The sequence below is a fragment of the Streptomyces sp. CA-106110 genome, from assembly GCF_050936285.1.
Lineage (GTDB): Bacteria > Actinomycetota > Actinomycetes > Streptomycetales > Streptomycetaceae > Streptomyces.
The window spans coordinates 3,082,871-3,139,917 of sequence record NZ_JBNJNB010000001.1 but is presented as its reverse complement, the minus strand read 5'-3'; the positions used below and the strand labels follow the sequence as shown (position 1 = coordinate 3,139,917).

Here is a 57,047-nt window from a genome sequence, read left to right as displayed (position 1 = left end):
CTTCCCCGACCGATTCGGCTCCCTCGAGGACGCCCGCGCGTGGTGCACCCGCTTCTTCACCTGGTACAACCAAGAGCACCGGCACTCCGGGATCGGCCTGCACACCCCCTACGACGTGCACTTCGGCCTCGCCGAACAACTCCGTGAGATGCGAGCCGACGTCCTGGAGACGGTCTACGCGAAGCACCCCGAACGCTTCGTCCGCAAACCCCCCGAGCCTCCAAAGCTCCCCGCAGCGGCCTGGATCAACAAGCCGACACCAGCAGGCCCACTGATACCGGCGCAACATTAGAACGACCTACCTGCCTTGATCGCTTTGACAGGTTCCGCTGGCGCCCGTGATCTCTCCCCAAAGAGCAGGCGCAGTGACCCACGTCCCTGGGCCACTGCCTTCAGCGTGGCGTGACTCCGCGGTGTCACAGGTCGCAGCGGCCTATCGCGAGGTCAACACACCTATGAAGAGCAGCGCTGATTTGTGCCACAGCCTGATCACAGTGCCTTTACTGCTATCCCGGGCCGCGTCACCATATGCCCTAACTCGATGACACCTCCGCCCGTGAGCTCCGCTGGCATCGTGCCGCCGTTCGCCAGAGCCGTCGATGGCCGCCGAAGCTGTCGGCACACACGGGCGGATAAGCCCCGGACGCGCCCCTAGACACGTCACCGCCCCGGGTGGCCGACGAAGCCGCCGATCTTGTATCGGTCAATCGCCTGCGTCAGCTGCTCCAGCTCGGCGTTCGGCATAGCGCGACCTTGTGCGAACTTGAGGACGTGGTCGGCGACTGTCCGAAGCTTGATGTTCGTGCGCTGGGAGACGTCACGGAGCACGCGCCAGCCCTCCTCGGGCGGGATCTGTCCCAAGACCACGATGACGCCGATGGCCTGGTCGATGATTGCGTGCGAGGCCACGGCGCGCCGAAGCTGCGTGTTCTCCTCTGAGAGCAGCTCGTACGCCATCGCCAAATCGGTAGCGGACAGCAATTCCAAGGGGTGTCGCTTCGAGATCGCAAAAAAGGCCATATCTCCACCTGAGCGGGCGCACCGCGCGTGGGGTCTCGCGGTGCTCCTGATCCAGCTTCCCGCGACAGCGGCCGGCACACGACTCGATCGCGCCGTCCGCCGATGCAGTGAGTCACGACTCGCCCGTACGGATTCGCGCCCCGGCTCGACCGGCGCCAGACCCAGCGCTTGAATCGAACGTGTGAGCGAGCTTCCGCCGGATCCCATGCGCTTGCGCGTCATCCTCGCGCGGCTCGAGGAACAGGTCACCGACAATGCGACCGTCGGAATCTTCCTACGGCTCCAGCACGGCACCGTCGCCCAGGCCCTCGCCCAGGCCGACGGCGAGCAGCCGGCCACGCCCCCGCCGGCGCCGCCGGCGAAGCCGCCGCGCCCCACCTCGCTGCCGACCTTCACCGGCGATCACAAGCCCGCCTTCAAGGTCGTCGAGCAGGGAGGCGAGAACGAACCGCCACGGCTGACCCTGCACATCGGCGCCTGCGAGGTCGACGACGGTCCGGCCCACCAGGTCGACGCGCACGATGCCCTCGCTGCGCTGCGCGAGGGCCTGGACCCGTGCGCCGTCTGCCGACCGGACATCGACCTGTCCTTCGACGAGTGACCGCGGTGTCCGAGCCTTCCCGAGACGGCACGGCGGTCCTACGATCCGCGCATGAGAAAGCTCGTCAGAGTGCTCATCGCCATCTTCTTCGGGTTTGTGGGCGTGAGCGGCATCATCGGCGTGTTCCTGCCGGGGGGCAGCATCGGGGGCCGCATCGGCTCTGGCGTCCTCGGCCTACTGTTCCTCTGGATCGCTCGCGAAGTCTGGCGCGGCCCCACGGCTCCGAAGCCCGATAAGCGTCGGCGTTCCCAGATCGCCCCTGGGAGCGATAGGGCCGACCTCGAGCTCGGCGACTGACGGCGCTGTCGCGGACGCTTCGGTCGGCGACGAAAGTCGGCCAATCAGCGACGAAAATCGGCCAATCGGCGAAACCGCAGGTCGGTGGGTGTCCACACATGGCCACAGGTGGCCACAGGTGCGTATCCGCGAACTTCCGCGAACTTCTGCAAACCTCTGCTAGGCACTGCTGACGTGCGGAAATGGCTGGATGGCTGAGCGCCCCAGCAGCTGATCGCAGAATGTGCGCGCCTTAGAGCCTGTCGGGTGGCTGATCATGCGTGATGCGTGACGGTCGCGATCTGCCCTCTGGGCATGGCGACGGCCCCGGAATGATCACGTGGTGTGTGCCAGTGCGACAACTCCGAGGCCGTCAGCGGCCCGTGCTATCCGTCCAGCCTGACCGATGAGATGTGGGAGATCATCCAGCCGCTCCTTCCCATGCGTGACCTGCGGAAAGGCGGCGGGGTGCGCAAGTACCCGGATCGGCTGGTGCTCGACTCAATCTTCTACGTGCTGCGCTCGGGCTGCCAGTGGCGGATGCTCCCGCGCGACCTGATGCCCTGGGACGCGGCCCACCGCTGGTTCACCAAGTGGCGCCGGGACGGCACCTGGGACCGCGTCCACGGCGAGCTGCGCCGTCAGGTCCGGATCGGGGCCGGACGCGATCCCGAGCCGTCGGCCGCCGTGATCGACGCCCAGTCGGTCAAGACCAGCGAGGGCGGCGAGGCGCGTGGATTCGATGCGGGCAAGCGAACGACGGGGCGGAAGAGGCATCTGATCGTCGACACGATGGGCCTGCTGCTGGTCGTCACCGTCACCTCCGCGTCCGTGCAGGACCGTGCCGGAGGCCGCGCCGTCCTGGCCCGGCTCGCCGCCGGCTTCCGCACGGTCAGTCTGGTGTGGGCCGACGGCGGATACGCCAACTCTGTTGATTCCACGCTGCTTTCATGGGCTCGCAACGCGCTGGACATCGTCGTCCAGATCGTGAAGCGGACCGACGATGTCAAGGGTTTCAAGGTCCTGCCCCGCCGCTGGGTGGTGGAGCGAAGTTTCGGCTGGCTGGTCCGCAACCGCCGACTGGCCCGCGATTACGAACGGCTGACCGCGACCTCCGAGGCCATGATCAAGGTGGCGATGATCCGCCTGATGCTCGTCCGGCTCGCCGGGCAGCCAACGCGGTGGAGCCACGAATCCCACCGCAAGACTGCCCGAACCAAGACCGTCGAAGACCTCATCGCAGCGTAATCAACCAGCCACCCGACAGGCTCTTAGGTGCCGTTCCTCATGTCCCGCCCCACTGAGCCGAGTTGGCGAAATGTGACGGGGTACACAGTCGGAGCGGTGAATCCGTCGTTCCGCTGGATCTCACTGGATGTGAGTGCATGTGAGGACATGTAGCCGAGCGTTCGCGCGTGACGGACCGTTACATGCCGTGCGCAGCCAGCGAGATTGCTTCGCACGGTCCCTTCGTCCCTACAAGGCTTCCCTAGACTCCCCATAACGCAAAGAGAGCCCTGCAACCCCGGCACGGTTCCTACGCCATCCGCCGGGAGGGCTCTCTGCGCGACACCCAGTTCACGTAACCCACGTAAGAAGGTGACGCTTGAAGACTAGCAACATGGACGGCCCGAGGCCTCGCATGGTCCGCTACCTGCGGAAATGGGCCGCACGACATGGGCGCACTGTCCAGGAACAGCTGATCCGCGGGGCCGCGTACAGCCTCGGCTCGGGCGCGGTCAGCCTGCTGATGTTCTGGGTCCATAGCCTGCTGGTGTTCTGGGTCCAGAGCCTGCACTGACCCGCGAACAGATCGGCAATTGGGGCCCGCAGTCGTCCAGGCTGCGGGCCCGTCCCATGCTCCACGCCGGCCATAAGATCGGAGTCACATCGTCTTCAGCGCTCTACCAACAAGGCCGACAACTGACGACGGTCGGGTGGCAGGTCACGACGTAGCGCCCAGGCCGTCACGGCTCCGCAACAGCCACGCGCGCCTGCACGGCCCCCGACAAGCTGACCCGGTGAACATCGATGTCAACGGCCTGATCAACCTCGCCGGGACCCTTGGCGCCGTCGCACTCGGCGCCTGGCTGACGGCGCGCACCACATCCCGCGCCGAGGCGAAGGCCGAGCAGGACACCCTTGGACGGCAGTTCGAGGCGATGGTGGTAGCCGTCGCTGGCCTTCGCGCCGCCATCGACGCGGATAAGGTGCTGCGGAGCAGCTGGTTGGAGTGGTTGCGCACCTTCGCTCTGGCCAGTGTCACGGGCCTCGCGCCAGCTGCCTTCGTCAGGGGCTCCGACCGGCGCCAGATTGCGGCCGCCATCGGTGGAGCTGGCTGGTACCTGGCGCTAGAGCGCGAGCGAATGAAGACCGCGACAGCCAGCCTCGTGCCGAAGCTGGAAGCCGTCGTCGCTGCTGCCGCACCGCTCATGCGTCATTCGGACCCAGGAATCCGGGAAGCGACAGAGCACTTCAGGACGGCTGCCTTCCAGTACCACGAGTCCCGGAGGCCGGAGGAGTTCGAGGCTGCTGCCGCCAACTTCGGCACGGCAGTGCGCGCCATCCTCTACCCGCCCGCGCGGCGCCGCCTGCCCTGGCGCCGCCACACTCAGTAGCCGAAACGGATGCGTTCAACGCGCCGGAAGGGGAAGTCCATGGCTGTCTACATCACTGCGGCAGGGGAGCGGCACCACGCCCACCCCGAATGCGCGCACATCACCGGTCCGCAGAACACGGCACGCACCATGGGGTGGACCGTTCACCCCGTCGAAGAGGTAACCCTCGCCGAGGCCAAGGCGCGAGGCAAGGAGCGACCCTGTCCGACTTGCGGCGGCACATCCTGACCGCCTGGGACGCCGCCGCCCGCACTGAACATGACGACTGAGCCCCCGTCGATACCGGCCGGGGAGAGAGGCCTGGGCGTCACCGCCACAGTGGACATGCCCAGGCCTCCCACGCGAGCAGGAGCAGACCCGCCACGGGGGGTGCGAGCCTGCCCCTGCACGACGGCGCCCGCTGCCTCCCCCCGGAGTGCAGGCACCTGACCCCGCCCGGGGTCACTACGTCCAGCGGCTTGTGGGGCTGGAGTGTCACGGGTGACGGCCGATGGTTTCAGGACCAACACACCTGCGAACCCATCTACTTGTGTACGTTACAGCTACATCGCACCGCCTCCATAGCAGCTCCGCACGGCGGCACATTGCGCCCCAGGTGGCCACCTTGTATCGCTCTCCTGCAATGCCGCGCACACGGCAGTGGCTACGGGAAGCGGTAACCGCGGAGGCCCGTGGCGGCGTCCAGTCCTAGGCAACTGGGAGCCATGAGTCGCGCTCAGCCCTCGTCGCCGTAAAGAGGCGGGAACGCCCGGCGCGCCACGCGCCCGCTGTACGCCGCGACGTGGGGCATCTCTCCAGCGGTCAACGGCCGGGGATCCCGCAGCCCTTAGGCGTAGCCCTCGACATGGCCCTGCCCAAGGACTCCAGCGCGGCACAGTGCAGCTCGGCGGTCGTGGGCCCCATGCCCAGCTACGGATCAGGCACCCAACGGCCGGCGCGAACTTGTCCGACCGACAAGGCCTAAGGAAATCCCCACTCCATGCGGGAATGTCACTCAAGATGCGCAAAGAAGCACGCACTGTCACCATGGAATGCGGATCCCGGCAGCAGAGGGAAGGTAACTTCCCGCAAGCCGTCCGCGTGCATCGGAGAGGTATGCATGCGGAGTGATGAGCCAGGTCGAGTGACCGCCACCTGCCGGATGAGACAAGCGCGAGTTGTCGTTCGAGACCGGAGCGCTGAGGCCGCGGCGAACTGCCAGCCATTCAGGGCCCCCATCGTTGTCAGGAACATTCTCAAACGGCGGTCGAGCGCATCAACGAAAGGAAGTGCGGGAAGATGGCGAGTATCCCCAAGCGTTGTCGCACGGTCACCTCTGCCGCTGCCCTTCTGGTGGCAGTGGGGGGTGGCATTGTCCTTCCAGGTGCCACGGTCGCGGCCGCGACCACGCCCCGAGCGGACACCTGCGTGTCGGGGTTCGTGTGGCGTGAGGCAACGGCCGGTGACCACGTCTGCGTCACTCCTGGAACCCGCGCCCAGGTCCAGGACGACAACGCCCACGCAGCAAGCCGGCGAGTCAGCGCCACCGATGCCACCTGCGTGTCGGGCTTCGTGTGGCGTGAGGCGATGCCCGGTGACCTCGTCTGCGTCGCTCCCGGAACCCGCGCCCAGGCCAAGGACGACAACGCCCACGCAGCAAGCCGCGTAGCCGGAACGACCGCGCCCGCAGGCACCTGCGTGTCGGGGTTCGTGTGGCGTGAGGCGACGGCCGGTGACCTCGTCTGCGTCACCCCCGGGACCCGCGCCCAGGTCCAGGACGACAACGCCCACGCAGCAAGCCGGCGAGTCAGCGCCACCGATGCCACCTGCGTGTCGGGCTTCGTGTGGCGTGAGGCGACGGCCGGTGACCTCGTCTGCGTCGCTCCCGGAACCCGCGCCCAGGCCAAGGACGATAACGCCCACGCAGCAAGCCGCGTAGCGAGCTGAACAACAACTGGGAAGCCACGAGGTCCCATTCGATCAATGCTGACGAACGGGACCTCGTCGGCTGACCCTCGTGGCGTGTATCCGGGGTGCACAGGCTGACGTATCAGACGGCGCACACGACCAGCACGACACCCCAGTTGCCCGGGCACACTAGACGTGTGACCACCACCCGCACCGGACGCGACGGCCGGCCCCTTGTGACGACAACCCAGGCTGGTTACTCGCTGGGGATGAAGACGAACGGTCAGTTCCGGGAGTGGGCCCGTCGGCGCGGCATCAGCCCCGCCGCTTGGCAGCCGAACCCTGCACGCGGCCAAGCCCTGGCGCTCTGGGATCTGTGCGATATCAGTGAGGCCATGCGTAGCGGCATGCCCGCAGCCTGATCCGAGTCGGCGAATGCCCGGGTCGCGCTCTCACTTGATGTGCGCGACCGGGGCGGGCGCAGAGGGTGCGGTTCCGCACTTTCCGGCCTTGCTCGCGGCTGCTGCATAGCCGTATGCGTCCATGACATGGGCGTTGATCTTGTCGATGTAACCGTTGGCCTGCGTAACGAGATTGGAGATAAACGACTGGGCGCCGGTGATCGCCCCTTCGACATCGGCGGGCGCCGGTTGCCCGTCGGCCCCGTTGTACGTGGGCATGTCCCTCTGGACGGTCCCAAGGCTGGACCGGAGGCTGGAGGCTGCCTTTCGTAGCGCCGACATGTCGCTGGTGAGCGTGTCCAGGTCAGTGCTCACACCGTCGGCATCGACGCTCACACCGTCAGCATCGACGGCTACGCCGTCAGCGTCGACACACACCTCCGACGCGTCGCTCGTGGACACCTCGGCGAAGACGTTCTTCTCGTCGTCGTGGGTAGTCGCGAGGTCGTCGCTGGCGGTGGACACGTCGGACGCCAAGGTGGACAGGTCGCCCTTGAGCGAGTCCTTGTACTTCCCGCCCTCTGCATAGTCGTCTGCGAGGGTCTGAATCTCCTGTGCGATCTGCTGATCTTGCTGCGCGCGGCCGTTGGAGCCTGTGAGCGTCTTCCTCAGGGCCGCGAGCGCCTGGTTGTAGTCGCTCGGCGATGCCTGGTGGTAGGTGAGAGCGCGTATGCTTCCGTCGCCCTGACGGACGTTCAGCGTCAGGGTGCCGTCGGACAAACTGCCGTAGTCGGTGTGGAAGTCGATCTGGAGGGTGACCGACCGGCCGTCAATCCGACCTGTGATCGAGCCGGTGCTCGTCTCAACGCTCGCGTTCGGCGGACTGCCGGATGCCGTTGCCCGGTCGATGGTGCCCTCCAGTTCGCCGGCGGCATTCGCCTTCCACTCGAGGAAGGCCACCCCAGAGGGATCTTCGTAGAGATAGCCAGTCACTCCGGCCACGCTGGCAGGCGTTGATGGCTCTTGGCTTCGTCCTGGAACGGCAGTGGGTTTCGCGCCACAGGCAGCCGTGCTGAGAACGATGAACACTGACACGAAAGCAACTCGCCGCACAGCGCGGACGGTACCGGCGTGACGCCAGAATGTCGACGGGTCAGGAGATCTCATCTGTTGTCGCCCAAAGCAGACTGATGCTGCGATGGTGCTGGAGTTGACCAGCGATGGGTACGTGTGCATTCTGTGTCATGGTGCACGTAGTGCCTCACAAGCCCGGCTGAGACAGCCGGGCTTACTGTTGCCCCAGGGCAGGCAGACACCCCCACCCCCACCCCCAAGCCAGGGACCCCAGGCCCCCACCCCCAGGCCCACAGCCCAGCCATGCATAACCCGATGCATAGCGGTGCATAGAGGATCAGTCGCCGCATGCACGATGCATACTCATACACTGCATACTCATGCACGCAAGACTGCAATAACCCGCAGAGCATCACAACCAGCAACCAAACCCTCGAATCGCCACGCCCAGTGATCGGACGGCGATACGGAGGGGGGTACCACCCCCTCGAGAAAACCGGGAAGCCCCGCGACCCCGCTCCGCTGCTGGCTGAGATCCTGTACGGGTCTGGGGGCCTCCCTGATCCGGCGGAGTGAAGGCTGACGGAATAGCGCCGCATACTCATGCAGCGAATATCCATGCATGGCTATTCACCCGGTCCTCGGGTCGACGATTCTTTCCGGGGCGGGTGATCGTGAAGCCGCCCTCGATCTGCTCCGGGTGTCGACTGCCCGTCAGGGGCCGCTGTCCACGCTGTGATCAGGGCGAAGGCGGCGCGCGCAGGGTGCCGGGTGGAGCTCGGAAGCGACCCGGGTACACGCGCAGCGAGCGGATCCGCCGGGCCGACGCCGTGCGCGCCTGGGTAGCGGAAAACGGGCTCGTCTGCCCCGGCTGGCAGCGCGACCCGCACCTGGCCGACGACCTGACGGCCGACCACATCGTGCCCCCGGGCGCCGGCGGTTCGGAGGTCGGCCCGCTTCGGGTGCTGTGTCGGTCGTGTAACTCTGCGCGCGGCTCATCGATGGCGGACCGGCGGGTGCCCGGCCTGGAGGTCGTCCTCGTCGCCGGGCCGCCGTGCGCGGGCAAGAACCGGTACGTCGCCGAGCACGCCGATTCGGAAGACCTGGTGCTCGACCTCGACGCGCTCATGGACGCGATGAGCCTGGCCGGGGAGCGCGAGTGGGTCGACGTCCTGGTGCCGGTCGTGACCGAGGCCCGGGATGCCGCGCTGGAGCGGCTGCTGCTCGGCGGTCACCAGGTGCGCCGCTGCTGGGTCATCTCGACGGCGCCGGAGCGCAGGAAGCGCGAGCACTACCGGCGCCGGTATGGGGCCCGGTCGGTGCTGCTGTGGTGGCCCGAAGAGACCTGCCTGCTGCGGGCGATGCGGGAGCGGCCGCCCAACTGGCCGGCGTACGTACGGAACTGGTTCGACCGCTACGAGCCGGACCCGGCCGACGAGGTGCTGCGCAGTTGGCGGGCCGCGGGTGACGATCACGTTCGAAAATCCGAGGCGCCGAACGCGGCCGAGGCCCACCATTGAGCCGTGAACGAACAGATAGCCGCTGACAACGAGCGTGCCTACAAGGGCCTTCGGGACCTTGCTGAGCTGACCCGCAACGTGGCCGAGCTCGCCCCGACGGAGGATGACCGCCGTCCGTTCCTGGTTGCGTGGGGCCTGCTCGCTGCCGCACAGCGCCAGGCGCACGCGGTTGTCCTGCTGCACCGTAAGGGCCTCGGCCACGAAGCGGCGCCCAACCGGCGTGCTCTGCTTGAGTTCATGGCACAGATCCGATGGCTCGCTGAAGATGGCGCGGACGCTGTCGACTCCATGAACCGAGCCCTCAAGGAGTCCCAGAAGAGGCTGCGCGAGGCCGCGGACTCGGCTGGGATGACCTACGACCCGACCATTGCGGACGTGGTGGCGGCTACCGTGATCCCGCCCAACTCTGCCAACCAGTTCAACAACTTCACCCCGCTGTTCAAGCGGCTCGGTGGCGCCCTGCTGGCGGTCTGGAGGGCCGAGACCCAACTCGCGCACCCGACGCTCACCGCCGCACAGTGTTTCTTCGACGACACCGCGCCCGACGCCGTGAGGCTGTACGACGAGCCGGTGTACCGCAACGGCGCGGACGGCCCGACCGATCGGTCCCCCTTCGTCGCCTTCGCTGTTCTGTGGTCCGCCATGTACGCCTTCAACCTGCTTCTCCCCAGCCAGCCCTGGTGCGACGCGCTCCAGCGGATCGCTGACGAGGGAGGCCTCGACGACTCGTGGACCGCCCCCAAGTAGGCCCGTGATGCGGCGCCCGACTCCGGGAGGTCCTGATGGCGGGACGCGGGCCAGTGCCGAAGGATCCCGAGAAGAGGCAGCGTCGTAACGCCGCGCACGACCTGGAGGTCGTCACCGACCCAGTGGCGGCCGCGCCGGAGGCTCCGGCGCCGCCTGCTGGGCTGCTGAAGCGGACGCGGGAGCGGTGGGCGGCGTACTGGGCGTCGCCGGTGGCGAGGCTGGCCGACCCGGTGTCGGATCTGCCTGCGCTGGAGCGGCTGTTCGCCCTGTATGACGACCTGGAGCGCTCGAATGCCACGGTGAAGCGGCGCGGGCACATGGTGACCGGGTCGCAGGGCCAGGCGGTGCTGAATCCGCTGCTGCGGCACATCCAGGTCACGCAGGGCGAGGTCCGGCAGCTCGAGGACCGGTTCGGTCTCTCGCCGCGGGCCCGGCTGTCGCTGAACGTCACGCTCGGCGAGGCCGCCAAGAGCCTCGCCGACCTCAACTCCGACTTCACGGCTGGGGGCGAGGAGGATGACGACCCGCGCTTCGACGTCGTCGACGGCGAGGTCCTCGACGGAGCAATGCTCAGGACCTGTGGATCGGCCTCGGGAGGTCTGTTTCGCGAAACGCGGAGGGCGTACCTTCCCGAGTGATCGATTGATGGTCACCGAGTAGACCCGCGTTGCACCGCGGGTTGGGAAGGGTGAAGTAGGCCGCCAGCGAGGTGCCTGTGACCAGGCCCTTTTCCGACGGCCCCTTCCCGAACCGGGCGTGCGGCTTGTCACCGCACCCGGCTCTCCAGTGCCGCAGTCCGCGGTTGCTGTCGGGTAGGCCGTCCGGCGTGGATGGCGTGGTGACAGCTGCGGCAGACGATCAGGGTCTTGCGGCGGCGGCTGGCCATCCGCTCGGCCCATGCGGGCTTCGGGGCCCGTCCCTTCTTCTGGAGGTCCTTCAGGTGTCGGACATGGTGGACCTCGACGTCCTGCTGCGACCCGCAGAGCTCGCAGGTCTCGGCGAGGAGTCGTTGCACCAGTTCGGACCGTTGGTTGCTCCAGACCTTCGGGGGTTGATCGTCAAGGGCCCGGACCATGGTCCTGCGGGCCAGGGAGATCCCTCCCCATTGGGCCACCAGCGGTTTCTTCCCGTCGTCCCGTTCGATGACGACCTGAAGTCCCGCGCGGGGACCTCGGTCGGTGGCGAGGACGGCACGGTAGCGCTTGTAGACCTCGGGGACGCTGATGCGGAACTTGTGCGCGAGCGTCTTGGTCAGCGAGCGCTGCATGACGTACTTCAACCATTCGAACGAGTGCCGGTTGACTGCCAGCTGGTAGTAGTTCACGACGCCCCGGTACTCCGCCTGGTACTGGGCGATGATCGAGAAGTCACTGTCGGTCATGCGCTCGGTCCGGTGGATCGGTTTGCCGCGTTGCAGGTAGGGCCTGGCCTTGTCTCGCGCGACATGCACAGGCACTTTGAGCCCGATCTGCGCGTTGATGCTGCGCCAGCCGTGCTGGGAGTGCTTGTTGTCGGCGTGGTAGACCGTGATCTCGTAGCCGAGGAACCGCGCGGGACGAGTCCGCCCGTGGGTGATCAAGGTCTTGCTCGGGGAGAGTTCCAGCTTCAGTTCGTCGCGCAGGAACTTGCCGATGTCGGCCTTCATCTCCTCGGCCTCCCGCTTGGGACCGGTGAACCCCAGTAGCCAGTCGTCGGCGTAGCGGCAGTAGCGAAGCCGCCGGAACCCCGGGTCGAGCGGGTCGCGCGAGGGTAGGCGCTGCATCTGTTGCCACAGCGCCTTTGCCTGGTCGCGGTTCCCGATCTTCTCCTGGTGGCGGGCGGCGTCACGTAACCGCATGTAGGGCCGGTTGAACCGGCGCTGGGTTCCACGGTTGTGGGCGGGCAGCAGGTTCGACTCACAGTACTTGTCAAGCCGGTCCAGGTAGATATTGGACATGACGGGTGAGACCACGCCGCCTTGCGGACAGCCGCTGAGCGTTGTGTGGTAGCGCCAGTCTTCCAAGTACCCGGCCTGGAGCAGTCCGTCGATCAGACGCAGGAACCGGTTGTCGCGGATCTTCTCAGCCAGGATCGACCTCATGATCGAGTGGTCGAGCGATCCGAAACAGTCGGTGATGTCGCCTTCGATGAACCACGTGGTGCCCCGCCAACCGGGGCTGATGCTCTGCAGGGCGGTGTGACAGCCCCGTCCGGGCCGGAACCCGTGGGAGCGATCGGAGAACTGCGGCTCGTAGTACGCCTCCAGCAGGAGCCGGATCACTTCTTGCAGCAGTTTGTCCGACCATGTCGGCAGCCCGAGCGGGCGCTTCTTCTTCGGCTGTCCCTTCTTCTCGATGTAGACGCGCCGCACGGGGGTCCAGCGGTAGCGCTCCTGCCGGAGAGCCTCGGTGATCGCCTGGATCTTGCTCAGGCGCATCCCGTCCGCTGTCTCCTTCGTGCTGCCGGGCGTCATCGCACCGGCATTGCGGTAGATCCGCCCGTAGGCCAGCAGGTACAACTCCGGGTTGAACAAGTGCCGGTAGAGACGTTCCAGAGGCAGCCCCCTTCGGCCGCGTTCGCGAATGATCCCCAGTACGGCTTCGGCGCTCTGCATTTCGCATACCTCGCCAACGTGAGCGATCAGCTGACACCTGGGTCCCTTCGCCCTGCGGACGGCTTTCCCGTCCTCCCCGGCCGGCCGTGAATCCGGCGACTACTACGGACCCTCCGTCGCCGTAGGACTCTCGTCCCGTAGGCGATCCCGCATTCCCCTTGCGCTGGACGTATCGAGTGCGACGTAGGCGGCCCGGTCCGTCCCCTTGGGCGGGCTCACTGCCCGCTGTCCGCCGACCGGAAGGATTGGGGCCAGGCGCCTCGAAAGCCTTGTTACCGGCGGCTCCGACATCAGGCGTCGTGTCGGAGAATGACCACTTGCATCTCTGGAGACTTGGGCTTCAAGCAGTTTGGCCTTCGCCATATCGCACGGGTCTTGCACGGCCACGCCTTCGACGCCTTCACTGCGTCCCGCGCTTTCCCGCCATGCTGTTGTCCCCTCGCGCTTTCGCGTTCAGGTGAGGCGGGCGACCCACGAGGTGAGCCTCCTTCCGAACCCCGTGTTCCCTGAAGGAACGATCCAGCGCCGAGTGAAACGGCGCACCACGCCCGTGCTCAGCGTAGTCAACAACGACGGAACCACCGAGACCGGATCCCTGATGGACGACATCGTCCGCGAGGGTGCCCGGCGGATGCTCGCCGCGGCCTTGGAGGCCGAAGTCAACCAGTACATAGCCGAGTTGGCCGGTGAGCGGGACGAGGTCGGCCGCCGTCTGGTGGTCCGCAACGGCCATCATCGCGAACGGACGGTGACCACCGCCGCCGGGCCGGTCGCGGTGAAGGCGCCCCGCGTGAACGACAAGCGCGTCGACGTGGAGACCGGTGAGCGCAAGCGGTTCTCGTCGAAGATTCTCGCGCCGTGGTGCCGCAAGTCCCCGAAGATCAGCGAGGTCCTGCCCCTGCTCTACCTCCACGGGCTGTCCTCCGGGGATTTCGTGCCCGCGATGGAGCAGTTCCTGGGTTCCTCGGCCGGCCTCTCGCCGGCGACGGTGACCCGGCTGACGAAGCAGTGGACCGACGACCACACTGCCTTCCAGGCCCGCGACCTGTCGGATTCCGACTACGTCTACGTGTGGGCCGACGGCGTCCACCCCAAGGTCCGCCTCGGCCAGGCCCACTCCTGCGTGCTGGTCCTCATGGGCGTGCGACCCGACGGCCGCAAGGAACTCATCGCGCTGGCCGAGGGGCTGCGTGAATCGACCGAGTCGTGGGCGGATCTGCTGCGTGACTGCCGCCGACGCGGCATGCGCGATCCCGAACTCGTGGTCGGTGACGGCGCGATGGGCCTGTGGAGGGCCCTGGCAGAGGTGTTTCCGCGGGCCAGGCACCAGAGGTGCTGGGTTCACAAAGTCCGCAATGTCATGAACGCGCTACCGAAGTCGGCTCAGCCCGGCGCGAAGAAGGCCCTGCAGGAGATCTACAACACCGAGGACCGCGACCACGCCGAGAAGGCGATCAAGGACTTCGAGCGCGCCTACGGAGCGAAGTGGCCGAAAGCGACCAAGAAGGTCACCGACGAGGCCGACGAGCTCCTTGCGTTCTACGACTTCCCCGCCGAGCACTGGGTGCACCTGCGCACGACAAATCCCATCGAGAGCACATTCAGCACCGTGAAGTTGAGGACCAAAGTCACCCGCGGGGCTGGCAGCCCGGGCGCGGCCCTGGCGATGGTGTTCAAACTCGTCGAGTCCGCCCAGGCCCGCTGGCGCGCGATCACCGCACCCCACCTTGTCGCCCTCGTCCGCAACGGCGCCCGCTTCAACAACGGTCACCTCGTCGAACGCCACGAAGTCACTGCAGCCTGAGTAACCCCGCTGATCCACAACTCTTGACAATTACTCCGGACGCACGGTCCGTTGTGGGGTCGATGCGTCTGGGCACCTCGTCCATGCGTCCGAATGTAGACCGCGATGCCCGCTATGGTCGGGTGAGTGCGCCAGCTGGCCACACCGTTTGACCTGGCTGAACATCCGCGTCAAGTCGGGTGCTAGGGCGTCGCGGGAGGTGCGCTGACCGAGGTCTCACCGTCCAGTGCCTCGGTCACTGCCACCATCGTGGGTGACTCGATCAGCCGGGTGGCGACCGAGTCCAGCACCACCGCGAGGGCTCGCGACCGCTGCACGAGCCCCTGGTAAAGCAGCGCCGCGCATGCGATCAACCCGAGCCACCAAAGCCAGCTCGCGCGCAGCGCCAGCGTGGTCACGAGCGCGACCACCGGCAGGAACATGTTGATGCGGATAGACGCCTCTGCAAGCAGCCGATCGTACCGGTCGAATACCGCCGGTCGCTCGATGAGTAGCCGGGTCGCGAGATCGGGCAGTTCGTCCCACAGTGCATAGAGTGTCGCGATCGCTATGGCTGGGAGCTGCCGGATGGTGGCCTTGTCGACGGGCAGCTCGGGGGCGCGCGTTGTCCCGACGCGGTACTCCGAGGGTCCTAGCACTCCGTCGAGGTGCATCACCAGCGTGACCCGCTTGGCGGTCCGGCCTGGGATCGTGCGGTGCCACGCCGCTACCGCCGCCCGATATCTCGCGTCCTGCATCGTGACCTGTTCGCCTTCGAGGCGTGGGCGTACGAGGATTCGGAACCGGTCAGCGACCGCTTCCCAGGCTGTCCGATTGAGGCTGGCCCAGTCGAGCCATCGCGCCGCGGCGATGTCCAGCTCGACGATTGAGCCAAGGAAGTAGGCAATGAACGTCAGCGCGGCCAGGGAAGTGGCTGGCGGCAGGATCCTGTCGAGGTCGTAGAGGTCGGCGATGGCTCCACGAGCCGTGCCACGCTTGGGGAGTACGTCATGGAACCAGAGCCAGGCGCAGATCAGCCACAGGTATCCGACCGTCAGAGGCGTACGAAGGTCCCGTAGGCCAGGCAAGAGGCTCGCGAGCATTTCCGCGAAACTACTGGGCTCGAAGTGACGATGCAATCCCCAATGGGCGCGGCTTGTTCTTGCTCCAACATCCCGCCCTGTACAAGCCGACGAGCCAGACGGGCAGAGCGCGCACTCAACGGTCAACTAGCGCGCTCAGCCACGCCCGCTCCGGCGGATCCGGCACAAAAATCGCATGTACCGAGTCGACCACCCTCACCGAGCGGCAAGAACAGATCATCAAGGTCATCCAGGAGGCGATCGCGGAGCACAGCGGGGGTGACCTCGAAGTAGGACGTCCTCTTGGACTGGCTCCCGGCACCCCCATCGATGCCTCGTTTGCTCTCAATATTGGCCCTCTGCCTCTCCAGGCAGGCCGCTGCGAGGGGAGGCTGGACCTCGGTGAGGGTGATCAGTTCCGCGCCGCGTTCACCCTGCGGCCAAGCGGGATAAGTGCCTCCTGGATGGCCCCATGTGCGCCGTGTGGGGAGCGCTTGCATCATGCGATGCTGTGGCGGTTCCGACTGGGGAGGATGCGATGACTGATAGGCCGCTGACACACAAGCAGGCCCTTGCCGCGGTGATTCAGGCTCTAAGCGGATGACCTGAAGTTCTGCGCGGAATCTGGAGCGGCAGCGGCGGCCTGGCGCGATGGCCTCGATGACGAGAAGACCTCGCCGGGTGTTGTATCGAGGTTGACCAAACTACGACAAAACCGGCGAGGTCAAGGCCAGTATGCGTCCGGCATCCGTGTTCGCCAACCGCCCCGGTCCGGCGTACCAGCACCTGTATCACCTGCTGCATCACCGGTGGCGAGAGGCCTCCCGCGCGGTGATCGTGCTGCTGTCCGCGGCCGGCATGACCGCAGGAGAGATCGGCGAGCTGCTCGGCTACCACCCGGCCACGGTGCGCCGCTGGATCCATCGCTACAACACCGCCGGCCTGGCGGGCCTGGCCGATCGCCCCCGCGCGGGGCGGCCCCGGCTCGGCGGGCCGAGGCTGGGCGAGCGCATCCGCCGCCTGCTGACCCGCCCCGGGCCGTGGACCATCCGCCGGATCTGGCGCCGCCTGGGCCGGCCGAAGATGAGCCTGCGCACCGTGTACCGGCACACTCGCGAACAGGCGGCCTGGCGGCGGCCCCGCCTGGTGGCCAGGGGTGACCCCGAGCGCAGGCGCACCCTCGCCGCCCTGCGCCGCCAACTCGCCGCCCTGCCCCACGGGTCGGTGGTCTTGGCCGAGGACAAGATCCACCTGCACCTACTGCCGCACGTGCGGGCGAGCTGGATCCTGCGCGGGACGCGGCAGCAGGTGGCCACCCCAGGCAAGAACCGGCAGGCCACCGTCTTCGGGGCCCTGGAAGTGGCCACCGGCGCCTGGGTCTACACCCTGGGCCGCCGCAATGCCGCCGCCTTCGTCGCCTTCCTCCAGCTACTGCTGGCCGCCTACCCCGCCGCCCCGGTCGTCGCGGTGGTCTGCGACAACGACAGCATTCATCACGCGAAGGCGGTGACCGCCTACCTGGCCGACCAGCCCCGCCTGCGCCTGCTGTTCGGCGCCCGCTACAGCCCGCACGACAACCCGGTCGAGCGCATCTGGGCCGCGCTGAAGGCCCACATTGCCAACACCGCCGTCACCTGGCCGGGCCGCCTGCGCCAGGTCCACGCCTTCTTCCGGCAGCGCTCACCCACCCAGATGCTGACCACCGCCGCACCCTGGGCCTCGCCCTGGCTGCCGAAGAGTTACGCGCAGAACTTCAGGCAAGCCGCTTAGGTGGCACGTGGGACACGCAGCGCGCTGTGCTGGCTCTGCAGGTTGCCGGGCACGAGGCGAAGGACCAGGAGGCCGCGGAGAAGGCGGCCCGTACCAATCTCCGCGCCCTGGCCGACGACGGCGTCATCGTGAGACCAGATCCCGACGAAGCCGTGTACCGGCTCGCGTGACCGCAAGGCACTGAAGCGCCCCCTGCACGGCCTACGGGCTGTGCAGGGGGCGCTTCGTCATGTCGGGCCACCCGTTTGACTGTTCCGAGTGGCCGGCGTCGCGCTGCCGGGACAGGCTGGTCGCGGAGTCACACTGCCTGACCTACCCCCCCTCGGTGAGGCAGTTGGGAATCCACGCAGGGCACGCCTTCCTCCCGTATTCACGACGCAGGACGGGGCGGGAGGCGCGCTCTCCGTCGACCTCAACCCGCGCCGCAAGTGCGCATTCAGACGCCCCCTGCACGGTCCACTGCGGGCCGTGCAGGGGACGTTTTCGTCTCCCTCAGCCCTCCCACACATCTGGCCCGCCCCCGCGCCACTCGATGAAGTCCGCGGCCGACTCGACGACGTCCGGGGCCCTCAGGTCGACCGCCGTCCAGCCTTCAAGACCCGCACGCTGAAGGAACACGCTGAGATCTTGCAGGCTGTACGCCGTCCCAAGGATCACTCCGCCGACGCGCACGCGCCGCCCCCCGGTCTCGGACGGCGGGTACACGATCACGGGGCGCTTGGCCATGGCTCCAGCCTCGTCCTCGGGTGCCGGATGCGCATCCTTCTCCATCGGCGCTGTACGGGATCCCCCGTCGAGCTTGCCCACCCGTATGGCAGCGCCTGGTGTGCCGTCGTCCTGCTGGCGGGTCAGACTGGGCGCGGCGCCGCGCAGCCTGGTGTCCCCTACGCTCAGGCTGCCGGCCGTCCACGAAGGCGCGCCTCTCACTCCGCCTGCACCGACGCTCGAATGGGGTGGGAGGCGCGCTCGCATGGTTGAGATGCGGGGGAATGTGGGTTGTGGCAATGCCGCGCTGACCCGACCACTTGGGTTCTTGGGAACCCAAGTGGAGATCAGTCCTGACCCGGCGCGGCGACGAACGAGCCGAGCCCTGGTGTGGTGACGATCAGCCCCTCTTCGCGGAGCTGCGCCGTGACCTTGCGGACTGTGGCGCGGGCGACGCCGAACTCAGCCTCCATGCGCACTTCGGAGATCAGGCTCTGTGGCGGGTACTCGCCGGACCGGATGCGCTGGCGGATCACGTCGGCGATCTGTACCCACTTCGGCTGAGTGGGGTCAAACTCGATCATGGTCTGACTGTAGGTAGCTGTCTCCGTACAGGCATAGACACACCTATGCATGCCTATCTATGGTCAGATGAGAAAAGACCCCGGCGACCGCGCGAACGCCCCCGGGGCATGGCCAACGCCGCTACGTGAGGGAGCGTCGACATGCCACAAGCTACCGCCGGACCACCCACCGCTGAAGATCAGGCCCCGCCGGACCTCGCCACGATGCGCGCCGCCGTCGACAGACTTCTCGACCCGGACGCCGTCCCCGTGGCCCTGCCGCCGGCCCCCGACGAGCTAGACGCGCTGACGCTCCAGCTGCGCGGGCACCTCGACCTGCTGATGCCCACGGTCGACGAACTGGCCGCCCGGCTGGGGAAGAACAGCATCCCGAGGTACTGCGCGCTCGCCTGCCTGGGCGAGGCCCGCCGCCGACTCAAGGAGCAGCCGAGTACCGAGTTAGGCGGAACTCTGGCGCACGCCCGCCGTCTGGCCCGCGTCCTGAACGCCCTGTGCGACCACTTCGAGGCCCTCGCCCAGGCCGCGCCGTGAAGTCGATCACCGGTCTGCTCGTGTACGTGGCGGTCGTGACCGCCCCCGTCCTGGCTCTGGTGCTGGCCCGCACACCGCGCTAACACACCCCATAGACCCCGCCTCTTCCGTGCTCCGCAAGACACGACGAGGCGGGAACGCCCGCCCCGTCGGATCTCCGCAAGAGTCCGGCGGGGCGGGTTCGTTGTGCCTAGTCCGGTGCGGCCCCACCGCGCCGCCGGCTTGCGGACCGGTGACGCGGGGGGTGTTCAGTGGCCGCCCGCGCGGCTCGTCGTACGGTCACGCAGGAGCAGCCACGGCTGGACCTCGACGTCGCCTGCGGGGCGTCCGTCTCCGTGCAGCAGTGCGCCGTAGGCGGCTTTCCCTGCCGCCCTCGCCGCCGGGCAGGCGCCCGACGCGTCCCCGGTCGGGAACGACGGCGTCATGCCCTTCCAGGCCCTGTCTGCGGCTGGTGCGCTGAGCATCGAGACTCCCGGAATAAATAGCGTCATTGAACGAAGTGCAGGCACGCGTGTGTGCAGCCCCGGTAGGGGTTGACTGTCCACTCGAACGGCATCCGGGAGGCGCCCGGTACCCGGTTCACGATCGAGCGGGCGCGGACCTCGTGGAAGGTGATGCCCCGGAACTCCGGGCTGTCGAAGGTGCGGGTGGTCACCGCGTCCGCGTCGAACAGTGCGGCGTTGCGGGCCGGGGCGGGGTTCTCGGCCAGATGGTCCCAGCGCATGGGCGCCTCCTCGGTAGCACTGACCACAGAATAGAACAGATGTTCCCTTGATCGCGATGGGGATTCGAGTGATCGTTCGAATTGGTGAATGCGTGGCCCTGACCTGCGGTCTCGCGCTGCGTCTGCTCCGAGCGGCGTGCGGTGAGGGCGTCAGGGGTGGGCCGGTCACCGTCCGCTACCGTGGCTCCGCATGACTCACGTCGAGACCGGGATCACCGCTGAGCTCGTCCGGGATCTGTTGCACAGCCAGCACCCCGACCTGGCCGATCGTCCCGTGAGACTCGGCGCGCGCGGCTGGGACAACCAGCTGTGGCGGCTCGGCGACGACCTGGCCGTCCGGCTCCCCTGGGCGACGCAGGCTGCGGACCTGCTGCTGCGCAAGGAGCACGCGTGGCTGCCCTCCCTCGCCCCGCACCTTCCCCTGCCGGTCCCTGTCCCGCAGCGCCTCGGCGAGCCCTCCGAGCGGTTTCCCCGCCCCTGGATCGTCACCACCTGGGTACCCGGCGCGCCCGCCGACCGCGCCCCCGCCACGCGCGCCGCAGAGGCAGCCGAGGCCCTGGCCGCTTTCCTGACGGCTCTTCACAGACCTGCCCCCGACGACGCTCCCAGCGGTGGCCACGGCCGTGGGGGGCCGTTGGCCGACCGTGCCGAGCAGTTCGCCGAGCTGCTCGCCTCGGCCACGGAGACGGGTCTCATCCCCGATCCGGACGCCGTCCGCTCGGTGTGGGATGACGCCGCCGCCGCGCCCGACTGGGCGGGCCCCGCACTCTGGCTCCACGGCGACCTGCATCCGGGCAACATCCTCACTGCGGACGGCACCTTCTGCGGCGTGATCGACTTCGGCGACCTCTGTGCGGGCGATCCGGCCTGCGACCTCGCCGCCCCTTGGATCCTGCTGCCGGACGACGCCGGCGACCTCTTCCACCACGCGTACCAGCCGGCGGCGGACGCCGCGACGCTGCGCCGCGCCCGAGGCTGGGCGGTGCTGCGAGCCCTCGGCGGCATCCTCATCGGAGAGGCCGGTCTCCGCGGGCGCCCCGGCGGCAAGCCCACCTGGGGCCCACCCGCGCACGCCGCGCTGAGACGCCTTGTCGCAACGGCGCGCCGCTGAGAGCGAGCGACCCGGGCCGCGCGAACTTCGAGGGCACGCGGTCGAGGTCCGCTGCCGCAGGACAGCCGCGCCCCCTCTGCTCCGAGCGGCGTGCTCACGCGGCCGGAGGTCGGCGCGTCCGCCGTCATCTCTTCGGTGAATACGACATAACGGATGTATGCAACGCACTGGAGTGGTGCCGCAGATGGCACCGTCGCCGACCCTGTCAGCGGGTGTCCGCCGGCTGACCCTGCAGGCCGCGGGCGTGACCCTGTCGTGTCTGCTGTCCGAGCCGCCGGACGGGCAGCCGAAGGCCACCGTCGTCGCCGTGCACGGCGGCGGCATGACAGCGGGCTACTTCGACGGGCAGGCCCATCCCGACCTGTCCCTGCTCACGCTCGGCGCGCGTCTCGGTTTCACGGTGCTGGCCGTGGACCGCCCCGGCTACGGCCTGTCGGCCGAGCAGCTGCCCCGCGGACAGACCCTCGCCGAGCAGGCCGAGGTGCTCGAGGCGGTCCTGGAGCGATTCGCCTCCCGGCACGCCACGGGAGCCGGATTCTTCCTGCTCGCACATTCCTACGGCGGCAAACTCGCCCTGATGACGGCCGCGCGTGCCGCCGCTCTGCTCGCCCTGGACGTGTCGGGCTGCGGCCACCGCTACGATCTCGAGCCGGCCGACCTCGCCTGGGTCGGGCGTCGCGTCGACAGGCGGCGCACCTGGGGCCCGCTGCGGCTGTATCCACCGGACACCTTCCGTTCCCTCGGAGCCCTGGTGGCTCCCATGCCGGACCGCGAGGCGGACGAGGTCGCCCGCTGGTCCGCAATGTTCGAGGAACTGGCCCCACGCATCCGCATCCCCGTGCGGCTGACGTTCGCCGAGCACGAGACGTGGTGGCTGCACGGCGAACGCGACATCGCCGACCTCACCGCCAGGCTGGCCGCGGCACCCCTCGTCCGCGTCGAGCACCAGCCGGACGCGGGCCACAACATCAGCCTGGGCTGGGCGGCGCGTGCGTACCATCTGCGCGCCCTCGCCTTCTTCGAGGAATGCCTCGCCGGACCGCCGGATCTCCGCAGGCGGTAGCGGCACGTGGCGGCGGCACGACGGTCCCGAACCGATGTGCCGTCAGGCGCCGTCCCCCGAGTGTGATGGGATGGCGCACGCCCCCCACTCACACGTACAGGAAGAGGAAGTCATGGCGCAGGTCGAGGCCACGACGGAGCGGACCATCGCGGCGGACGCGGAGACGGTGTTCGACGCCCTCGCCGACTACAGCGGCACCCGCCCGAAGCTGCTGTCCGAGCACTTCAGCGAATACGAGGTCCGCGAGGGCGGCGACGGCGAGGGCACCCTCGTGCACTGGAAGCTCCAGGCCACCAGCAAGCGCGTGCGTGACTGCCTCCTGGAGGTGACCGAGCCGACCGACGGCGAACTCGTCGAGAAGGACCGCAACTCCTCCATGGTCACCACCTGGCGGGTCACCCCGGCGGGCGAGGGTAGGTCCCGGGTCGTCGTGACCAGCACCTGGCAGGGCGCGGGCGGCATCGGCGGCTTCTTCGAGAGGACCTTCGCGCCCAAGGGTCTCGGCCGTATCTACGACGCGGTGCTCGCCAGGCTGGCCTCCGAAGTGGAGAAGTGACACCCCGTACGCCACCGGGCGCGCACGGCGTAACCCCGTGTGCGCCGTCAGCGGTGCCGGCGCGGTCCGGGGGCGCGGATCCCACGTCCCGAGCCCCCGGAGCGCGTGCCGCCGGTCGACCCGCTCATTCCTGCGCTCACCGTTTCGGGTGGTTTTCGTCTCGGCGCGGTTGTACGCCGTAGGGCTTCCGACCGGCGGATACCTTCACACGGTACGTCTCACGGGCGACTCGTCGCGCTTGATCCCAGTTGTCGTGGAATGCGAGAAATGGGCGGCGCAGACGCGACGAGGGGAGCGGTACGTGGGCGGGACGACTGCGGTGGACCTGGAGCTGGACCTGCCGGGCGAGCAGGCCGTACGGCCCGTGGTCCCGGACGCTCCCCGTGAGCCGGCCAGCGCCACGCCCTCCGCGGCGCTCAGCCCGAGCCGGGTGCGTCTGGTCTTCGTCGGGCTCATGCTCGCACTGCTGCTCGCCGCCCTCGACCAGATGATCGTGGCCACCGCGCTTCCGAAGATCGTCGGCGAGTTACACGGCCTGGACCGGATGTCCTGGGCGATCACCGCGTATCTGCTGACCTCCACCGTGGGACTGCCGGTCTATGGCAAGTGCGGCGACCTCTTCGGCCGCAAGCGTGTCTTCCAGTTCGCGATCGCCGTCTTCGTCATCGGCTCCGCGCTCGCCGGACGGGCGCAGACCATGGACCAGTTGATCGCCTTCCGGGCCGTCCAGGGCGTCGGCGCCGGCGGGCTGATGATCGGTGTGCAGGCCATCATGGCCGACATCGTCCCGCCCCGCGAACGCGGCCGCTACATGGGCATCATCGGCGCCGCCTTCGGTCTCGCTTCCGTCGCAGGACCGCTCCTCGGCGGCTACTTCACGGACCACCTCTCCTGGCGCTGGTGCTTCTACGTCAACGTGCCCTTCGGACTGGTCACCCTGGCCGTCGTCACCGCGGTGCTCAGACTGCCCCGGCCCACCGTGAAGGCCCGGCTCGATGTGCTCGGCACCCTGCTGCTGGCCGCCGCGTCGACCTGCCTGGTGCTGCTGACCAGTTGGGGCGGCACCGAGTACGCTTGGAGCTCCCGGGTCATCCTGGGACTGGGCGCCGGCGCGGTGCTCGCGAGCGTCCTCTTCCTGCTCGTCGAGCGGTTCGCCGTCGAACCCCTCATCCCGCTGCGGCTGTTCCGCGACTCCGTCTTCAACGTCAGCGCCCTCGTGGGGCTGGTCATCGGCGTCGCGCTGTTCGGCGCCGCCAGCTATCTGCCCACCTTCCTGCAGATGGTCGACGGGGCGAGCGCCACCGAGTCCGGACTGCTGATGCTGCCGATGATGGCCGGGATCGTCGGCGCCTCGATCGTCGGCGGACAGCTCATCAGCCACACCGGCCGATACAAGATTTTCCCCGTCCTCGGCAGCGCCCTGGCCGCCGTCGGCATGTGGTTGCTGTCCGGGCTGGACATGGACACCTCGCGGTTGCAGTACAGCCTCTGGATGGCCGTCCTCGGCGCCGGAATCGGCATGGTGATGCCGGTCCTGGTCCTCGCCGTGCAGAACTCCGTGCGCCCGGCCGACCTCGGCACCGCGACCAGCGCCAACAACTACTTCCGGCAGATCGGCGGCAGCGTCGGCGCCGCCGTCTTCGGCACCCTGTTCGCGAACCGGCTCTCTGACGCCCTCCAGGAGCGCCTCCCCCCCCACGTGCCGGTGCCGGGCTGCCCGATCCCGAGTCGATCACCCCGCAGCTCGTGCACGCACTGCCGCCGGCCCTGCGCGACGCCTATATCGCCGCCTATGCCGACGCCATGCCGAGGATCTTCCTCTACCTCGTGCCGGTCATCGTTCTCGGCCTGCTCATCGCCTTCTTCCTCAAGGAGAAACCACTGGTGTCCCACAACGCTTCCGCCGAGCACCCGCCGGCGGCCCAGGTACCGCAGGCACGTTCCCCCTACGTCGCGGGAGTGCCCGTCTGCGGCACGGTCCAGCACCCCGACGGCACCGTCGTGCCACGCGCCGCGCTCACCCTCATCGATGTCGGGGGAGTGCAGATCGGACGCGGTGCGAGCGGAGAAGACGGACGCTACGCGCTGTCCACGCCGGGAGCGGGTTCGTACGTCCTGATCGCCGCCGCCGGCGGGCACCAGCCGCAGGCCGTCTCCGTCACCGTCGGGGAGCGGCCCGTCGAACTGGACGTCGTCCTCGGCGGTGCCGGGCGGCTGGCCGGCAGCGTGCTGACGGCGGACGGCACGCCGGTGCGCGACGCCGCCGTCACGCTGACGAATGTGCACGGAGAGGTGGTGGCCAGCACCCGCAGCGGACGCGAAGGGGGGTATGTCATCGGCGAGTTGGTGGCCGGCGAGTACACCCTCGCCGCCAGCGCGCCCGCCTTCCGCCCGGCGGCCCTGCCCGTCACCGTGCAGGCGTCGCGCGAGACCCGCCAGGACGTCGAACTCGCGGGCGGCGCGGTACTGCGCGGCACCGTGCGCGCGGGGGACGGCCGGCCGGTCGAGGACGCACGGGTGACACTGCTCGATGCCGCGGGCAACGTCGTCGACACCCTGACGACCGGGCCCGACGGAACATTCCGGTTCGTCGATCTGTCGTCCGGTGAGTACACCGTGATCGCCGCGGGGTACCCGCCGGTGGCCACGGTGCTCCAGGTCGCCGGAGGCGGCAGGACCGAGCGGGACCTGCAGCTGGGGCACGAGGACTGAGGGGCGGGGCCAGGCTCACGCCCGTCCGGTGGCCGCTCGCGGCCCGCCGTGGAACCGCGCATGTGGCGGTTCCGCGCCCCCTCGCGCGCCGGAGGTGCCCCCTGAGTTCAATTCAGGCAATGCCGCACACCGCAACGGGGCCCCGCCGTACCGTGGTTGTGCGGTACAGATCTTGCGAACTCGGGAAAGAGGGCCTCGGCCATGGACCAAGGCACCGGGACGGGCGCGCTTCCCGGCCCCCCGGCCGGGAAGGCGGCGGAGCACACCGCGTCCGGCCGTATCCCCCTGGCCGTGATCGTGGTGGACCGCGACGGCCTCGTCTCGCACTGGAGCCGCGGCGCCCGGCGGTTGTTCGGCATCCCCAGGGAGAAGGCGGTCGGGCAGTCCGCCGTCGATCTGCTGCCGGTCTCCGGTGCCCTGCCCGAGGCCGACGAAGCCGGCCCGTACGGGGCGTACGCGCCCTTCGGCGGACTCGGTCCCGACCTGGAGTCCTCCCTCGACGGACGGCTCTCCTACCCGGCCGCGGGCCGCGCCCGCCTGACGGTGCCGGACCGCGAGCCACGCGGGACGGAGGTCCTTCCGCTCGGAGAAGCGGGCAGGACCGATGTGCTGTGGTGGGCGTACCCGCTGGTGGGACCGGGCCCGGAGCGGCTGCTGGTGCTCGCCGCCGACGCGGACGCGCTGCACCGGGGCGACGGGACGGCCGTCGAGCGCATCGCGCCCGGTTTCGCGCTGCACACCGACTTCCCCGGAGCCGAGGAACTCGCCCAGCGGCTGCCCGAGATCCTGCCCAGCATGAGCGTCGGCGAGAGCGCCCGGATCGTGGCGCAGGTTCTCGAACTGGGCTACCCCGTCATGGAGTTCAGCCAGAACGACCGGGTGCCCGTGACCCCGGACTGGGGCGTGCCCCGGCGTGCGGAGCGCAAGGCGCGCCGGCTGCTCGCGGCGCGCGCCGTGGTGACCGGGCAGCCGGTGCCGGAGGGCCTCCGGGACGAGGGCGAGGATCTCGAGTACGTCGCGGTGCGCGAGCGCCTGGAGTTCCTCAACGAGGTCAGCGGCAGGATCGGCACCTCGCTCGACCTGGCGCAGACGATCATCGAGGTCAGCAAGGCCGTCGTGCCGCGCTTCACGGACGTGGCGGGCACGTACCTGCGGGAACAGGTCCTGGCCGGTGAGGGATTTGCCGAAGGCGTCCCCGACACCACGACCATGTGGCACCGGGTCGCCCTTGAGCACACCGACGAGCCGGGCCGCTGGGACGACGTGGTGCCGGTCGGCGAGGCCATGCCGTTCCCGGCGCACACACCCTTCTTCCAGTGCATGACCACCGGCGAGCCCGTCCTCGTGCCGCACATCAGCGAGGAGTTGGGGCACGCGATCGCCTCCCAGTTCGACAAGCGCGACATCCGGCCCCTCATCACCCACCGCTCCATGCTGGTCGTGCCCCTGAAGGCACGCCACGTGGTGCTCGGGTTCATGATCCTGCTCCGCCATCCGGAGCGCACCGAGTTCAACGACATGGACCGGGTCACCGGCGCCGAACTGGCCGCCCGTGCGGCTCTGGTGCTCGACAACGCGCGCATGTACACGTACCAGGAGGCCGTCGCGGAGACGCTCCAGGACAGCATGCTGCCGCACATCGCGCCCCGGATGGCGGGCTGCGACATCGCCACCCGCTATCTGCCGGGCACCCTGCTCGGACGGGTCGGCGGCGACTGGTTCGACTCCGTCAAACTCCCCGGCGCCCGCACCGGGCTGGTCGTGGGCGATGTCATGGGCCACGGTCTGAACTCCGCGGCGATGATGGGCCAGCTGCGCACGGCCGTACAGACCATGGCCGCCCTCGACCTGCCGCCGGCCCAGCTGCTGCGCAATCTCGACGACCTCGCCCAGCGGCTGGGCGACGTCTACCTCGCGACCTGTCTGTACGCCGTCTACGACCCGATCGCGGGCGAACTGCACATCGCCAACGCCGGTCACATCCCACCAGTGGTCGTGCGCGCCGCCGACGGACGCAGCGAGCTGCTGGAGCTGCCCACGGGAGCGCCGATCGGCGTCGGCGGGGTGCCGTTCGAGTCGGTACGCGTACGGGTGGAGCCCGGCGACCGCCTGGTGATGTGCACCGACGGCCTGGTCGAGGTGCGCGGCGAGGACATCGGTGTCGGGCTCGCCACCCTGTGCGAGTCGGCGGCGCACCCCGCGGCCTCCATGGACGACGCCTGCGACACGATCATCCGCGCCCTCAACACCCGGGGCGGCCGCAAGGACGACGTGGCGCTGCTGATGGCCCGGCTGTCCGGCGTAGCACCCGAGGACGTCGCCGTATGGCGGCTCGCCCCCGATCCGGCCGAGGCGGGCCGGAGCCGTGCGGTGGTGCGCGAACAGCTCCACCGGTGGGGGCTCGGGGTGCTCGCCGACAACGCGGAACTGATGGCGGGTGAGCTGGTCGCCAACGCCGTACGGCACGCCCGCAGCCGGCGGATCGAACTGCGCCTGGTCCGCGGCGACACCCTGCTGTGCGAGGTGGACGACGACGATCCCACTCTGCCCACGCTGCTCAACGCGGGCCGCGGCGACGAGTTCGGCCGCGGGCTGCGCGTGGTGAGCACGCTGGCCCGCGAGTGGGGGACCAGTCGTACGAGCGCGGGCAAGACGGTCTGGTTCGAACTGACATTGCCACGAGGCTGATCCCCTTGGCGGGCGCTGGTGAGGCGACGGGCACGCCGAAGGCGCGCGAGGGCCGGACAAGCCGGTGCCGTGCTACGCGTCTCGAATGAGCGGTGAAGGAATAGGCGAGGCGCTTGTCGCCCTGCCCCGGGCGCGATAGACCGAAGCCGCCCGTCACCTCCGGCGGGCTGCCGTCGCACCCCGAGGAGTTGGGCATGAGCGTGACCGATCGGTACAGAGAGGCCTGGGAGGGCTTCTGGCGAGAGGCCCCCGACGAACCGGGAACCGTCTTCTGGGACGCGGAGCCGGCCTTGACCGTCGGCGTCCACCTCCCCCTGTTCGAACCGCTGTTGACGGTTCCGGACCTGCCCGTGGTGGACCTCGGCTGCGGCAACGGCACCCAGACCCGCTTCCTGGCCGGCCACTTCCGTCACGTCGTCGGCGCCGACCTGTCCTTCGCGGCGCTCGAGCACGCCCGCCGGGCCGACTCCACGGGCCGGGCCGGATACCGTCCGCTGGACGCCGCGGACAAGAGCGAGGCCGAAGCGCTGCACGCCGAACTGGGCGACGCCAACGTCTATATGCGGGGCGTGCTCCACCAGTGCGAGCCCGGCGACCGGCAGTCGCTCGTCGACGGCATCGCCACGCTTGCGGGGGAGCGCGGACGGGTCTTCCTCGTCGAACTCGCCGAGGCGGCGGGACTCGTCCTCAAGGGGCTCGCCCAGAGCGCAGAGGGTCCGCCGGCCAAGCTCGCCCCGGTCTTCCGGCACGGCATCGCCCCCGGCGAGGTGGCGGACGCCGCGGTGCCGGAGTACCTGAGCGCGGCGGGACTGACGGTCCTGGCGGCTGGGGAGCTGCCGCTGGTCACCACGGAGCGTACGGCGGACGGGACGCGGATCGAGCTGCCGTCGAAGTGGATCGTGGCCGGGCGTCAGGCCTGAGCGAGGGAACCCGTGACCGGCCGCGATCCGCTCCGGACGCGGCCGGGTACCGCACGCGGTGCGTCGACTTGCCGCGGCCGGATCAGGCCACGGCCTCTCCCCCTGGGGGCCCCGTCGTCCCCCGGACCTCCAACGACGGTGTCGTGAGCACGAGTTCCGCCGGGCGGCCGGGGTCGCCGATGCGGTCGAGGAGGCGCTGGGCGGCGCGCCGCCCGACATCGTGGCTGCCGTTGTCCATGGTCGTGAGCCACAGATGCCGCAGCCGGGAGAGGTACGTGTTGTCGTAGCCCACGAGGGAGAGGTCGCGCGGCACGCGCAACCCGCTCTCCTCGGCCGCCGAGAGGGCCCCGACGCAGGTCATGTCGTTGAACGCGAAGACGGCGGTCGGGCGTTCGCGGGCGCTCAGCAGGCGCACCGTGGCGCGGTAACCGCCCTCCTCCGTCAGGTCGCCCTGTTCCACGCTCGCCGAGTCGGCGAGACCGTGTTCGCGCATGACGGACTCGAAGCCGCTCCGCCGCAGTGCGCCGACGACCCCCTGCCCGGCGATGTGGGCGATCCGGCGGTGCCCGAGGCCGATGAGATGTTCGGTGGCGAGGCGGGCACCGCGCTCGTCGTCGCACGCGACGATGTCGACCGACGGCAACTCCGGCTCGCGGGCCCCCGCGACGACGGTGGGGATCCTGACGGCCGCCGTGCGCAGCGCCTGCGAGGGCGGCAGCGTGCCCACGGCGATCAGCCCGTCGACCCGCAGGTCCGTGAAGGTGCGGGTGAGGTCCTCGCCGAGCCGCCGGTTGAGCCGGCCGTCGGCCAGCAGCATGTGTAGATCCGCCTCGTGCAGCCGGGAGTTGAGGCCGTCGAGGAGCTCCACGAACCAGGGGTTGCGCAGGTCGTTCAGCAGAACGCCGACCGTACGGGTGCGGCGCTCGCTCAGGCTGCGCGCGGCGGCGTTGGGCCGGTAGCCCAGCTCCTCGACGGCGGCCAGCACGGCCTGCCGTTTCTCGGGGCGCACCTGGCCGGAGCCGCGCAGCACCAAGGAGACCAGCGACTTGGAGACACCGGCCCGCTCGGCCACATCGCGTATGGTCGGCGGTCTCATGTCTGGACCGTTCCACAGGGCGAGCACGCCTGTCAAAGGGATTGACACATGGGGAAACGGCCCGCAGTGTGGGCCTTCGTAAGCTATGGAACGGTCCACAGAAGGGCGGGCATGGTGAGCACACTCGGCGTCGCCGTCGTCGGATTCGGCTGGATGGGGCGGGTGCACACCCAGGCCTACGTCCGGGTGCCGCACCACTTCCCGCAGCTGTCCGTGCGGCCCGAACTGATCGCCGTGGCCGACGACGTGCCCGGCCGTGCCGAGGAGGCCGCCGACCGGTACGGCTTCGCCACCGCGGTCCGGGACTGGCGCGAGATCGCCGCCGACCCCCGGGTCGGGGCGGTGAGCATCGCGGCCCCCAACTTCCTGCACCGGGAGATCGGTGTCGCCATGGCGGAGGCGGGCAAGCACATCTGGATCGAGAAGCCCGTGGGCCTGACCGCCGACGACGCCCGCGCGGTCGCGGACGCCGTCGCCAAGGCCGGTGTCCAGGGCGCGGTCGGCTTCAACTACCGCAACGCACCGGCCGTCGCGGCCGCCCGCGACCTAATCGCCTCCGGCGACATCGGCGCCGTCACCCATGTCCGCATCCGCCTCTTCAGTGACTATGCCGCCCACCCCGAGGGCGCCCTGACCTGGCGGTACGAGCGCGAGCGCGGCGGCAGCGGCGTCCTTGGGGACCTGGCCTCGCACGGGGTGGACCTGGCCCGCTTCCTGCTCGGCGAGATCGAGTCGCTGGTCGCCGACACCGCCGTCTTCATCCCCGAGCGGGCCCGCCCCAGCGGTGCCACCGCCGGACACGCCCGGGCCACGGGCGGAGAGCCCGGCGCCGTGGAGAACGAGGACTACGTGAACTGCCTGCTGCGCTTCACCTCGGGCGCCCGCGGCGTCCTCGAGGCCTGCCGGGTCTCCGTCGGCGAGCAGAACAACTACGGCTTCGAGGTCCACGGCACCAAGGGCGCGGTCCTGTGGGACTTCCGGCGCATGGGCGAACTCCGCGTCAGCCGCGGCACGGTCTACCAGGACCAGCCCGTCAGCACCCTCTACGTCGGCCCGGGCCATGGCGAGTTCGCCGCCTTCCAGCCGGGCGCCGCCAATGCCATGGGCTACGACGACCTGAAGGTCATCGAGGCATACCACTTCCTGCGCTCGGTCGCGGAGGGAACCGCGTACGGCCCGACGCTCGACGACGCCGTGCACAGCGCGGCGGCGCTGGACGCCATGAGCCGCTCGGCCGAGCGGCGCGCGTGGGTGAGCCCGGCCTGAGCGGACGGCGGCCCGGTACGCAGTCGTGACCAATCTTGGCGACGCAGCCCCACCGCCCGCTGCTCCGGCGGGCGGTGGCGCGCTCACCGGTGGGTACCCTCGTCCGTCATGACGAGGCTGGAGCTGCTCCGGGCCGACCACGCGCCCGCCCTGCTGGACTTCGAGCGGGAGAACCGGGAGTACTTCGCGCGGTCGGTGTCGGACCGCGGGGACGCGTACTTCGCGGAGTTCGCCTCCCGGCACCGTGCCCTGCTCGCCGAGCAGGAGGCCGGTCTGTGCCACTTCCACGTCGTCCTGGACGACAGTGGTGCGGTGATAGGGCGCGTCAACCTCGTGGACGTTCTGGCAGGGGGCGCCGAACTCGGCTACCGGATCGGAGAGCGCGCCACGGGACGTGGCGTCGCGACGGCCGCGGTCCGGGAAGTCTGCCGTCGTGCCGGGGCCGACTACGCCCTCCTGGAACTCACCGCCGTGGTCGCCCTCGACAACCCGGCGTCCAAGGCCGTGCTCATGCACAACGAGTTCACCGCCGTGTCCGACACCAGGGTCCAGGGGCGACCCGCGGTGCGCTACCGGCGCCGGCTGACGGCCGGGCACTAGACGCCGAGACGGCGGCCGGTCCGCGGGCAGCGCCGCACGGACCGGCGGCCGTCCTGCGCCGACCCGGCCGTCCTGCGCCGACCCGGCCGCCGTGGGCCGGCGCGGGCGAGGGGGCCCTTCGCCAGCGGTGGGAGTCAGAGGTGGCGACGGCGGCCGACGACGTTCCGGTCGTACCTCTTGCGGGCGGCCACGGCGGCCTCACGCGAGGCGACCTCGGCCACGGGCACGTCCCACCAGGCCTCGGCGGGCGGGGCGGTCGGTGCCGGGTCGGTCTCGACGTACACGCAGGTGGGCCGGTCCGAGGCGCGCGCGGCGGCCAGGGCGTCGCGCAGTTCCCGTACGGTCTTGGCGCTGATGACCTCCATGCCGAGGCTCGCGGCGTTGGCGGCCAGGTCCACCGGGAGCGGAGCACCGGTGAAGGTGCCGTCGGCGGCCCGGTGACGATAGGCGGTGCCGAAGCGCTCGCCGCCGATCTCCTCGGACAGGCCGCCGATGGAGGCGTAGCCGTGGTTCTGGATCAGGACCAGATTGACCGGCAGACCCTCCTGCACCGCGGTGACGATCTCGGTGGGCATCATCAGATAGGTGCCGTCACCGACCAGCGACCACACCGGTGTGCCGGGGGCTGCCTGCTGGACGCCGATGCCGGCCGGGATCTCGTAGCCCATGCAGGAGTAGCCGTACTCCAGGTGGTACTGGCGCGGAGAGCGGGCCCGCCACAGCTTGTGCAGATCGCCGGGGAGCGAGCCGGCCGCATTGATCACCACGTCGTCGTCGCCGACGACGGAGTCGAGGGCGCCGAGAACCTGGGTCTGGGTCGGCGCGGAGTTCTCGTCGTCCGCGCGGTAGGCGGCCTCGACCACCTGCTCCCAACGCTCCTTGCCCGCACGGTACTCGGCCTCGTACGCCTCGCTCACCCGGTGACCGTCCAGGCCTTCGGCGAGTGCCGCGAGGCCTGCCCGTGCGTCGGCCACCAGGGTGCGGGCCGCGAGCTTGTGGGCGTCGAAGGCGGTGATGTTGAGGTTGACGAACCGCACGCCGGGGTTCTGGAACAGGGTGCTGGAGGCGGTGGTGAAGTCGCTGTAGCGGGTGCCGACGCCGATGACCAGGTCGGCTGTGCGGGCGATGTCGTCGCAGACGGCGGTGCCGGTGTGTCCGATGCCTCCGAGATCCGCGGGGTGGTCGTGGCGCAGCGAGCCCTTGCCCGCCTGGGTGGAGGCCACCGGGATCCCGGTGGCATCGGCCAGCGCCTTCAGCGCCTCCTCGGCCTCGCTGTGGTGGACCCCGCCTCCCGCCACGACCAAGGGCCGCTCGGCGGCCCGGATCGCGCGCACCGCCTCCGCGAACTCGACCGGGTCGGGCGCGGGACGGCGTACCCGCCAGACCCGCTCGGCGAAGAACTCCTCGGGCCAGTCGTACGCCTCCGCCTGCACGTCCTGCGGCAGCGCGAGAGTGACCGCGCCCGTCTCGACGGGGTCGGTCAGGACCCGCATGGCGTTGAGCGCGGACGGGATCAGCATCTCGGGCCGGGTGATCCGGTCGAAGGAGCGGGAGACCGGGCGGAGGGTGTCGTTGACGGACACGTCGGCCTCGACGGGGTGTTCCAGTTGCTGCAGCAGCGGGTCGGCGGGGCGGGTGGCGAAGTAGTCACCGGGCAGCAGCAGCACCGGGAGGCGGTTGATCGTGGCGAGTGCGGCGCCGGTGACGAGGTTGGTGGCACCGGGGCCGATGGAGGTGGTGACCGCCTGGGTGGACAGGCGGTTCGACTGGCGGGCGTAGCCGACGGCGGCGTGCACCATGGCCTGCTCGTTGCGGCCCTGGTGGAAGGGCATGGTGTCCTCACCGGCCTCGAGCAGCGCCTGGCCGATCCCGGCGACATTGCCGTGGCCGAAGATGCCCCAGGTGCCGGCGATGAGCCGGTGCCGTACGCCGTCGCGCTCGCTGTACTGCACGGACAGGAACCGCACCAGAGCCTGGGCGACGGTCAGACGGCGCGTTGACGGACTTGACTGACTGCTCATCAGGACCTCACTGGGGCGGTGTGGAGCGGAAGGCGGGCGCCGGCCGGCTGCGCGGGCCGGATGTCGCGGATCCACGCGCAGGCTGGAGCAGTCCCATACTCCGCCTCCGGGGTGACATCGACGGTGCAGGCGGCGGTGGTGGCGTTGCGCGCGGGACTGCGGTGGGTGGTCATGGGTCTCAGCGGGGCGGACGGGTTCACAGGAGGCTCACCGCCGTGTCCACCGCGGTCTCGACGCTGCCTTCGGCGGGGTAGAGCAGGGACCGGCCGACCACCATGCCCTGCACGGTCGGCAGGCGCAGGGCCTTGCGCCACTTCTCGTACGCGCCCTCCTGGTCCTTGCCGACCTCGCCGCCGAGCAGCACGGCGGGCAGCGTGGACGCCTCCAGCGCCTCGGCCATGGCGTCGGGGTCGTCGGTGACCGGGAGCTTGAGCCAGGTGTAGGCGGATGTGCCGCCGAGGCCCGAGGCGATGGCGATGGACCGGGTGACGGCCTCGGCGCTCAGGTCGTTGCGCACCCTGCCGTCGACGCGGCGCGATATGAACGGTTCGACGAACAGCGGCAGTTCGCGCGCGGCCATCTCGTCCACGGCCCGGGCCGCGGACTCCAGGGTGCGCAGGGAGCCTGGGTCGTCGTAGTCGATCCGCAGCAGCAGTTTCCCGGCGTCGAAGCGGAGCCGTTCGATGTCCTCGGGGCGGTGGCCGGTGAAGCGGTCGTCCATCTCGAAGCAGGCACCCGCGAGCCCGCCCCGGTTCATCGACCCCATGACAACCTTGTCGTCCAGGACACCGAGGAGCAGCAGGTCCTCCAGGATGTCGGCGGTGGCCAGCACCCCGTCCACGCCGGGCCGGGACAGCGCCACGCACAGGCGCTCCAGCAGATCGGCGCGGTTGGCCATGGCCAGACGGTGGCCGCCGACGCCGAGGGCGCCGCGGGCCGGATGGTCGGCGGCCACGATCATGAGCCGGCCGTTGTCGCCGATCAGGGGGCGGCGGACCCGGCGGGCGGCGGCTTCGGCGATGGCCTCCGGGTGGCGGGCGCGCACCGTGGCGAGGTCGAGGATGCTGATGCTCAACAAAGGCTCCGTTCAGGGTGGCGGCGGTCGGCCGGGTGCGCGGCGGGGTGGTGGCGGTCGGCCGGGTGCGCGGGGTCGTGACGCGAGGGTCAGGCGCCGGCGAGGAGGCCGGCGACCTCCTGCTCGGTCGGCATCGCGGAGGAGCAGGCGAGCCGGGAGGCGACGAGCGCTCCGGCCGCGTTCGCGTACCGCATGGTGTCCTCCAGCGGCCGGCCGGAGAGCAGTCCGTGGCAGAGCGAGCCGCCGAACGCGTCTCCGGCGCCGAGCCCGTTGACGACCTCGACCGGCACGGGGGACACCTCGGCCGTCGTCCCGTCCCGGTGCACGGCGAGGACGCCCTTGGGGCCCTGCTTGACGACCGCGAGTTCCACGCCCGCGTCCAGCAGCGCCTCGGCGCAGGCCTGTGGTTCGCGTACGCCGGTGGCGATCTCGCACTCGTCGAGGTTGCCGACGGCCACGGTGGCGTGGCGCAGTGCCTCGGCGTAGTACGGCCGCGCCGCCTCGGGGTCGCTCCAGAACATGGGGCGCCAGTCGAGGTCGAAGACCGTGGTGCCAGCTTTGTTCCGGGCCTCGAGTGCGGCGAGCGTGGCCGAGCGGCTGGGCTCCTCGCTCAGGCCGGTGCCGGTGATCCAGAAGATGCGGGCCGAGCGGATGGCGGGGAAGTCCAGCTCGTCGGTGCGGATCTCGAGGTCGGGCGCCTTGGGCCGGCGGTAGAAGTAGAGCGGGAAGTCGTCCGGCGGGAAGATCTCGCAGAAGGTGATCGGGGTCGGATAGGCGGCCACGGGTGTCACGAACCGGTCGTCGACGCCGAACTCCTTGAGCTGCTGGTGCAGATAGGTGCCGAAGGGGTCGTCGCCGGTGCGGGTGATGACGGCGGTGGTGCGGCCGAGCCGCGCCGCGGCCACCGCGACGTTGGCCGCCGAGCCGCCGAGGAATTTTCCGAAGGACTTGACCTCGGGAAGGGGCACACCGGTCTGGAGCGGGTAGAGATCGACCCCGATGCGTCCCATGGTGATGAGATCGAAACAGCCGGCGGGCTCGGACATGCGTGTCGCTCCTCGTGCGGGATGTGCGGGGAGCCGGACGCCCGGAGGGCGCGACGTCCGGGCCCGGATGCCTCACAGGTGTAGGCCGCCCGGCGATCCTCTGTCAAGACTTTGTTCTTACATTCGGACCTGCTTCTGAAATGATGTCTTAACAAAGTATTGACAGGCGGGTGTTGGAGGGGTTTGTATCCCGTCCCAACGAAACCGCCGCTTCACCGGCACATCGACCCGGGCACCCGTCCGGGCCGCACGGGCATCCCGCCCGGCGTCGTCCCTCCTCGTTCCCTTTCCCCCCGGTCGCACAGTGAGGTGCAGGAAAGATGGATCGCACGATTCGCTCCCGCCGCTCCCGCAGGGTCGTCCCGCTCGTCGCGCTGGCCGCGGCCTCGGCGCTGCTCGTCGCCGGCTGCTCCAGCAGCTCGGGCGGAAAGAAGGCGGAGGAGAGCAGCTCCGGCGCCGCCGCGGGCAAGGCCACCACTCCCCGAATGACCGTCGCGCTGGTCACCCACCAGGCGCCCGGTGACACCTTCTGGGACATCGTCCGCAAGGGGGCCGAGGCGGCCGCGGCCAAGGACAACATCAAGCTCGTCTACTCCGCCGACCCCAACGCCGGCAACCAGGCGAACCTGGTCCAGAACGCGATCGACCAGAAGGTCGACGGCATAGCGATCACCCTGGCCAAGCCGGACGCCATGAAGGACGTCGTCGGCAAGGCAAAGTCCGCGGGTATCCCGGTGGTGGGCCTCAACTCCGGCGTGAGCGACTGGCAGAAGCTCGGCCTGATGGAGTTCTTCGGGCAGGACGAGGGCGTGGCGGGAGAGGCGCTCGGCAAGCGGCTGAACGAGGAGGGCGCCAAGAACGCCGTCTGCGTGATCCAGGAGCAGGGCAACATCGGGCTCACCCAGCGCTGCGACGGTGTGAAGAAGACGTTCAGCGGCAAGACGCAGGTCCTCTATGTCAACGGCACCGACATGCCGTCGGTGAAGTCGACGATCACCGCCAAGCTCAAGCAGGACAGCTCGATCGACTACGTCGTCACCCTCGGTGCGCCGTTCGCGCTGACGGCGGTGCAGTCGCTGTCCGACGCGGGCAGCAAGGCGAAGGTCGCCACCTTCGACCTCAACAAGGACCTGACCAGCGCCATCAACAAGGGCGACATCCAGTTCGCCGTCGACCAGCAGCCCTACCTGCAGGGCTACCTCGCGGTCGACTCCCTGTGGCTCTACAAGAACAACGGCAACTACAGCGGCGGCGGTGAGCAGCCGGTGCTGACCGGCCCGGCCTTCGTCGACAAGTCCAACGTCGACACCATCGCCACCTTCGCCGCGAAGGGCACGAGGTGATCCCTATGAGCCAGCAGGCTGTGCCGGCGGTGACCTCACCGCCGGCCTCCGGCCCCCGGCAGAGCGACGGGCGGACGGCGCAGCGCTCCTTCGTCCTCCGGCTGCTCGCCCGGCCGGAGGTCGGCGTCTTCCTCGGCGCCGTCGCGGTGTTCGTCTTCTTCTTCGCCGCGGCGCCGACGTTCCGCACGGGCAGCGCGATGGCCACCGTCCTCTACCAGTCGTCCACCATCGGGATCATGGCGCTGCCCGTGGCCCTGCTGATGATCGGCGGAGAGTTCGACCTGTCGGCCGGTGTCGCGGTGATCACCTCGGCGCTGACCGCCAGCATGGTCAGTTTCCAGCTGACCATGAACGTCTGGGTGGGCGTGATCGTCGCGCTCGTGGTCTCGCTCGCCATCGGGGCGTTCAACGGCTGGATGATGGTCCGCACCGGGCTGCCCAGCTTCCTGGTCACCCTCGGCACCTTCCTCGGGCTGCAGGGCATCAACCTCGCGGTCACCAAGCTGATCACCGGTAATGTCGCGACCGACGACATCAGCAACATGGACGGTTTCGACCAGGCCAAGGCGGTCTTCTCGTCGTCGTTCTCCGTCGGCGGCGTCCAGCTCAAGATCACCGTGCTGTGGTGGCTGCTCTTCGCGGCCCTGGCGACCTGGGTGCTGCTGCGCACCAAGTACGGCAACTGGATCTTCGCCGTCGGCGGCAACAAGGACAGTGCGCGAGCCGTCGGTGTGCCGGTGAAGTTCACCAAGATCTCGCTGTTCATGCTGGTCGGCTTCGGTGCCTGGTTCGTCGGCATGCACCAGCTGTTCTCCTTCAACACCGTGCAGTCCGGCGAGGGCGTCGGCCAGGAGCTGATCTACATCGCCGCCGCCGTGATCGGCGGCTGTCTGCTGACCGGCGGCTACGGCTCGGCGATCGGCCCGGTCTTCGGTGCCTTCATGTTCGGCATGGTGAGCCAGGGCATCGTCTACGCGGGCTGGAACCCCGACTGGTTCAAGGCATTCCTCGGCGTGATGCTCCTCGGCGCCACCCTCATCAATCTGTGGGTCCAGAAGTCCGCGACCCGGAGGTGACCACCCCATGACGACCGCTGACATCGGCAAGAACACCGCCAAGGCCGCCCCGGACGACCAGGCCCCCGTGGTCGAACTGCGCGGCACGGGCAAGTCGTACGGCAACATCCGCGCCCTGCACGGCGTCGACCTCGCCGTCCACCCCGGCAAGGTCACCTGCGTCCTGGGCGACAACGGCGCCGGCAAGTCCACACTGATCAAAATCATTTCGGGGCTGCACCAGCACACCGAGGGCGAGGTCCTCGTCGACGGCGAGCCCGTGCGCTTCACCACCCCCCGCGAGGCACTCGACCGGGGTATCGCCACCGTCTACCAGGACCTGGCCACCGTGCCGCTCATGCCGGTGTGGCGGAACTTCTTCCTGGGCTCCGAGATGACCAAGGGCCCCTGGCCGTTCCGCCGTCTCGACATCGCCCGGATGAAGCGGACCGCGGACGAAGAACTGCGGAACATGGGCATCGTCCTGGACGACCTCGAACAGCCCATCGGCACCCTGTCCGGCGGCCAGCGCCAGTGCGTCGCCATCGCCCGCGCCGTCTACTTCGGCGCCCGCGTCCTCATCCTGGACGAGCCCACCGCCGCGCTCGGCGTCAAGCAGTCCGGTGTGGTCCTCAAGTACATCGCCGCCGCCCGCGAGCGCGGCCTCGGCGTCATCTTCATCACCCACAACCCGCACCACGCCTATATGGTCGGCGACCACTTCAGCGTGCTGCGCCTGGGCACCCTCGAGCTCAGCGCGGACCGTTCGCAGGTCAGCCTCGAGGAACTGACCAACCACATGGCCGGCGGCGCCGAACTCGCCGCCCTCAAGCACGAGCTGGCACAGGTCGGCGGCGTAGACGTCGAGGGGCTCCCCGAAGCGGAGGACCTCCAGGCACCTGTGACGGCATCTCCCGAAGGGACCCTGTGACATGACCACTGCCCTGGACCGCATCCGGGTCGGCTCGGCCCCGGACTCCTGGGGCGTCTGGTTCCCGGACGACCCGCAGCAGGTGCCCTGGGAACGGTTCCTGGACGAGGTCAGCGAGGCCGGCTACTCCTGGATCGAGCTCGGCCCCTACGGCTATCTGCCGACCGATCCGGCGCGCCTGACCGACGAGGTGAACAAGCGGGACCTGAAGGTGTCGGCCGGCACGGTCTTCACCTCGCTGCACCGCGGACCGGCCGTATGGGAGTCCACCTGGGAGCACGTCGGCCAGGTCGCCGCGCTCACCCAGGCGATGGGCGCGAAGCACCTCGTGGTCATCCCGTCCTTCTGGCGGGACGACAAGACGGCCGAGATCATCGAGCCCTCGGAGCTCACCGCCGAGCAGTGGGCGCACCTGACCAAGGGCATGGAGCGGCTCGGCCACGAGGTCAAGGAGACCTACGGCCTCGACATCGTCGTCCACCCGCACGCCGACACGCACATCGACACCGAGGCGCACGTCGAGCGCTTCCTGGACTCGACGGACTCCGACCTCGTCAACCTCTGCCTGGACACCGGGCACTACGCCTACTGCGGCGGCGACAGCGTCAAGCTCATCGAGACCTATGGCGAGCGCATCGGCTATCTGCATCTCAAGCAGGTCGACCCGGAGATCCTCGCCGACGTCGTGGAGAACGGCGTTCCGTTCGGGCCCGCCGTGCAGCGCGGTGTGATGTGCGAACCCCCGGCGGGCGTGCCCGAGCTGGAGCCGGTCCTCGTCGCCGCCCAGAAGCTCGGCGTCGAGCTGTTCGCCATCGTCGAGCAGGACATGTACCCCTGCGAGCCGGACAGGCCGCTGCCCATCGCCGTACGCACCCGCAAGTTCCTCCGCTCCTGCGGCGCCTGACCATCCGAAGGGACGACCGACCACCATGACTCAGCGCGGAACGCTCCGAGTCGCCGTCATCGGGACGGGACGGATGGGCGCCGACCATGTGCGCCGTATCGACGAGGTGATCAGCGGGGCGCGGGTGTCCGCCGTCGTGGACGTCGACGCCGAGCGGGCCAAGAGCGTCGCGGCCGGTGTCGAGGACTGCACCGCCTACACCGAACCGGCCGCCGCGATGGCCGCCGCGGACGTCGACGCGGTACTGATCGCCTCTCCCGGCCCCGCCCACGAAGCGGCGCTGCTCGCGGCCTTCGAGCGCGACCTGCCAGTGCTGTGCGAGAAGCCCCTCACGCCCGACGCGGCCTCCGCGCTCCGCATCCTGCAGGCCGAGCAGAAGCTGGGTCACCGGCGCGTCCAGGTCGGTTTCATGCGGCGCTACGACGCCGAGTACCTCAGGCTCAAGGAGCTGCTGGACGGCGGCCGGCTGGGCCGCCCGCTGATGCTGCACAACCGGCACCGCAACGCGGCCAGCCCGCCCGGCTTCACCGACGCCATGCTCATCAACGACTCGGTCGTGCACGAGATGGACGTGACGCGCTGGCTGCTCGGCCAGGAGATCACGGCGGTGACGGTGCTGCGCCCGGCACCGTCGGGCAACGCCCCGACAGGCCTTTCGGACCCGCAGCTCGTCGTCTTCGAGACCGATGGGGGCGCCCTCGTCGACGTCGAGATCTTCGTCAACTGCGGCTTCGGCTACCAGGTACAGGCCGAGGTGGTGTGCGAACAGGGAAGCGCCAGGATCGGCGACGGGCACGCCATGGTCACCCAGGAGGCGGGCCGCTGGGGCGGCGGCATCGCCCAGGACTTCGTGGAGCGCTTCGCGGAGGCGTATGACCGCGAGGTGCAGGCCTGGGTCGATGCCACCCGGCGCGATGAGGTCACCGGGCCGAGCGTCTGGGACGGCTATGCCGCGGCAGCGGTCTGCGAGGCGGGCGTGCGCGCCCAGTCGGAGGGCCGCCGCGTCGAGGTCGAGCTGGTCGAGCGGCCTGCGCTGTATCGCTGACGCCGGGTGCCGGGTGCCGGGTGCCGGGTGTCGAGTGCCGGGGCGTCGGGTGCGGGGCCGATCGGCCCGGCCGGCCCGCGCTCCACGGCCGGCAGGCCGGCCGCTCGCAGCCGCCCTGACCGCGTGACCGCCCCTGACCGGTCACGCGGTCGGGGGGTGTACCGCCGAAGGCCACCACCACGTCGGGACACTTTTCCACAGGGCTGGTCACGCAACGTCACGAGCGCGTAGGTTTCCTGCCATGAAGATCCTCATCAGCGCCGACATGGAAGGCGCCACGGGTGTGACCTGGCCGGCCGACGTGCTGCCCGGGACGCCGGAGTGGGAGCGGTGCCGTGGGATGTTCACCTCGGACGTGAACGCCGCGGTGCTCGGTTTCCTCGACGGCGGCGCCGACGAGGTGCTGATCAACGAGGCCCACTGGTCCATGCGGAACCTCCTCCTCGAGCGCCTGGACGAGCGGGCGCAGATGCTCACCGGCCGGCACAAGTCCCTCTCCATGGTCGAAGGCGTGCAGCACGGGGACGTGGACGGTGTCGCGTTCGTGGGCTATCACGCCGGCGCCGGTATGGAGGGCGTCCTCGCGCACACCTACCTCGCCAACTCGATCACCGGGGTGTGGCTGAACGACACGCGCGCCAGCGAGGGCCTGCTGAACGCACACGTGGTCGCCGAGTACGGCGTGCCCGTCATCCTTGTCACCGGGGACGACGTGGCCTGCGAGGACGCGCTCGGGTACGCGCCCGAGGCGCTCAAGGTCGCCGTGAAGGACCACGTCTCCCGGTACGCGGCGGTGTGCCGCACACCCGCCAGGACCGCGGCCGACATCCGCGCGGCGGCCAAGGACGCGGTGTCCCTGGCGGTCCGTCACGAGCCGGTGAGCGGGGGGCCGTTCACGATCGCGTTGGAGTTCGACGCCGAGCACCTGGCGATGTCCGCCACCGTGGTGCCGGGCGTGGACCGCGTCGGGGAGCGGAAGGTGGCGTACACGAGCGAGCGCATGTATGAGGCGATCCGTACCTTCAAGGCGGTCACCACGATCGTCTCGGCCGCGGTGGAGGAGCAGTATGGCTGACCAGCAGGCACTCGACGAGGTGGTCCGGTTCACCTCGGACCTCATCCGCATCGACACGACGAACCGCGGCGGCGGCGACTGCCGGGAGCGGCCCGCCGCCGAGTACGCGGCGGAGCTGCTTTCCGAGGCGGGCCTGGAACCCGCCCTGCTGGAGCGCACCGAGGGCCGGACGAACGTCGTCGCCCGCATAGAGGGCACCGATCCCTCCGCCGGTGCGCTGCTCGTCCACGGCCATCTCGACGTGGTGCCGGCCGAGGCCGCCGACTGGAGCGTGCACCCGTTCTCCGGTGAGGTGCGCGACGGAGTCGTCTGGGGCCGGGGCGCCGTCGACATGAAGAACATGGACGCGATGATCCTCGCGGTGGTGCGGGAGTGGGCGCGCTCGGGGGTACGACCGCGACGCGACCTCGTCCTCGCGTTCACCGCCGACGAGGAGGCGACCGCCGAGGACGGCTCCGGCTTCCTCGCCGACCGGCACGCCGGACTCTTCGAGGGGTGCACAGAGGGCATCAGCGAGTCCGGGGCGTTCACGTTCCACGACGGCGACGGCCGGCAGCTCTACCCGATCGCGGCGGGCGAGCGCGGCACCGGCTGGCTCAAGCTCACCGCGCGTGGCCGGGCGGGCCACGGCTCCAAGGTCAACCACGACAACGCGGTCACCCGGCTCGCCGCCGCCGTCGCCCGTATCGGGGCCCATGAGTGGCCGCTCAGACTGACCCCGACGGTGCGCGCGGCGCTCACCGAACTCGCCGCGGTCTACGGCATCGACGGCGGCCTCGACGATGTGGACGGCCTGCTGGACAAGCTCGGCCCGGCCGCCTCACTCGTCCGGCCGACCGTGCGCAACAGCGCCAACCCCACGATGCTGAGCGCCGGTTACAAGATCAATGTGATCCCGGGCGAGGCCGTCGCGTACATCGACGGACGTTATCTGCCGGGCGGCGAGGACGAGTTCCGCACCACCCTGGACGAGCTTACCGGGTCAGCTGTGGAGTGGGAGTACGACCACCGCGAGGTCGCTCTCCAGGCGCCGGTGGACTCGCCGACCTACGCCCGGATGCGTGCCGCCGTCGAGGAGTTCGCGCCGGAGGGCCATGTGGTGCCGTACTGCATGTCGGGCGGTACGGACGCCAAGCAGTTCTCCCGGCTCGGCATCACCGGCTACGGCTTCGCGCCCCTGAAGCTCCCGGAGGGCTTCGACTACCAGACGCTGTTCCACGGAGTCGACGAGCGGGTCCCGGTGGAGGCGCTGCACTTCGGAGTCCGGGTACTCGACCGCTTCCTGCGCGCGGCGTAGGGGAGAGAGGGGGAGATGGTGCAGACACTTCCGTACGGGGAATGGTCCTCACCCATCGACGCGGCGCTCGCCGCCGCGCACGACGGGCACCCGGAGTCGGTGGACTTCGTCGGCGAGGAGGCGTGGTGGACCGAACCGCGCCCCGCCGAGGGCGGCCGCCGCACGCTCGTGCGCCGCACGGCGGACGGCACCGAGGAGTCGGTGCTGCCCCCGCCGTGGAACGTGCGCAGCCGGGTCATGGAGTACGGCGGCCGGCCCTGGACCGGGGTGATGCGCCCCGAAGGGCCCCTGGTGGTGTTCGTGAACTTCGCGGACCAGAGGCTGTACGCGTACGAGCCCGCGGCGCCCGGTGCCGGACCCCGCCCGCTGACCCCGCTGTCCCCGGTGGGCGGCGGACTGCGCTGGGTCGACCCGACACTGCACGTCGAGCGCGGTGAAGTCTGGTGCGTGCTCGAGGAGTTCACCGGCGACGGAGCAGGCGACGTACAGCGGGTGGCCGCCGCCGTGCCGCTGGACGGTTCGGCGGCACGGGACCAGGACGCCGTGCGCGAACTGACCGACGGGCGCCACCGGTTCGTCACCGGACCCCGCCTCTCGCCGGACGGGCGGCGCGCCGCCTGGCTCGTCTGGGACCATCCGCGCATGCCCTGGGACGGCACCGAGCTGATCGTCGCCGAGGTGACCGAAGACGGCACGTTCCTGAAGCCGCGCACCCTCGCCGGCGGGCCCGAGGAGTCCATCGCCCAGGCCGAGTGGGCGCCCGACGGATCCCTGCTCTACGCCAGTGACCGCACCGGCTGGTGGAACCTGTACCGGGACGGCGAGCCGCTGTGTCCCCGCGAGGAGGAGTTCGCGGGGCCGCTGTGGAAGGTCGGGCAGCGCTGGTTCGCGCCCCTGGACGGCGGGCTGATCGCCGTCGTCCACGGCAGAGGCGCCGCAGCGCTCGGCATCCTCGACCCGGACAGCGGGGAGGTGGTCGACGCGGCCGGGCCCTGGACCGAGTTCGCCGCGACGCTCGCCGCGCACGGCAGCCGGGTCGTCGTCGTCGGCGCCAGCCCGCGCAGCGCCGGCGAGGTCGTCGAGCTGGACTCCCGGACCGGGCGCACCCGGGTCATCGGGGCCGCACACGAGGACCCGGTGGACCCCGCGTACTACCCCGAGCCGCAGATCCGCACCTTCACCGGCCCCGGGGGCGTGACATCCACGCCCACATCTACCCTCCGCACCACCCCGGCCACATCGCGCCCGCCCATGAGCTGCCGCCGTATGTGGTGTGGGCGCACGGCGGGCCCACCGGCCGCGCCTCACTCGTCCTCGACCTGGAGATCGCCTACTTCACCTCGCGCGGCATCGGAGTCGCCGTGGTGAACTACGGCGGCTCGACCGGCTACGGGCGTGAGTACCGCGACCGGCTGCGCGAGCAGTGGGGTGTCGTCGACGTCGAGGACTGCGCCGGCGTCGCGCTCGCCCTCGCGGAGGAGGGCACGGCCGACCGCGACCGGCTCGCCGTGCGCGGCGGCAGCGCCGGGGGCTGGACCACCGCCGTGTCCTTGACGACAACCGACGTGTACGCCTGCGGCACGATCCTGTACCCCGTCCTGGACCTGGTGAACTGGGGCTCGGGGGAGACCCATGACTTCGAGTCACGGTATCTGGAGTCCCTCGTCGGGTCCTACGTCGAAGTGCCCGGCCGGTACACCGAGCGGTCGCCCGTCGAGCACGCGGACCGCATCACCGTGCCCTTCCTGCTGCTGCAGGGCCTGGACGACGTCATCTGCCCGCCCGCGCAGTGCGAGCGGTTCCTGGCCCGGCTCGAAGGGCGCCGGATACCGCACGCCTACATCGCCTTCGAGGGCGAGGGGCACGGCTTCCGGCGGGCTGAGACGATGGTGCGCGCCCTGGAGGCCGAGCTGTCGCTGTACGCGCAGGTCTTCGGGCTGAACCCGCCCGGCATCCCCACCCTGGAGCTCACCAAGTGACACCCCTCGTACGACCGCCCCGACTCGTCCCCGGTGCCCGTGTCGCCGTCGTCGCGCCCAGCGGACCCGTGCGGGAGGAGCGGCTCGCCGCCGGGCTCGACATCCTGCGAGCCTGGGACCTCGACCCCGTCGTGGCCCCGCACGTCCTCGACCGGCACCCCGACTTCCCCTACCTCGCGGGCACGGACGCCGACCGGGCCGCCGACTTCCAGGCCGCCTGGTGCGACCCGGAGGTGTCCGCGGTGCTCTGCGCCCGCGGCGGGTACGGGGCACAGCGCATGGTGGACCTCCTGGACTGGGACGCCCTGCGTGCCGCCGGGCCGAAGGTGCTGGCCGGCTACAGCGACATCACGGCGCTGCACGATGCGTTCGCGGCCCGTCTCGGACTCGTCACGCTGCACGGCCCGATGGTGTCGGCCGTCGACTTCCTGAAGAACACGCGGTCCCAGGAGCATCTGCGCGCGACGCTGTTCGAGCCGGAGTCCGTACGGACCATCGCGTCGTCCGGCACCGCGCTCGTCCCCGGCCGAGCCCGGGGCGTCACCCTGGGCGGCTGTCTGAGCATGCTCGCCTCCGAACTGGGCACTGCGCACTCCCGGCCGGGAGCGCGCGGCGGCCTGCTGCTGATCGAGGACGTCGGCGAGGAGGCGTACCGGATCGACCGCATCCTCACCCAGCTGCTGCGTTCCGGATGGCTCGAAGGCGTCGCGGGGATCGCGCTCGGGTCCTGGGAGCGATGCGGGCCCTACGAACTGCTGCGCACCGTCCTCATGGACCGGCTCGGCGGGCTCGGGGTGCCGATCGTGGAGGAGTTCGGATTCGGCCATGGCGAGTGCGCCCTCACGCTGCCGCTGGGAGTCGGCGCCGAACTGGACGCCGAGGCGGGAACGCTGACGCTGGACGCACCGGCGCTGGCCTAAGAGTCATCACGTGATGCTGGTGTGATGCCGGTCGACCAGTTCCGGTGCAGAGCGTGCGCGCGTGGGTGGCGCGTTCTCCGTGCGGACGGCTGTTCCGACGTGGGCCTTGTGCCGCGTGGTTGCGGGTCGGGTCTCATTCGGGGTGGGCCGGTACCGGTCGTCGGTGTTGTGTCGAGCAGAGGCCTGTTGTCCCGAGGTGTTCGGGGCAGAAGCTGCCGCGTGGGTGCGGCCCGGGCTGGGGCGGGCACCGCGCTGCGGTTGACTCGACAGGGCTTCTTGCAGCCCTGCTTGGAACAAGATTTGTGTGCTGCGCGCCTGGACAGTGTCCAGGCACGCAGTGCTGGGGTCGTCCGGATCGCCGAGGTAGACGTGGGCGGCGAGAAGGGCGGACACCAAGTCGCGGTCGCCGATCAGCCCGCACTCTCGGCAGGTGTGGATCCGGTCGGCGAGGGTTTTGGCGACCCGTTCGCCGCACAGACACCTCTGGGACAGGCGGGTGGTGAACGTGGACGCGCGCAACAGCCAGCCGCCGGCCTTCTCGCATTCGCGGGATATCGCGGTGATGACCCGTCCAGGAGTCGTGGCCTGTAAGGCCTTCCCCCATAGCCGGAACCAGGTGCGAATGTCGCAGTCCTCGACGACCAGCCGGTTGCCGTGTCCGGCAACGATCTGTTCTGCGATGCGCCGGGCGCGATGGTCTTGCGCCGCGGCCGCGGTCGCCGCCGCCTCCGCGAGCCGGGCCCGGTCGAACCGGTAACCGGCCGACAGGGCGTCACGCCGGTACGCCTGCTTGGGAACACCGGCCTTCTTTGCGGCCCGGGCTCCTCCAGGCACCTCAACGTTCCGGGCCGGCAGGCCTGCGGCCTGGCGCCGCTCCGCGCGGTCCTGTTGCCGTTTCGATGGCTGGTATTGGGCGTTGTTGGTCGCCCGGCGGGAGCGGTCGAGAGCCCGTTTGCGGCCACGCTCCTTGCGATGGGCTTGCTCGAGCGCGGCACGTTCCGTCTCGGTGAGCTCCACTCGGGTTACGTGCAGGGGCCCGTCGTCGGGGTCGAAAGTATCCGGAAGGGAGACGACGGACAGGTTGGAGACGTTCCCGTCGATCCCGCCCACACGCTGCGATCCAGCCGCGGCCTTCCGCCGGGCCCTTGTCGCAGGCGACGCATAACCTCCGGCAAGGACCATCAGGTGAGCTTCGTAGGCCCACCCGCCAGGGGATCCGGCGTCGCGGCGGCGAACGAGATCAACCTTGTGCCGCGTGTCCGGGTTGTTCAGGAAGTGCAGCAGCCGCGGCCACCGGCCGGAGCCGGACGGCAGTCGCACGGGCAGGACCAGGTCCCCGCGCTGCGAAGCAGCACCCCCGCTGAACACGACGGCCAGGGGGCCGGCGTGGTCCCACCACGTAGCAGCCCGGGTCTTCGGTGTGCCTTTCGGTGTCACTTCACCCGTCGGTATGCGGCCTGTGGGGCGTGCAGGCGCGAGCAGACGACGCGGCTGCTCCAGCACCCTCTTCCCTGCCGGAAGTGCCGCTGCCTGCTCCGGTGTAGCCACCGAAGGTTCAAGGCTGCGGTGCCGGTAGACGTCCAGGTGCCCGGCAAGCGTGCCGTGCAAGCGGAACGTCTCCCACTTCCGGGCGGTGGTATGTGATCGGGCCCGGCCGGGGATCCGGGTGTAGTCCCACCAGCGGCCCACCCTCGGGCGCCCGAACCTGCGACCCGACGCATCCGGGAACAAGTGCCGCCTTATCGACGTCTCGAAGACCTCGTCAGCCTGGTGCATCACCAGTGCTTTGGTGACGTGATGCCCAAGATGACCGGAGTTCTCGATGTGCCGGTACGCGCGGCGTTCCATACCCTCCCGGGTCAGACCCAGCGCAATCCGCCAGGCTTTCGCATCCGCCTCCCGGCGCACGTCACCGGCCCAGTACGCGTCGACCGCGGCACGTGCGTCGCGTTGCAGAGCGCGTTTCACCGACCACATGGAGGAAAACAGCTGCTCAACCCGGTGCACAGACGCGAGGTCGTGAACATCCAACGGGAGGCGAATCACCGCAAGTTCGGTGTCCTCGCCTCGTTTCCACCGGACACCCTTGTTCTTCCCGCGGAACCGGCGGGCCGGCGCGTCGTCGGAGGCAGGCACCGTCTCGAGCATCTCAACGCTCACCGAAAACCCACCTCCTTTCAACGTCCCAACAACAGGTGCCTGTCCGCACCGTCGGCAGCACGGCAACCAACACCGAAGCTACATGCCCCCACTGACAACAGCCCCCAGCCCGGCAGCAGGTCCGGCTCTACGCTTGCTGACCTGTGTGCGTGGACAGGCGGCCTGACCGGACCGCAACTCCACCACCTCGTCCAGCAACTGTGGGAACTCAAACCCGACGCGGGCAACGGGCGCCCCTGAGCACTCCCATGTGCAGACCGGGTCCTTCTCATCGTGCTTGCCTACCGCACTAACCTGACCATGCAGCAACTCGGTGTCCTGTTCGGCATCTCTCATGCTGCAGCGCACCGCACTATCGACCGGCTTGCGAAACCCCTCGACGATCTCCTCGGTCCACCGCTCACCGATCGACGAGAACTCTGGATTGTTGACGGCACACTCATTCCCCTCCACGACCAATCCCGCACTGCGAAAAGCAAGAACTACCGGCGCAGCGTGAACGTGCAGATCGCCTGCCGGGCCCGTGACCGCCGGCTCGTGGCTGTCGGGGCGGCGTGGCCGGGCAACCGCAACGACGCCGTCGTCTTCCGAGCACCCCTCGCACCAACGCTGCCCGACCATCCCAGACTCTCAGGCGCCGGCGGTTACCGCGGCATCGACCGCATTCGCACGCCACGCAGCGGACCAAACGGCCGCATCATCGAAGACCGCACCTACCGAAGGTTCCCCAAACGGCAAGCGGCCGCTGAACACACCATCGCCCGCCTCAAAGACCACCAGATCCTCCGCCAATGCAGGTGCCGAGGCGATGCCGTCAACATCCCCGGCCGACGGCCGGCCCGCCGAGACCCATGATCCGTCCCGCACAGGGGCGTCGTCCGGCCCTGATCAGGCTGGGGCCGGTCCGCGTGTCCGGGAGCGCCTCGGAAGCACCCGTAAGACCGGGATCACGCCGCTCGTGCCCCCTGGTGACCATGCCGCCGTGGCCGGTGCCGCCGGTCACCGGCGTGGTCGAGGGCTGCTGACGGGTCGGCACGGGTGACGCCCTGCACGTACTGTGGCGAGGTGCCGAAGACCCGTGGATATCTCGCCGAAGGCCCCCGCGTGGGCATACGCCACTTCACCTACGAGGACGAGGCCGAGTTCACCGCCCGGGCGCGGGAGAGCAAGGATCTGCATCACCCGTGGCTGTACCCGCCGACCGGTGCGGAGGCCTACGTCGGCTATGCCGGACGGCTGATCCAGGACCCCACGCGGGCGGGGTTCCTGGTGTGCGAGAAGGAGAGCGGGGGCATCGCCGGGTTCATCAACATCAACAACATCGTCGAGGGCGGCTTCCTGTGCGGTGCTCTCGGCTACGGCGCCTTCGCACACGCCGTCGGGCGCGGGCTGATGGCGGAGGGGCTCGGCCTGGTGGTGCGGTACGCCTTCGGACCCATGAGGCTGCACCGCCTCGAGATCAATGTGCAGCCGGGTAACGCGGCCTCGATCGCCCTCGCCCGGCGCTGCGGCTTCCGCCTCGAGGGCTTCTCCCCGGACATGATCTACGTCGACGGGGCCTGGCGGGACCACGAGCGCTGGGCCATCACCGTCGAGATGGTCGGCAGGTGAGCCGGACGCGTACGCGCGTCGCCCCGGACGTTCCCACCGACCTGGGCCTGCGTCCACCGGCCTCCGCACCGCCTGTCTCCCTGTGGCGCGCCGGCCCCCGCAACATCGTCCAGGACCCCGATCCGCGCCTGGAGAGCGCGGACGGGACGCTCCTCGTGCAGGGAGCTGTGTCCTCCTTTGCGGAATCCTGACCGGCACGCACCCTGGTCGGCTCGGCGGTGGACGGGTTCCATGGTGATGGTGACGACCATCCGACGGGACGCAATGACGCTGCCCGCCGCGGCGCTGGGCCCGGACAATCCGCTGCCCCCGCTGCGGCCGCTCGACGAGATGCACCGCATCGAGGACCGCGACAGAGAGGACCTGCCCGGCGACATGGCCCGGCAGATCGGCTACGCGCCGCTGCACAGCCTGCTGCCCGTGCGGGTCAGGGACGGTTACGGCAGAGCGCGGGAGTCCCAGGACCTGGACACCCTCGTGATCGAGAACGACCGGTTGCGCGTCACCGTCCTCCCCGGTCTCGGCGGGCGGATCGCGTCGCTGTTCCACAAGCCGACCGGCCGTGAACTCCTCTACCGCAACCCGGTGTTCCAGCCCGCGTGCTTCGCGCTCAACGGCGCCTGGTTCTCCGGCGGCATCGAGTGGAACATCGGTGCCACGGGGCACACGGCTCTCTCCTGCTCACCCCTGCACGCGGCCCGCGTCACCGCGCCGGACGGCGGCCCCATGCTGCGCCTGTGGGAGTGGGAACGCCTGCGTGACCTGCCCTTCCAGGTCGACCTGTGGCTGCCGGAGGGGTCCGACTTCCTGTACGTCGGCGTCCGCATCCGCAATCCGCACGAGAAGCCCGCGCCCGTGTACTGGTGGTCCAACATCGCGGTCCCGGAGGAGTGCCGGGTCCTGGCCCCGGCGGACGAGGCGTGGCACTTCGGGTACACCCGCCGGCTGAGTCGGGTTTCGATGCCCGTGTACGACGGTGTGGACCGCACCTACCCCGCGAACAGCGTCCACCCCGCCGACTACTTCTACGAGGTGCCCGACGGACGGCGCCGCTGGATCGCCGCGCTCGGCGAGGACGGCAGCGGACTGGTGCAGACGTCCACCGATGTGCTGCGCGGGCGGAAGCTGTTCGTGTGGGGCACGGGCACCGGCGGGCGTCGCTGGCAGGAATGGCTCACCGAACCGGGCACCGGCGGCTACTGCGAGATCCAGGCCGGTCTCGCCCGCACCCAGCTGGAGCACGTACGGCTCGACGCCGGGAGCGAGGTGTCGTGGCTGGAGGCGTACGGGCAGTTGAACACGGCGCGGGAGGGGGAGTGGGCCGCCGTTCTGGAGGGGGCCGAGGCCGGGCTCGAGGCCGCGCTGCCGCGTGCTGCGGTCGAGGCGGCGTACGAGCAGTGGCGGCCCTGCGCCGACGCCGAACCCGGCGAGGTGCTCGCGGTCGGCTCCGGCTGGGGCGCGCTGGAAGTGCTGCGCACCGGTGACAAACTGCCGGGCACACCGTTCGATGAGCAGACCCTCGGCGACGCGCAGGCTCCGTGGCGGGAGCTGCTGCGGACGGGTTCCTTCCCCGAGCCGCGACGGGTCGGTCCGCCCGGGGAGACACTGGTGGCGCCGCACTGGCGGGACATGCTGGAGACCGCGCCCGCCCGGCCGCTGACGGAGTACCACCTGGGGGTCGCGCAGTGGCATGCGGGCGATCGGGCGCAGGCCGTGCGCAGTTGGGAGCGCGCGCTCGAACTCGCGCCGTCCCTGTGGCCGTTGTTGCGCTGCCTCGCCGTCGCGGACAAGGAGGCCGGCGACCGGCAGCGGGCGGCCGACCGCTGGGCGGAGGCTTTCGACGACCTGTGCCAGGAGCGACGCGACGACGGGGAGAGCTGGACGGCCGCCACGGCGGCGCTCGGCCGAGAGGCGATCGAGGCGCTGCTGGCCGTGGGGCGGGTGGCCGACGCGCGCGCCGTGTGGCACCGTCTGCATCCCGCGACGCGCGAGCGCGGCCGCTTCCGGCTGACCGGGGCGGTGCTGCTGCTCGCCGAGGGCGATCCAGAAGGCGCACGGGCCGTCTTCGACGCGGGGTTCGAGGTGGCGGACCTGCGGGAGGGCGCGGAGACGATCAGCGAGCTGTGGGCCCGGGTCACCGACGACCCGCTGCCGGCACGGTACGACTTCCGGATGCGGCCCGAGGAGGGGGACCGGCCGGTGTGACAGGAGGGCGGGCCGCCAGGTCGCCCGCGCGGATACCTCACCCTCGATCCCGTTCGGACCGGGGGCACCCCCGGCGCGGCTCGGGAATCTCCCTGCGCACGAGCCTGGTTGGAACGGCCCGGACAGGAGATCGCCGCGGACGTGTTCCGGGCTGCGGGGGGCGGGGCGAGCCCGCCTCCGAGGCGTTAGGCATGTCCCGGCCCGGGTACCCGGCGGGCATGAACCGCTTGGATCATCTGGAACATCTGGACAAGGACCTGGTCGACGAGCTGGCACAGGTGGCCCGTGAGGCCGTGCGCGACGAGCTGCGCGAGCAGACGCGCAAGCAGCGCCGCACGGCAGCGCTGTACGCCGCGTCCGGTGCCGTCGGCCTGTACGCGGGCGCCGCGGTGGCGCTCGCCCTGGGCCTCGCGCTCTCCCTCGGTCTGCCCGCGTGGGCCGCGGCGCTGATCACGGCGGCGGTGCTGGGCGTGGCGGCATATCTGCTGCGCGGCGCGGCCCGCGCCGGCGGTCACCACCACGGGTCCGCTACGACGGGTGCCGGCGGCAGGACCCTCGGCGCCACGGCGCCCGGCGCGCCGTCGGGCGGGGCCGGCATGCCCTACCCGCCGGTACCGCCCTCCGCACCCGGTGCTCCGGGGACGGCTGGGCCGGGTCCGGACCCCGAAGCCCCGCACCACCGGGCCCGGTGAGCGATGACCGGGGCGTGGTCGGGAGCCCTGCCGAGGCACCGCAAAACGGTCGTGGTGACCGGGGCCAGCGGAGGCGTGGGCCGGGCCACGGCCCTGGCCTTCGCCGCCCGTGGCGACCGGGTCGCCCTGCTGGCCCGGGGCCGCGAGGGCCTCGCCGCGGCCGCGGACGAGGTGAGGCGCGCCGGCGGTGAGGCGCTCGTCGTCCCCGTCGACGTCGCCGACGCGCGGGCGGTCGAGGACGCGGCGCAGCAGATCGTGGACATGTTCGGGCGCATCGACGTCTGGGTCAACAACGCCTTCGCCGGCGTCTTCGCACCGTTCACACAGGTAGCGCCGGACGAGTTCCGCCGGGTCACCGAAGTGACGTACCTCGGCTGTGTGTTCGGCACGCGGGCCGCGCTGCGGCACATGCTGCCCGCGGACCACGGCACGATCGTCCAGGTCGGGTCGGCGCTGGCGTACCGGGGGATCCCGCTGCAGTCGGCGTACTGCGGTGCCAAGCACGCGATCCAGGGCTTCAACGAGTCGCTGCGGTGCGAGCTGCTGCACGACGGGTCCCGGGTGCGGACGACGATGGTGCAGTTGCCCGCCCTCAACACCCCGCAGTTCGACTGGGTGCTGAACCGGATGCCCGGACGGGCGCGACCGGTCGCGCCCGTCTACCAGCCCGAGGTCGCCGCACGCGCGATCGTCCACGCGGCCGGGCACCCGCGGCGCCGGGAGTACTGGGTGGGCGGCTCGACGGCGGCCACGCTGATCGCCAACGCCATGGCCCCGGGGCTGCTGGACCGCTATCTCGCCCGCACGGGATACGACGCGCAGCAGGACAAGGGTGAGCACGAGAGCACGGGAAACCTCTGGTCGCCCGCCGACGGTCCGCACGGCCGGGACTTCGGGGCGCACGGCCGGTTCGACGGCCAGGCCCTGTACGGCAGCCCGGAGGAATGGCTGTCCCGGAACCGGGCCAGGATCGGCGCGGGGCTGCTCGTGGGCGGCCTGGCCACCGTGGTGACCGCTGGTCTCCGCCGTCGTGGCTGATGTATCGGTCCCGGAGGCCTGACCACGGCAGATCGGCCGTCGGGCCGCGGAGGGCCGAAAACGGCAGGCGACCGGTGTCAGCGGGGGCGGACGGCGCCGTCGGCCCCGGCTGACACCGGTCGGCTTACCGCGGCAGCTGCGGCAGCACCTTCGTGCGGTAGAAGTCGAAGAAGCCACGCTGGTCGGGACCGATCTGGTTGACATAGACCCGGTCGAAGCCCGCGTCGGTGAACGCGGTCAGCGCCGCCATATGCTCGTCGACGTCGTTCCCGCACACCCTCTTCTCACGCACCATGTCCTCGGTGATCAGCGGCTGCAGCTGCTCGAAGTGCCTCGGCGAGGGAAGCACCTGGCCCATCTCGCCGGGCAGCAGCTCATTGGCCCACAGCCTGCGCGCCGTACGGACGGCCTCGTCGCGGTCGGTGCCGTAGCAGACCTTGGTGCCGCCGCTGACCGGCTTGGCGCCGCCTCCGCCCTTGCGGAACTGCGTCACCATCGACTCCTCGGGCGTCATCGTGATGTAGCCGTCGCCCACGCGGGCCGCGAGCGACGTCGCTGCGGGGCCGAAGCCGGAGATGTCGATCGGGACGGGTTCGTCGGGCACGGTGTAGAGGCGGGCCTTCTCCACCGTGTAGTGGGTGCCGTAGTGGCTGACCTCCTCGCCGGAGAAGAGCCGGCGTATGACCTGGATCGCCTCCTCCAGCATCTCCAGGCGCACGTTCGTGGGCGGCCAGGCGCCGCCCAGGATGTGCTCGTTGAGCGCCTCGCCCGTGCCGACGCCGAGCCGGAACCGGCCACCGGTCATCACCGCGCTGGTCGCGGCGGCCTGCGCCACGATCGCCGGATGGATCCGCACGGTCGGGCAGGTCACCGCCGTCTCGATCGGCAGCGACACCGCTTCCGAGACCGCGCCGATCACCGACCACACGAACGGGCTCTGACCCTGAGCGTCGTTCCACGGGTGGTAGTGGTCCGAGATCCACAGCGCCTCGAATCCGGCCTGTTCGGCCATCCTCGCCTGGTCGATCAGGTCCGGGGGACCGAACTCCTCGCACGAGAGGAAATAGCCGTACTCGGTCATGGGGGAACCTCCGGAAACGGGGCTTACCGCATCGGTCCCGGGCCGGGTAACCGCCGGGGTTGAGGGCGAAACGCCCGTCCGGTGGCGTTTGGGCGCCCCGACCAGGGGGACGCGGAAGGTCTCGTACGGGTGGCATTCGTGCGCCCGCCAGGCAGACGCAACGACGTCCGCGACGACCGCGCCGGAGGCGAACGTGAGTCGACCCCGCATCCTGATCGTCGGTGCCGGATTCGCCGGGTACCAGACGGCCCGCACCCTGTCCCGGCTGACGCGTGGCCGGGCCGAGATCACCCTGCTCAACCCGACCGACTACTTTCTGTACCTCCCGCTGCTGCCCCAGGTGGCCGCGGGCATCCTGGACCCGCGGCGCGTCACCGTCTCGCTCACCGGCTCGCTGCGCCATGTCCGGCTGGTGCTCGGCGAGGCCGACGGCATCGACCTCGACGCCCGCACCGTGCACTACACCGACCCCGAGGGCCAGGGCGGCACGCTCGGCTACGACCGGCTCGTGATCGCCGTGGGCAGTGTCAACAAACTGCTGCCCATCCCCGGTGTCTCCGAGCACGCACACGGCTTCCGGGGACTGCCCGAGGCGCTGTACCTGCGCGACCACGTGGTCCGTCAGATCGAGCTGGCCGCCGCGGCCGAGGATCCCAAGAACTGTTCGGCCCGCTGCACCTTCGTGGTGGTGGGCGCCGGCTACACCGGCACCGAAGTCGCGGCCCAGGGGCAGCTGTTCACCGACGAGCTGGTACGGCAGCACCCGCTGCGCCACGGTATGCGGCCGCGCTGGATGCTGCTGGACATCGCGCCGCGCGTGCTGCCCGAGATGGACGAGCGGCTCTCCCGGACCGCCGACCGCGTGCTGCGTCGGCGCGGTGTCGACGTGCGGATGGGGACCTCCGTGAAGGAGGCCACGCACGAGGGGGTGCTGCTGACCGACGGCGAGTTCGTCGACACCCGCACACTGGTGTGGTGCGTGGGCGTACGCCCCGACCCGATCGTCGAAGGGCTGGGACGCCCCCTGGAGCGCGGACGGCTGCTCGTCGACCCGTACCTCCAGGTGCCCGGTCAGCCCGAGGTGTTCGCCTGCGGGGACGCGGCCGCCGTCCCCGATCTGGAGAAGCCCGGCCAGTACACGCCGATGACCGCGCAGCACGCCTGGCGGCACGGCAAGGTGGCCGCCCACAATGTCGCGGCCTCCCTCGGCATGGGCTCGAGGCGTGTCTACCGCCATCGCGACCTGGGCTTCGTCGTGGACCTCGCCGGCGTCCAGGCCGCCGCCAATCCGCTCGGCGTGCCCCTGTCCGGGCCGCTCGCCGGCGCCGTCACCCGCGGCTACCACCTCGCCGCGATGCCCGGCAACCGCATCCGGGTCGTCGCCGACTGGCTCCTGGACGCCGTACTTCCACGGCAGTCCGTCCAGCTGGGCCTGGTCCGCTCCTGGTCCGTGCCCCTGGAGTCGGCGTCGCCCGAACTGGCCCGGGTACCCGGAGGCCCGGACACCCCCTCGCTCTCGACGGTTCCGGGCGAGCAGGGGCGCCCCCACGGCACGGAGGAGACCACATGAACACCCGTCAGCTGCACGAACTGGCCCAGCAACTGCGCGTCGACAGCGTCCGCGCCGCCGCGGCGGCCGAA

The 57,047-nt window shown here is 70.1% G+C and carries 51 protein-coding genes and 5 pseudogenes (2 of these 56 running past the window's edge); 42 read left to right on the top strand and 14 right to left on the bottom strand.

What is annotated here, in order from left to right; translation table 11 throughout:
* Window positions 1-292, top strand: a pseudogene (locus ACQEXA_RS14405) (IS3 family transposase) (it extends 1,180 nt beyond the left edge of the window).
* 368 nt (window positions 293-660) lie between these two features.
* Here the strand turns inward: ACQEXA_RS14405 and ACQEXA_RS14400 are convergent.
* Complete coding sequence (locus ACQEXA_RS14400) at window positions 661-957, bottom strand: ANTAR domain-containing protein (protein ID WP_433130197.1); 297 nt, start codon at window positions 955-957, stop codon at window positions 661-663.
* A gap of 244 nt (window positions 958-1,201) precedes the next feature.
* Here ACQEXA_RS14400 and ACQEXA_RS14395 point away from each other — a divergent pair, with 244 nt between their 5' ends.
* The 8 genes from ACQEXA_RS14395 to ACQEXA_RS14360 all read left to right on the top strand — a co-directional run bounded on the left by ACQEXA_RS14395 (window position 1,202) and on the right by ACQEXA_RS14360 (window position 6,824).
* The gene (locus tag ACQEXA_RS14395; RefSeq protein ID WP_433130195.1) at window positions 1,202-1,621 is read left to right on the top strand and encodes a DUF6233 domain-containing protein; all 420 of its coding nucleotides are present in this window, start codon (window positions 1,202-1,204) and stop codon (window positions 1,619-1,621) included.
* Between the two features lie 51 nt (window positions 1,622-1,672).
* On the top strand, window positions 1,673-1,918 hold the full coding sequence (locus tag ACQEXA_RS14390; RefSeq protein ID WP_433130193.1) for a hypothetical protein: 246 nt from the start codon (window positions 1,673-1,675) through the stop codon (window positions 1,916-1,918).
* A gap of 324 nt (window positions 1,919-2,242) precedes the next feature.
* On the top strand, window positions 2,243-3,145 hold the full coding sequence (locus ACQEXA_RS14385; protein WP_432922401.1) for an IS5 family transposase: 903 nt from the start codon (window positions 2,243-2,245) through the stop codon (window positions 3,143-3,145).
* Between the two features lie 358 nt (window positions 3,146-3,503).
* On the top strand, window positions 3,504-3,698 hold the full coding sequence (locus ACQEXA_RS14380; RefSeq protein ID WP_433130191.1) for a hypothetical protein: 195 nt from the start codon (window positions 3,504-3,506) through the stop codon (window positions 3,696-3,698).
* Window positions 3,699-3,918: 220 nt separating this feature from the next.
* Window positions 3,919-4,515 (top strand): hypothetical protein, encoded by a 597-nt coding sequence (locus ACQEXA_RS14375; protein ID WP_433130189.1) that lies wholly within the window; start codon window positions 3,919-3,921, stop codon window positions 4,513-4,515.
* Window positions 4,516-4,554: 39 nt separating this feature from the next.
* The gene (locus ACQEXA_RS14370; RefSeq protein WP_361001263.1) at window positions 4,555-4,743 is read left to right on the top strand and encodes a hypothetical protein; all 189 of its coding nucleotides are present in this window, start codon (window positions 4,555-4,557) and stop codon (window positions 4,741-4,743) included.
* Between the two features lie 1,179 nt (window positions 4,744-5,922).
* Window positions 5,923-6,441, top strand: coding sequence for a hypothetical protein (locus ACQEXA_RS14365; protein ID WP_433130187.1), 519 nt, complete (start codon window positions 5,923-5,925; stop codon window positions 6,439-6,441).
* A 158-nt stretch (window positions 6,442-6,599) separates the two neighbouring features.
* Window positions 6,600-6,824, top strand: coding sequence for a hypothetical protein (locus ACQEXA_RS14360; protein ID WP_359399047.1), 225 nt, complete (start codon window positions 6,600-6,602; stop codon window positions 6,822-6,824).
* A 30-nt stretch (window positions 6,825-6,854) separates the two neighbouring features.
* Here the strand turns inward: ACQEXA_RS14360 and ACQEXA_RS14355 are convergent, their stop codons facing one another.
* Window positions 6,855-7,898, bottom strand: a complete 1,044-nt coding sequence (locus ACQEXA_RS14355) for a hypothetical protein (protein WP_433130185.1) — start codon at window positions 7,896-7,898, stop codon at window positions 6,855-6,857.
* Between the two features lie 743 nt (window positions 7,899-8,641).
* On the opposite strand from ACQEXA_RS14355, the gene ACQEXA_RS14350 reads away from it, so the two are divergent.
* From ACQEXA_RS14350 to ACQEXA_RS14340, 3 genes are read left to right on the top strand one after another with little or no spacing between them, the layout of a single operon-like run.
* Window positions 8,642-9,397 (top strand): hypothetical protein, encoded by a 756-nt coding sequence (locus tag ACQEXA_RS14350; protein WP_433130182.1) that lies wholly within the window; start codon window positions 8,642-8,644, stop codon window positions 9,395-9,397.
* Window positions 9,398-9,400: 3 nt separating this feature from the next.
* Complete coding sequence (locus tag ACQEXA_RS14345; protein WP_433130180.1) at window positions 9,401-10,144, top strand: DUF5677 domain-containing protein; 744 nt, start codon at window positions 9,401-9,403, stop codon at window positions 10,142-10,144.
* Window positions 10,145-10,197: 53 nt separating this feature from the next.
* Entirely contained in the window at window positions 10,198-10,782 is a 585-nt protein-coding gene (locus ACQEXA_RS14340) for a P27 family phage terminase small subunit (RefSeq protein WP_433130178.1), read from the top strand.
* 128 nt (window positions 10,783-10,910) lie between these two features.
* On the opposite strand, the gene ACQEXA_RS14335 is transcribed toward ACQEXA_RS14340, so the two are convergent.
* Entirely contained in the window at window positions 10,911-12,737 is a 1,827-nt protein-coding gene (locus ACQEXA_RS14335) for a reverse transcriptase domain-containing protein (protein ID WP_432928850.1), read from the bottom strand.
* 550 nt (window positions 12,738-13,287) lie between these two features.
* Between ACQEXA_RS14335 and ACQEXA_RS14330 the strand changes: the two genes are divergently transcribed.
* Window positions 13,288-14,541: an IS256 family transposase gene (locus ACQEXA_RS14330; protein WP_433134557.1), complete on the top strand. Its 1,254-nt coding sequence runs from the start codon at window positions 13,288-13,290 to the stop codon at window positions 14,539-14,541.
* A 182-nt stretch (window positions 14,542-14,723) separates the two neighbouring features.
* On the opposite strand, the gene ACQEXA_RS14325 is transcribed toward ACQEXA_RS14330, so the two are convergent.
* A complete protein-coding gene (locus ACQEXA_RS14325) occupies window positions 14,724-15,623 on the bottom strand; it encodes a hypothetical protein (protein WP_433130176.1) in 900 nt (299 codons plus the stop codon).
* A gap of 714 nt (window positions 15,624-16,337) precedes the next feature.
* Between ACQEXA_RS14325 and ACQEXA_RS14320 the strand changes: the two genes are divergently transcribed.
* Together ACQEXA_RS14320 and ACQEXA_RS14315 are read left to right on the top strand one after the other, a co-directional pair.
* A complete protein-coding gene (locus ACQEXA_RS14320; RefSeq protein WP_433130174.1) occupies window positions 16,338-17,372 on the top strand; it encodes an IS630 family transposase in 1,035 nt (344 codons plus the stop codon).
* A 26-nt stretch (window positions 17,373-17,398) separates the two neighbouring features.
* Window positions 17,399-17,542 carry a hypothetical protein gene (locus tag ACQEXA_RS14315; protein WP_433130172.1) on the top strand — a complete coding sequence of 48 codons (144 nt, stop codon included), beginning with the start codon at window positions 17,399-17,401 and terminating at the stop codon, window positions 17,540-17,542.
* 322 nt (window positions 17,543-17,864) lie between these two features.
* Here the strand turns inward: ACQEXA_RS14315 and ACQEXA_RS14310 are convergent, their stop codons facing one another.
* Window positions 17,865-18,098, bottom strand: coding sequence for a hypothetical protein (locus ACQEXA_RS14310; RefSeq protein WP_433130170.1), 234 nt, complete (start codon window positions 18,096-18,098; stop codon window positions 17,865-17,867).
* Between the two features lie 326 nt (window positions 18,099-18,424).
* Entirely contained in the window at window positions 18,425-18,661 is a 237-nt protein-coding gene (locus tag ACQEXA_RS14305) for a GntR family transcriptional regulator (RefSeq protein WP_433130168.1), read from the bottom strand.
* 141 nt (window positions 18,662-18,802) lie between these two features.
* On the opposite strand from ACQEXA_RS14305, the gene ACQEXA_RS14300 reads away from it, so the two are divergent.
* Complete coding sequence (locus ACQEXA_RS14300) at window positions 18,803-19,192, top strand: DUF6415 family natural product biosynthesis protein (protein WP_433130166.1); 390 nt, start codon at window positions 18,803-18,805, stop codon at window positions 19,190-19,192.
* Window positions 19,193-19,440: 248 nt separating this feature from the next.
* On the opposite strand, the gene ACQEXA_RS14295 is transcribed toward ACQEXA_RS14300, so the two are convergent.
* Both ACQEXA_RS14295 and ACQEXA_RS14290 read right to left on the bottom strand, forming a co-directional pair.
* Window positions 19,441-19,656: a hypothetical protein gene (locus ACQEXA_RS14295; RefSeq protein ID WP_433130164.1), complete on the bottom strand. Its 216-nt coding sequence runs from the start codon at window positions 19,654-19,656 to the stop codon at window positions 19,441-19,443.
* Window positions 19,657-19,691: 35 nt separating this feature from the next.
* Window positions 19,692-19,916, bottom strand: a pseudogene (locus ACQEXA_RS14290) (Rv2578c family radical SAM protein); the annotation flags it as partial.
* 190 nt (window positions 19,917-20,106) lie between these two features.
* On the opposite strand from ACQEXA_RS14290, the gene ACQEXA_RS14285 reads away from it, so the two are divergent.
* From ACQEXA_RS14285 to ACQEXA_RS14260, 6 genes and pseudogenes are all read left to right on the top strand, one after another.
* Window positions 20,107-21,027, top strand: coding sequence for a phosphotransferase (locus ACQEXA_RS14285; protein WP_433130162.1), 921 nt, complete (start codon window positions 20,107-20,109; stop codon window positions 21,025-21,027).
* Between the two features lie 157 nt (window positions 21,028-21,184).
* Window positions 21,185-22,090 (top strand): alpha/beta hydrolase, encoded by a 906-nt coding sequence (locus tag ACQEXA_RS14280; protein WP_433130160.1) that lies wholly within the window; start codon window positions 21,185-21,187, stop codon window positions 22,088-22,090.
* 112 nt (window positions 22,091-22,202) lie between these two features.
* Complete coding sequence (locus tag ACQEXA_RS14275; RefSeq protein ID WP_432934487.1) at window positions 22,203-22,646, top strand: SRPBCC family protein; 444 nt, start codon at window positions 22,203-22,205, stop codon at window positions 22,644-22,646.
* Between the two features lie 301 nt (window positions 22,647-22,947).
* Window positions 22,948-25,358: pseudogene (locus ACQEXA_RS14270) on the top strand (MFS transporter).
* Between the two features lie 201 nt (window positions 25,359-25,559).
* The gene (locus tag ACQEXA_RS14265) at window positions 25,560-28,046 is read left to right on the top strand and encodes a SpoIIE family protein phosphatase (RefSeq protein WP_433130158.1); all 2,487 of its coding nucleotides are present in this window, start codon (window positions 25,560-25,562) and stop codon (window positions 28,044-28,046) included.
* 194 nt (window positions 28,047-28,240) lie between these two features.
* A complete protein-coding gene (locus ACQEXA_RS14260) occupies window positions 28,241-28,966 on the top strand; it encodes a class I SAM-dependent methyltransferase (RefSeq protein WP_432934493.1) in 726 nt (241 codons plus the stop codon).
* A gap of 82 nt (window positions 28,967-29,048) precedes the next feature.
* Here the strand turns inward: ACQEXA_RS14260 and ACQEXA_RS14255 are convergent, their stop codons facing one another.
* The gene (locus ACQEXA_RS14255) at window positions 29,049-30,062 is read right to left on the bottom strand and encodes a LacI family DNA-binding transcriptional regulator (RefSeq protein WP_433130156.1); all 1,014 of its coding nucleotides are present in this window, start codon (window positions 30,060-30,062) and stop codon (window positions 29,049-29,051) included.
* 111 nt (window positions 30,063-30,173) lie between these two features.
* Here ACQEXA_RS14255 and ACQEXA_RS14250 point away from each other — a divergent pair, with 111 nt between their 5' ends.
* Both ACQEXA_RS14250 and ACQEXA_RS14245 read left to right on the top strand, forming a co-directional pair.
* On the top strand, window positions 30,174-31,328 hold the full coding sequence (locus ACQEXA_RS14250; protein WP_433130153.1) for a Gfo/Idh/MocA family protein: 1,155 nt from the start codon (window positions 30,174-30,176) through the stop codon (window positions 31,326-31,328).
* Between the two features lie 108 nt (window positions 31,329-31,436).
* Window positions 31,437-31,928: a GNAT family N-acetyltransferase gene (locus tag ACQEXA_RS14245; protein ID WP_359398140.1), complete on the top strand. Its 492-nt coding sequence runs from the start codon at window positions 31,437-31,439 to the stop codon at window positions 31,926-31,928.
* A 134-nt stretch (window positions 31,929-32,062) separates the two neighbouring features.
* On the opposite strand, the gene iolD is transcribed toward ACQEXA_RS14245, so the two are convergent.
* From iolD to iolC, 3 genes are all read right to left on the bottom strand, one after another.
* Window positions 32,063-33,949, bottom strand: a complete 1,887-nt coding sequence (gene iolD, locus ACQEXA_RS14240) for a 3D-(3,5/4)-trihydroxycyclohexane-1,2-dione acylhydrolase (decyclizing) (RefSeq protein WP_433130151.1) — start codon at window positions 33,947-33,949, stop codon at window positions 32,063-32,065.
* 196 nt (window positions 33,950-34,145) lie between these two features.
* Window positions 34,146-35,024, bottom strand: coding sequence for a Cgl0159 family (beta/alpha)8-fold protein (locus ACQEXA_RS14235; protein ID WP_433130149.1), 879 nt, complete (start codon window positions 35,022-35,024; stop codon window positions 34,146-34,148).
* 89 nt (window positions 35,025-35,113) lie between these two features.
* Window positions 35,114-36,070 (bottom strand): 5-dehydro-2-deoxygluconokinase, encoded by a 957-nt coding sequence (gene iolC, locus ACQEXA_RS14230; protein WP_433130147.1) that lies wholly within the window; start codon window positions 36,068-36,070, stop codon window positions 35,114-35,116.
* 320 nt (window positions 36,071-36,390) lie between these two features.
* On the opposite strand from iolC, the gene ACQEXA_RS14225 reads away from it, so the two are divergent.
* From ACQEXA_RS14225 to ACQEXA_RS14185, 9 genes and pseudogenes are all read left to right on the top strand, one after another.
* On the top strand, window positions 36,391-37,413 hold the full coding sequence (locus ACQEXA_RS14225; protein WP_432934509.1) for a sugar ABC transporter substrate-binding protein: 1,023 nt from the start codon (window positions 36,391-36,393) through the stop codon (window positions 37,411-37,413).
* Complete coding sequence (locus tag ACQEXA_RS14220) at window positions 37,413-38,489, top strand: ABC transporter permease (protein ID WP_359398239.1); 1,077 nt, start codon at window positions 37,413-37,415, stop codon at window positions 38,487-38,489. Before ACQEXA_RS14225 ends, ACQEXA_RS14220 begins: the two co-directional genes overlap by 1 nt.
* A gap of 7 nt (window positions 38,490-38,496) precedes the next feature.
* Window positions 38,497-39,399, top strand: coding sequence for an ATP-binding cassette domain-containing protein (locus ACQEXA_RS14215; RefSeq protein ID WP_359398127.1), 903 nt, complete (start codon window positions 38,497-38,499; stop codon window positions 39,397-39,399).
* 1 nt (window position 39,400) lies between these two features.
* Entirely contained in the window at window positions 39,401-40,303 is a 903-nt protein-coding gene (locus tag ACQEXA_RS14210; RefSeq protein WP_433130145.1) for a sugar phosphate isomerase/epimerase family protein, read from the top strand.
* Between the two features lie 25 nt (window positions 40,304-40,328).
* Entirely contained in the window at window positions 40,329-41,348 is a 1,020-nt protein-coding gene (locus ACQEXA_RS14205) for a Gfo/Idh/MocA family protein (RefSeq protein ID WP_433130143.1), read from the top strand.
* A gap of 241 nt (window positions 41,349-41,589) precedes the next feature.
* Complete coding sequence (locus ACQEXA_RS14200; protein ID WP_433130141.1) at window positions 41,590-42,423, top strand: M55 family metallopeptidase; 834 nt, start codon at window positions 41,590-41,592, stop codon at window positions 42,421-42,423.
* Window positions 42,416-43,720, top strand: coding sequence for a M20/M25/M40 family metallo-hydrolase (locus ACQEXA_RS14195; protein ID WP_433130139.1), 1,305 nt, complete (start codon window positions 42,416-42,418; stop codon window positions 43,718-43,720). The genes ACQEXA_RS14200 and ACQEXA_RS14195 overlap by 8 nt, the downstream gene beginning before the upstream one ends.
* A gap of 15 nt (window positions 43,721-43,735) precedes the next feature.
* Window positions 43,736-45,699: pseudogene (locus tag ACQEXA_RS14190) on the top strand (prolyl oligopeptidase family serine peptidase).
* Window positions 45,696-46,619: a S66 peptidase family protein gene (locus tag ACQEXA_RS14185; RefSeq protein WP_433130137.1), complete on the top strand. Its 924-nt coding sequence runs from the start codon at window positions 45,696-45,698 to the stop codon at window positions 46,617-46,619. The pseudogene ACQEXA_RS14190 and the gene ACQEXA_RS14185 overlap by 4 nt, the downstream one beginning before the upstream one ends.
* Window positions 46,620-46,625: 6 nt before the next feature.
* On the opposite strand, the gene ACQEXA_RS14180 is transcribed toward ACQEXA_RS14185, so the two are convergent.
* Entirely contained in the window at window positions 46,626-48,779 is a 2,154-nt protein-coding gene (locus ACQEXA_RS14180; protein ID WP_433130135.1) for a zinc ribbon domain-containing protein, read from the bottom strand.
* 255 nt (window positions 48,780-49,034) lie between these two features.
* Here ACQEXA_RS14180 and ACQEXA_RS14175 point away from each other — a divergent pair.
* The 7 genes and pseudogenes from ACQEXA_RS14175 to ACQEXA_RS14145 all read left to right on the top strand — a co-directional run.
* A pseudogene (locus ACQEXA_RS14175) lies at window positions 49,035-49,151 on the top strand (transposase family protein); the annotation flags it as partial.
* Window positions 49,134-49,634 (top strand): transposase, encoded by a 501-nt coding sequence (locus ACQEXA_RS14170; protein ID WP_433134555.1) that lies wholly within the window; start codon window positions 49,134-49,136, stop codon window positions 49,632-49,634. The pseudogene ACQEXA_RS14175 and the gene ACQEXA_RS14170, both read left to right, overlap by 18 nt.
* A gap of 210 nt (window positions 49,635-49,844) precedes the next feature.
* A complete protein-coding gene (locus ACQEXA_RS14165; protein ID WP_432934544.1) occupies window positions 49,845-50,390 on the top strand; it encodes a GNAT family N-acetyltransferase in 546 nt (181 codons plus the stop codon).
* Window positions 50,387-50,581 carry a hypothetical protein gene (locus tag ACQEXA_RS14160; protein ID WP_432934546.1) on the top strand — a complete coding sequence of 65 codons (195 nt, stop codon included), beginning with the start codon at window positions 50,387-50,389 and terminating at the stop codon, window positions 50,579-50,581. Before ACQEXA_RS14165 ends, ACQEXA_RS14160 begins: the two co-directional genes overlap by 4 nt.
* 40 nt (window positions 50,582-50,621) lie before the next feature.
* Complete coding sequence (locus ACQEXA_RS14155; RefSeq protein ID WP_432934548.1) at window positions 50,622-52,595, top strand: DUF5107 domain-containing protein; 1,974 nt, start codon at window positions 50,622-50,624, stop codon at window positions 52,593-52,595.
* A gap of 218 nt (window positions 52,596-52,813) precedes the next feature.
* Complete coding sequence (locus tag ACQEXA_RS14150) at window positions 52,814-53,287, top strand: phage holin family protein (RefSeq protein WP_432934550.1); 474 nt, start codon at window positions 52,814-52,816, stop codon at window positions 53,285-53,287.
* Between the two features lie 3 nt (window positions 53,288-53,290).
* Complete coding sequence (locus ACQEXA_RS14145; protein WP_433130133.1) at window positions 53,291-54,325, top strand: SDR family oxidoreductase; 1,035 nt, start codon at window positions 53,291-53,293, stop codon at window positions 54,323-54,325.
* Window positions 54,326-54,449: 124 nt separating this feature from the next.
* Here ACQEXA_RS14145 and ACQEXA_RS14140 read toward each other — a convergent pair whose 3' ends face one another.
* Window positions 54,450-55,406 (bottom strand): LLM class F420-dependent oxidoreductase, encoded by a 957-nt coding sequence (locus ACQEXA_RS14140; protein ID WP_432934554.1) that lies wholly within the window; start codon window positions 55,404-55,406, stop codon window positions 54,450-54,452.
* A gap of 193 nt (window positions 55,407-55,599) precedes the next feature.
* Between ACQEXA_RS14140 and ACQEXA_RS14135 the strand changes: the two genes are divergently transcribed.
* The gene (locus ACQEXA_RS14135) at window positions 55,600-56,976 is read left to right on the top strand and encodes an NAD(P)/FAD-dependent oxidoreductase (protein ID WP_432934556.1); all 1,377 of its coding nucleotides are present in this window, start codon (window positions 55,600-55,602) and stop codon (window positions 56,974-56,976) included.
* Window positions 56,973-57,047, top strand: partial view of a transketolase gene (locus ACQEXA_RS14130; RefSeq protein WP_433130131.1) — the 5' end (the start) only. Its footprint extends 1,773 nt past the window's final position; the window shows 75 of its 1,848 coding nt (coding positions 1-75); its start codon is at window positions 56,973-56,975; its stop codon lies off the right edge, out of view. The genes ACQEXA_RS14135 and ACQEXA_RS14130 overlap by 4 nt, the downstream gene beginning before the upstream one ends.

Coding starts and splice junctions, on each gene's coding strand:
- ACQEXA_RS14310 (WP_433130170.1), bottom strand. CDS start 18,098: ATGGCCAAGCGCCCCGTGATCGTGTACCCGCCGTCCGAGACCGGGGGG.
- ACQEXA_RS14305 (WP_433130168.1), bottom strand. CDS start 18,661: ATGATCGAGTTTGACCCCACTCAGCCGAAGTGGGTACAGATCGCCGAC.
- ACQEXA_RS14265 (WP_433130158.1), top strand. CDS start 25,560: ATGGACCAAGGCACCGGGACGGGCGCGCTTCCCGGCCCCCCGGCCGGG.
- ACQEXA_RS14250 (WP_433130153.1), top strand. CDS start 30,174: ATGGTGAGCACACTCGGCGTCGCCGTCGTCGGATTCGGCTGGATGGGG.
- ACQEXA_RS14275 (WP_432934487.1), top strand. CDS start 22,203: ATGGCGCAGGTCGAGGCCACGACGGAGCGGACCATCGCGGCGGACGCG.
- ACQEXA_RS14245 (WP_359398140.1), top strand. CDS start 31,437: ATGACGAGGCTGGAGCTGCTCCGGGCCGACCACGCGCCCGCCCTGCTG.
- ACQEXA_RS14285 (WP_433130162.1), top strand. CDS start 20,107: ATGACTCACGTCGAGACCGGGATCACCGCTGAGCTCGTCCGGGATCTG.
- ACQEXA_RS14210 (WP_433130145.1), top strand. CDS start 39,401: ATGACCACTGCCCTGGACCGCATCCGGGTCGGCTCGGCCCCGGACTCC.
- ACQEXA_RS14400 (WP_433130197.1), bottom strand. CDS start 957: ATGGCGTACGAGCTGCTCTCAGAGGAGAACACGCAGCTTCGGCGCGCC.
- ACQEXA_RS14335 (WP_432928850.1), bottom strand. CDS start 12,737: ATGCAGAGCGCCGAAGCCGTACTGGGGATCATTCGCGAACGCGGCCGA.
- ACQEXA_RS14325 (WP_433130176.1), bottom strand. CDS start 15,623: ATGCTCGCGAGCCTCTTGCCTGGCCTACGGGACCTTCGTACGCCTCTG.
- ACQEXA_RS14200 (WP_433130141.1), top strand. CDS start 41,590: ATGAAGATCCTCATCAGCGCCGACATGGAAGGCGCCACGGGTGTGACC.
- ACQEXA_RS14300 (WP_433130166.1), top strand. CDS start 18,803: ATGCCACAAGCTACCGCCGGACCACCCACCGCTGAAGATCAGGCCCCG.
- ACQEXA_RS14225 (WP_432934509.1), top strand. CDS start 36,391: ATGGATCGCACGATTCGCTCCCGCCGCTCCCGCAGGGTCGTCCCGCTC.
- ACQEXA_RS14145 (WP_433130133.1), top strand. CDS start 53,291: ATGACCGGGGCGTGGTCGGGAGCCCTGCCGAGGCACCGCAAAACGGTC.
- ACQEXA_RS14280 (WP_433130160.1), top strand. CDS start 21,185: ATGCAACGCACTGGAGTGGTGCCGCAGATGGCACCGTCGCCGACCCTG.
- ACQEXA_RS14155 (WP_432934548.1), top strand. CDS start 50,622: ATGGTGATGGTGACGACCATCCGACGGGACGCAATGACGCTGCCCGCC.
- ACQEXA_RS14320 (WP_433130174.1), top strand. CDS start 16,338: ATGCGTCCGGCATCCGTGTTCGCCAACCGCCCCGGTCCGGCGTACCAG.
- ACQEXA_RS14205 (WP_433130143.1), top strand. CDS start 40,329: ATGACTCAGCGCGGAACGCTCCGAGTCGCCGTCATCGGGACGGGACGG.
- ACQEXA_RS14370 (WP_361001263.1), top strand. CDS start 4,555: ATGGCTGTCTACATCACTGCGGCAGGGGAGCGGCACCACGCCCACCCC.
- ACQEXA_RS14195 (WP_433130139.1), top strand. CDS start 42,416: ATGGCTGACCAGCAGGCACTCGACGAGGTGGTCCGGTTCACCTCGGAC.
- ACQEXA_RS14260 (WP_432934493.1), top strand. CDS start 28,241: ATGAGCGTGACCGATCGGTACAGAGAGGCCTGGGAGGGCTTCTGGCGA.
- ACQEXA_RS14150 (WP_432934550.1), top strand. CDS start 52,814: ATGAACCGCTTGGATCATCTGGAACATCTGGACAAGGACCTGGTCGAC.
- ACQEXA_RS14390 (WP_433130193.1), top strand. CDS start 1,673: ATGAGAAAGCTCGTCAGAGTGCTCATCGCCATCTTCTTCGGGTTTGTG.
- ACQEXA_RS14255 (WP_433130156.1), bottom strand. CDS start 30,062: ATGAGACCGCCGACCATACGCGATGTGGCCGAGCGGGCCGGTGTCTCC.
- ACQEXA_RS14215 (WP_359398127.1), top strand. CDS start 38,497: ATGACGACCGCTGACATCGGCAAGAACACCGCCAAGGCCGCCCCGGAC.
- ACQEXA_RS14140 (WP_432934554.1), bottom strand. CDS start 55,406: ATGACCGAGTACGGCTATTTCCTCTCGTGCGAGGAGTTCGGTCCCCCG.
- ACQEXA_RS14295 (WP_433130164.1), bottom strand. CDS start 19,656: ATGCTCAGCGCACCAGCCGCAGACAGGGCCTGGAAGGGCATGACGCCG.
- iolD (WP_433130151.1), bottom strand. CDS start 33,949: ATGAGCAGTCAGTCAAGTCCGTCAACGCGCCGTCTGACCGTCGCCCAG.
- iolC (WP_433130147.1), bottom strand. CDS start 36,070: ATGTCCGAGCCCGCCGGCTGTTTCGATCTCATCACCATGGGACGCATC.